This window comes from Paraburkholderia franconis, assembly GCF_009362735.1.
Lineage (GTDB): Bacteria > Pseudomonadota > Gammaproteobacteria > Burkholderiales > Burkholderiaceae > Paraburkholderia > Paraburkholderia franconis.
In genome coordinates, this window is the sequence record NZ_WHNP01000003.1 from 115,344 (window position 1) to 171,366 (window position 56,023).

Consider the following 56,023-nt stretch of genomic DNA (forward strand, 5'->3'; position numbering starts at 1 on the left):
GCTTTCGCCGAACGCGTGATCGATCAGCACTTCATGCTGCAGAACGAAGTGGTCGAGCGCATGGTCGCGGAGCCGGGCAGCAAGGCGTTCAGCCGGCTTTCGGTGATGCTGCAGTACCGCTATGTGATCGACAAGCTGCTCGACGTGCCGCCCGAATCGTTCCAGCCGCCGCCGAAAGTGGATTCGGCCATCGTCCGCATGATTCCGTACGCGCCGCACGAGCTGCCCGTCGTCGATGAAAAGACGCTCGGCAACCTCGTCACGGCGGCGTTCTCACAGCGTCGCAAGATGCTGCGCAACACGCTGACGAGCTATCGCAATGCCGTCGATTTCGACGCGCTCGGCTTCGATTTGCAACGCCGCGCGGAAGACGTGCCCGTCGAAGAGTACGTGGCCGTCGCGCAGGCCGTTTCGCGCGCAGCGGGCGGTTAGCCGGAGATCATGCAACGCCGCTCGTTGCATTTGCACGGATCAGTGTAGACAGCCCGCAACATGCGGGCTTTCTTTTATCTTTCTGACGCATCACACAGATTAATCTTACGCATTTGCCTGCGCTCGCCCGTTCGCGCTGGCCGCCGCACCGCTTGATGACTTTCCCTGGCAATTCAAATCGAATGCATGCTGGTTGAGGAGACGGTATGACGAAGGTGAGCAAGAGGCTTCTGTTTTGCGCCTGCACGGCGCTTGCGCCCATGTTGACGGCTACGACGGCGCACGCGCAATCGAGCGTCACGCTATACGGAATCGTCGACGAAAGCGTCCGCTATATGACGCATGTGAACACGAAGGGCGATTCGAGCGTGGGCCTCGGCAACGGCGGCATGTCGGAGAGCCGCTGGGGCTTGCGCGGCGTCGAGGATCTGGGCGGCGGCTGGTCCACCTTCTTCAAGCTCGAAAATCGCATCTTCATCAACAGCGGCCAGAGCGATCCGACTCTGCCGTTCTTCAACGAAGCGCAGATCGGCGTGCAGTCGTCGTCGTATGGCAAGCTGATCTTCGGGCGCATGCCGAACGTGCTGATCGAGGGCATCACGATCGGCGGCTACGGCAGCAATCCGTGGATTCCGTACGACTTCAGCTTCCAGCCCGAAGTGACGATGTCGGGCGGTATCTGGACGAGCAATCAGGTCCAGTATCAGGCGCGCACGCATGACCTGCTGTTCTCGGCGGCCTATGCGTTCGGCGGCGTCGCGGGGCATACGTCTTATGGCTCGCAGTTCGGCGCGGCTGCCGCTTATACGCCGCACGGCGGGCCCGTGAATTTCGGCGGCGCATACGAGGAGTCGCGCGATTCGGTGAACGGGAGCACCGCGAAAGCGTGGACATTCGGCGCATCGTACACATGGGACCAGACGCGTTTCGCGCTCGGCTATATCGTCAACCGCAACGACCCGGGCTTTTCGAACTTCGCGAACGGACCGTTCACGGCCCCCGTGCTGGCCGCGCTGAAGTACACGGACTTCTCACGCCGACGCATGATACTGGGCGGCATCACGCAGCAGGTGGGCGCCGCATGGCATTTCGCTGCGAACGTGTGGCGGACCTTGCAGGACGGCAAGACGCATGCGCAGGACGGCTCCGCGTGGCAGTATCAGCTGGTCGCCGACTACAACTTGTCCAAACGCACGGACGTCTATCTCGAAGCCGATTACGCGCTGTATCGCGGCGATCTGATCGGCGCACAATTGCAGGGCGTCAACAGCGTCGGCCTCGCACAGAAGGGCTCGCAGATCGGCATGATGGCGGGGCTGCGGCACCTGTTCTGAGCACGCGGCGCACGCGAACGAGGACGACGCCGCGACTTCGCCGTCTGCGGCCGCGCGGCTTTTTCTGTACATTTACGTCCTCGACATCACCAAGCAACAGGGGAGTACACGATGCGCCTTCTTCACACGATGCTTCGAGTCGGCAATCTCGACCGCTCGATCAAGTTCTACACGGAGCTGCTCGGCATGAAAGTGCTGCGCCGCAATGACTATCCGGAAGGCAAGTTCACGCTCGCCTTCGTCGGCTACGAAGACGAAAAAGACGGCACGGTGATCGAGCTCACGCACAACTGGGACACCGAGTCGTACGACATGGGCAACGCATTCGGCCACCTCGCTGTCGAAGTCGACGATGCGTATGCGGCATGCGAGAAGATCAAGCAGCAGGGCGGCACGGTGGTGCGCGAGGCGGGTCCGATGAAGCACGGCACGACTGTGATCGCGTTCGTCACCGACCCGGACGGCTACAAGATCGAATTCATTCAGAAGAAGTCGTGATGTAAAAACGAAAGCGCCGGATGATGAGTCCGGCGCTTTTGCTTTACAGCGTAGGCAGCAACTCAGGCGGATGATGCTTGAGCGTCTGCCGCGCTTCCTTGAACTCTGGGAAGATCGATTCGACCGTCTGCCAGAAACGCGGACTGTGGTTCATCTCGCGCAGATGCGCGAGTTCATGCGCGGCCACATAGTCGATGATCGACAGAGGGAAGTGAATCAGCCGCCAGTTCAGCCGGATCTTGCCGTCGCTCGAACAACTGCCCCAGCGCGTCGCCGCCGATGACAACGCATACGCGCGATACGTGACGCCCAGCTTCTGCGCATACACATCGAGGCGTTCACCGAAGATGCGCTTCGCCTCGCCTTGCAGCCAGCCTTGCACGCGGTCCTTGATCTGCTGCGGATCGGCGTGCGTGGGCAACGGCAGCGCGAGCATGTTCTGCTCCGCATCGAATGCGACGAGGCCGTTTGGTGCAGCAAGCGTCACGCGCACAGTCTGTCCGAGATACGGCAGCTCGGCGCCGTCTTTCCAGTCGACGCGCGGCATCACGCGCTGTTCGGTGCGCGTCTGCCATTCGGTGAGCTTCGTGAAAATCCAGCGCTGTTTTTCGGAGATCGCCGTTTCGATGTCGGTAAGCGTGACCCAGCGCGGCGCCGTGATCGTGAGCCCCGTGCTGTCGATCGCGAAGCCGATCGAGCGGCGCGACGAGCGCTTCAACGCGTAATACAGCGTGCGCGCGCCGAGCGTGACGCTGCGCAGTTTCGAACCGTCGGGAGCAAGGGGAACGGCGGGCTTGGACTGCGGCGGCGCGGCAGACTGGCCCGGCTCGTCGAAGAGCGGCAGATCGAGTTGCCGGCTATCGAGCGCCGCAGCAGGCTGCGGCTTTGGAGACTTCTGCATCGGACTCACTTCGCGCTGATACGTCGCGCGGGGCACGCGTGCTGCACGTGCCCGTTGCGGCGTGGCGCGTCAGATACGGGCGGCGGCGGGCGAATTCTGCTCGACGCCATAAGCGGATGGATCGATGCGGCGCATTTCGGCTTCGATCCACGTTTCGACGCGCGTGTTCACTTCGTCGGGCGTGAGCCCGGTGGTGTCGATCGGTTTGCCGATCGACACTGTGACTATACCCGGATATTTCGTAAACGAGTTACGGGGCCACACGCGCCCCGCGTTGTGCGCGATGGGAACGACGACTGTGCCCGTCGCGACTGCGAAGCGCGCGCCGCCCGTCTTGTACTTGCCCTGCTTGCCCGTCGGCGTGCGCGTGCCTTCGGGGAACATGATGATCCATGCGCCTTCCGCCAGGCGGTGCGCGCCCTGCCTCGTCACCGACGCAAACGCGTTCTTGCCTTCCTTGCGGTCGATGTGAACCATCTTCAGCAAGCCGAGCGCCCAGCCGAAGAACGGCACGTACAGCAGCTCGCGCTTGAACACATAGCACAGCGGGCGCGGCATCAGCGCAGGGAACGCGACCGTCTCCCATGCGGACTGATGCTTCGACAGCAGCACGGCCGGACCGCGTGGCAGATTCTCCATGCCTTGCACTTCGTAGCGGATACCGTTCAGCACGCGCACGACGGCGAGCGTCACGCGGCACCAGCCGACGGCCATCCAGTAGCGGTTGTCGGCGCGCATGAACGGAAACGCGAAGAAGCACGCGGTCGCGTACGGAATCGTGAAGACCGCGAAGAAGATCAGCAGCAACAGCGATCGGATGAAGCGCATCGGTGTGGTCGGTGAGATGAGAGCGCGCCCGTGCGCGTCATTCTTGTTCTTCGGCGAGGAAATCGAGCGCGAAGGCACGCAGGTCGTCATGCACGCGCGTGCCTTCGGGCAGACCGCCTGCCGCGAGCGTCTTCTTGCCCTTGCCCGTCAGCACCAGATGCGGGACGAAACCGAGCGCGGTGGCCGCCTGCAGATCGCGCAGCGAATCGCCGACTGCGGGCGTTTCGGACGGCTCGATCTCGAAGCGCTCGGCGATCAGCTTCAGCATGCCGGGCTTCGGCTTGCGGCACTCGCAGTGATCTTCCGCCGTGTGCGGGCAGAAGAACACCGCGTCGATGCGTCCGCCAACAGCCGCCGCCGCGCGATGCATCTTCAGATGCATCGCGTTGAGCGCGTTCATGTCGAACAGACCGCGGCCGATGCCCGACTGGTTCGTCGCGATGGCGACGCGATAGCCGGCCTGATTCAGCCGCGCGATCGCTTCGAGGCTGCCGGGCAGGGCAACCCACTCATCGGGCGACTTGATGTACGCGTCCGAGTCGACGTTGATCACGCCGTCCCGGTCGAGCACCACGAGTTTCTTTGCGCTAATTGGCATGATGTGGTGCTCAGGCGGCGAGGCGAGAAATATCGGCGACGCAGTTCATCTGCTGATGCAGCGCGCCGAGCAGCGCAAGGCGATTCGCGCGCAGCGCCGGATCTTCGGCATTGACCATCACGTCGTTGAAGAACGTATCGACGGGTTCGCGCAGCGCCGCGAGCGCCGATAGCGCGCCCGTGTACTGACGCTCGGCCAGTTGCGACTGCACGCGCGGCGTGACCTGTTCGAGTTGCGCATGCAGCGCCTTTTCGGCTGCTTCGATGAGCAACGCGATATCCACGCCGTCGACCTTCGCGCCCTCCGACTTCTTCAGGATGTTCGAGATGCGCTTGTTCGCGGCCGCAAGCGATGCCGCTTCGGACAGCGCCGCGAATTCGCGTACGGCGTCGAGACGCGCGACGACGTCGTCGAATCGCGTCGGGTTCAGCGCGAGCACGGCATCGATTTCGCCGACGGCATAGCCGCGCTCGCGCAGCAGGCCGCGCAGACGGTCGATGCAGAACTCGTAGATGGCCTGCGTCGAATCGGCGACGTTCGGTACGTTTGCGAATTGCGCGTAAGCGGCGCGCAGCAACTCGACGAGATCGACGGGCAACTGCTTCTCGACGAGAATGCGCAGCACGCCGAGCGCGTGACGGCGCAGCGCGAACGGATCTTTTTCGCCTGTCGGCTGAAGGCCGATGCCCCAGATGCCGGCGATCGTTTCGAGCTTGTCGGCGAGCGCGACGACTGTGCCCGTCGCCGTCGACGGCAATGCGTCGCCGGAGAAGCGCGGCTGATAGTGTTCCGTGCACGCGAGCGCAACCTCTTCCGGCTCGCCGTCGTGGCGCGCGTAGTACGTGCCCATCGTGCCCTGCAGCTCGGGGAATTCGCCGACCATGTCGGTCAGCAGGTCGGCCTTCGCGAGATGCGCGCCGCGCTTCGCGAGCGCGACGTCCGCGCCGATCATCTGCGCGATCACGGCCGACAGCGCTTCGACGCGCTCGACGCGTTGCAGCGCCGAGCCGAGCTTGTTGTGATAGACGACGTTCGCGAGTTGCGGCACACGCTCGGCGAGCGGCTTCTTCTTGTCGTGCTCGAAGAAGAACTTCGCGTCGGCGAGACGCGGACGCACGACACGCTCATTGCCTTCGACAATCTCGACAGGCGTCTTCGTCTCGATGTTCGACACGATCAGGAAGCGCGAGCGCAGCTTGCCGTTCGCATCGGTGAGCGCGAAGTATTTCTGGTTCGTCTGCATCGTGAGGATCAGGCATTCCTGCGGCACTTGCAGGAACTCGTCCTCGAACTTGCATGCGTAGACGATGGGCCATTCGACCAGCGACGTCACTTCGTCGAGCAGCGACTCGGGCATCACCACCTGATCGCCGTTCGCTTGCGCGAGCAGATGCGTGCGGATCGTTTCCTTGCGGTCCGCGAAATTCGGCACCACGTGACCCTTGTGCATCAGCGTGTCGGCGTAATGATCCGCGTGCTGTATCTGCACGTAGCCTTCGGACAGAAAGCGGTGGCCGAGCGTCGTGTCGTCGGCATCGATGCCGAACGCGGTGACGGGCACGACGTGGTTGTCATGCAGCACCGTCAGGCGATGCACGGGGCGCACGAACTGCACGTTCGAGCCGTCCGGACGCTGGTACGTCATGACCTTCGGAATGGGCAGCTTCGCGAGCGTTTCGTCGAGCGCGGCTTGCAGTCCTTCGGCGAGCGTCGCGCCGGGCGCCGCGTAGCGCAGGAAGAACGCATCGGCCTTGCCGTCGTTCGCGCGTTCGAGATCGTTCACCGAGAAATCGGGGAAGCCGAGCGCCGCGAGTTTCTTCGCGAGCGGCGGCGTGGGCTGGCCGTTCGCATCGAGCGCGACGGAGACGGGCAGCACTTTTTCTCGCACGTGCTTTTCCGGCGCGACAGTGCGCACGTTCTTCACGGTCACGGCGAGACGGCGCGGCGTCGCGTAACGCTGGAACGACAGTTCGCCTTCGATCAGATCGCGCGCGGCGAGGCGTTGCGCGATGCCTTCCGCGAACGCATCGCCAAGACGCGCGAGCGCTTTGGGCGGCAGTTCCTCGGTCAGCAGTTCAACGAGCAGGGTGGCTTGATGGGATTGCGTCATGTCTTCTTGGTCTCGTCATTCCTGATCGATCTTGCGTTCGACTTTGAGCGGCGGCGCCCATGCGGGCAGCGCGGCGTCCTGTTCGTCGGTGGTGAGGCCGGGCACGCCGTGCACGGGATTGCCGAGCATCGGGAAGCCGAGCTTTTCGCGCGAGTCGTAATACGCTTGCGCGACGAGGCGCGACAGCGCGCGAATGCGGCCGATATACGCCGCGCGCTCCGTCACCGAGATCGCGCCGCGCGCGTCGAGCAGGTTGAATGTGTGAGCGGCCTTCAGCACGAGCTCGTAAGCGGGTAACGCGAGCGGCACTTCGATCATGCGCTTCGCTTCGGCTTCGTAGCTGTTGAAGAACGTGAACAGCAGATCGGTGTTCGCCTGCTCGAAGTTGTACGTCGACTGTTCGACCTCGTTCTGGTGATACACGTCGCCGTACGTGAGGCGACGCAGCTCGGGGCCATTCGGGCCATCTTCTTCCCACTCGGTCCAGATGAGGTCATAGACGTTCTCGACCTTCTGCAGATACATCGCGAGGCGTTCGAGACCGTAGGTGATTTCGCCGAGCACCGGCTTGCAGTCGAGGCCGCCCACCTGCTGGAAGTACGTGAACTGCGTCACTTCCATGCCGTTGAGCCACACTTCCCAGCCGAGACCCCATGCGCCGAGCGTCGGATTTTCCCAGTCGTCCTCGACGAAGCGCACGTCGTTCTGCTTCAGGTCGAAGCCGAGTGCTTCGAGAGAGCCGAGGTACAGGTCGAGGATATTTTCCGGCGCGGGCTTCAGTACCACCTGATACTGGTAGTAGTGCTGCAGGCGGTTCGGATTCTCGCCGTAGCGGCCGTCTTTCGGGCGGCGCGACGGCTGGACGTACGCGGCGCGCCACGGCTCGGGGCCGATCGCGCGCAGGAACGTATGGACGTGGGACGTGCCCGCGCCGACTTCCATGTCGATCGGCTGGAGCAGCGCGCAACCCTGCTTGTCCCAATAGGATTGCAGCGTCAGGATGATTTGCTGAAACGTGAGCATGAAGAGCCTTGAAGGTGCCTTTCAGGCAGGACGCGGATGCCGTGCGGCTGGCGTGACGCGATGACCTTGCTGGCCGTCGATCAATCAGCCGGCCGGTTGCGCGGCCCAGTGCTGTAAAACCCTGAATTTTACCGGATTGCCGGTGGCTTGAGACTTTCCGGGGCCTGGTGATTGCCTGGTGACTCAACGGGGGCGCGCCGTTGTGCTTATTGTCGTTGCGCCGCCCGTTGTTTCGAGCCTGTCAGGCGTCGCGATTGAGCTTTGCGTTGTCGCTCGCGCCGTTTTTACCGTTCTTGCCGTTCGACCGGTCGCGGCCCGGACCGAACGCAAAACCGAACGCGAGGAACAGCAGCGACGCCGCGAGCACCGTGTTGTTGCCGCTCGTCACGTACGGCGTCTTGCCGGTGGTGCCCTGAACGACGGCCTCGATCGAGCCTTCCGTGAACGTCGGCAGCCGCGCGATCACGTTGCCGCGCGCGTCGATGGCGGCCGTCGCGCCCGTGTTCGTCGCGCGCAGCATCGGGCGGCCCGTTTCGAGCGAGCGCATGCGTGCGATCTGCAGGTGCTGATCGAGCGCGATCGTGTTGCCGAACCACGCGAGATTCGTCGAGTTGACGAGCACGCCCGCGGGCGTGTCGCTCTCGCGCACCGTGCGCGCGATTTCCTCGCCGAAGATGTCCTCGTAGCAGATATCGACGGCGATGGGCTGGTTGTGCACGACGAACGGCTTTTGCACGGGCGCGCCGCGCGCAAAATCGCCGAGGGGAATGCTCATCAGGCTCACGAACCAGCGAAAGCCCCACGGCACGAACTCGCCGAACGGCACGAGATGATGCTTGTCGTAGCGGTACACGCCCGCCTCGCCGGGCGTGATGCCGAACAGGCTGTTCGTGTAATCGACGACGTGGCCCTCCGCCGTGATCGTGCCGCCGATCGCGCCGAACAGGATCGACGTATTCGTCGAATCCGCGAAACGGCGCACGGCCACCGCGAACGACTCGGGAATGGCCTGCGCGAGCACGGGAATCGCGGTTTCCGGCGTGACGACGAGATCGGCGGGCTTCGCGGTGATCATCCGTTCGTATTCGTCGATGGCCGCCTTCACGCCCGACTCTTCGAACTTCATGTCCTGCTTCACGTTGCCTTGCAGCAGGCGCACGGTCAGCGGCGCGTTCGCGGGCGTCGTCCACGAGACGAGCGGCAGCAGCAGGCCCGCTGCGATCAGCGCGACGGCGATCGCGGCGGGCGTGACGACGCGGGCGGTACGTGGCGAAGCCTTCGCATCGCCGTTCGACGCCGCGCGCGAGCGCAGCACGGCCTGCGCGATCAGCGCGGCGGCGAGCGCCATCACCCAGCCGACGCCGTACACGCCCGCAACGGGCGCGAATCCGGCAAACGGCCCGTCGACCTGCGCATAGCCGCTCGCGAGCCACGGAAAGCCGGTGAACACCGTGCCGCGCAGCCATTCGCCGATGGCCCACGCGCTCGCGAAAGCGAACGCGCCGTGCCAGGTCGGCGAAAACGGCTGGAGGTCGGCGAGCTTGCCGTTGCGCGCGTGTCCCGCGCAGAACGACCAGATGCCCGCGGCGATCGCCGGATAGACGGCCAGATACATCGAGAACAGCACGAGCGCTGTGCCCGCGAGCGGCGCGGCCATTCCGCCGTAGAAGTGCATGCTCACGTACAGCCACCACACGCCCGTCACGTAGTTGCCGAAGCCGAACGCGAAGCCTGTGAGGGCGGCGCTCCTCCAGCCCGTCGTGCGTGTGACCCACGCGAAGAAGAAAGCGAAGATCGCCAGTTCGAGCCAGCCGCCATGCGGCGTCGGCGCGAACGACAGCGTGTTGAGCGCGCCGACGGCGGCGGCCGTGAGGTAGTGCCACCACGGCAGCACCCGTGCGCCTCTATCGGCTGCGTCGGGTGTCACGCCGCGGCGCAGACGGGAAGTGATCGGGTCGGCCATTGTTGCGTGGTCGGCTTGATTAAAACCAGGGGGAATCAGGTTTGCACGTGCTGGGCGTCGCGTTCGCGCTGCCCGGCGAGCGGATCGCGGCGCACGAGCAGCATGTGGATCTGCCGTGCATCGGCGCGCAGCACTTCGAAGATCAGGTCGTCGAGCTTCACCTTCTCGCCGCGATGCGGCACGCGTCCGAAATGGTGCGTGACGAGTCCGCCGATCGTGTCGACTTCCTCGTCGGAGAAGTGCGTGCCGAACTCTTCGTTGAACTGCTCGATCTCAGTCAGCGCGCGCACGCGGAAGCGGCCGTCCGGCGACGCGATGATGTTGCCGCTTTCCTCGTCGAAATCGTATTCGTCCTCAATGTCGCCGACGATCTGCTCCAGCACATCCTCGATCGTGATGACGCCCGCGACGCCGCCGTATTCGTCGACGACGATCGCGATGTGGTTGCGGTTCACGCGGAAGTCGTGCAGCAGCACGTTCAGTCGCTTCGACTCGGGGATGAACACGGCGGGGCGCAGCATGCCGCGCACGTCGGCTTCGTCTTCGGCGTAGTAGCGCAGCAGGTCTTTCGCGAGCAGCACGCCGATCACGTTGTCGCGGTTGCCCTCGTACACCGGGTAGCGCGAGTGCGCCTTTTCCAGCATGTACGGGATGAATTCGTCGGGGGAGTCCGCGATGTTGATCGCGTCCATTTGCGCGCGCGGAATCATGATGTCGCGTGCGCAGAGCTCGGAAACCTGGAACACGCCTTCGATCATCGACAGCGAATCGGCGTCGATCAGATTGCGCTCATGCGCGTCCTGCAGGATTTCGAGGAGTTCGCCGCGAGAATCGGGCTCGGGCGAGATGAAATCGGTCAATCGCTCAAGGAGCGAGCGTTTTTCTTGGGGTTTGTCGCTGGTATGGCGTCGACTGGGATACGTGCCGTTCATGGTGGTGCGCCCCGAAAAGCCGGGCGCGCTGTTGCAGAGCGTTAAGGATACACCACGCTCATGGCAGGACCGTGTCCCGGCGCACGAGGCGGTGCAAAGCGCAGTTCCCGGCGCGCGGTTGTTGCCGTTTGATGGCAAAGACGTCCGGCGGGATGACGCTCGCTTTTATCCTAACTGATATCGGAGCGCCGGGGGCGTATGGTCAAAATTGCCGCCGCTTCCTTTCGGCGAGCTTTGTATGCCCGCTAGTCCGACGCGCGTCGACGCATTTCCACGCGCGGCGGCGCAGCGCTCACTTGCGGCAGCGCGCAAGCAGCGCCTCGAGTGCGCGATCGGGCATGCCGCTTTCGCGCAGCGCTTCGACGGTGCGGCTCACGTAGTCGAGCGTCGTGCCGTAGCGGCCTGACGCGCAGCCGAGCACCGTTCTCACCACTTCGTCGGAAAGCTTGCCCGTGTACGACGGAACGTCGCGACGCATCACGAACGCGAGCGCTTCGATGCGCCGTCCGTCGCCGAGCATGCACGGCAGCCACGCGGGACGGTACGAGCCCATCGCCATTTCGCGGCGCCATAGCGCTTCGAGATGCGGCATTGCGCCTTCCGCCGTGAGCCGGAACGCGATGCCGCTGCACGAGCCGCCGCGATCTAGCGCGAGCACGAGGCCGGGCTGCTCCGGCGTGCCGCGATTGACCCGCGACCACAGATACAGCCCGCGATGATAGCCGTGCACGCGCGAGCGCATCGCCTCGACGGTCGGCAGGCCGGGGTTCCAGATCAGCGAGCCGTAGCCGAAGAGCCACAGGTCGCGCTTGCCGTCCCAGCCGCGCAGCGAGCAATCGAGCGACGCGCGCAGCTCGTCGTCCGTCAGCAGGCGCGACTCGCCGAGCGACGGCGGATAGCCGGGGCAGGGCTGGAGCGGCGTCGGTGAGGAAAGGGGCTGGCTCACGTTGGTTTCGATCGATGAGCGGCTGGACTAAAGTTCGGAGCCTGCGATCTGCGGGACGGGGCGGCGATGCCGGCTCTGTCGCCTGGTGCTGCGTCGAGCGTCATTCGTACGGATCGGGGAAGCCGAGCTTGCCGAGCACTTCGGTTTCGATCGCTTCCATTTCTTCGGCTTCGTCCTCTTGCTCGTGGTCGTAGCCCTGGGCGTGCAGCGTGCCGTGGACGAGCAGATGTGCGTAGTGCGCCTCGAGCGGCTTGCCCTGTTCGTTCGCTTCTTTCTCGACGACGGGGCAGCACAGGATCAGGTCGCCTGTCACGGGATCGTCCTCCGATTCCGCGTACGCGAAGGTCAGCACGTTGGTCGCGTAGTCCTTGCCGCGATATGTGCGGTTCAGTGTGCGGCCTTCGTCCGAATCGACGAAACGCACGGTCAGCTCGGCGTCGGCGAAAAGCGCGGCCTTGATCCACGCGGCGACGGTTGCCTTGGGCAACAGCGCCTTGTGCTCGGGCCACGCTTTTCCAGCGGGAAATTGCAGGTTCAGCGACAGTTTCGGGGCGCGGCTCATGCGGGGTTCTTGGTACCGGTCATGTCCGTGTCACCGGGCGGCGCCGGGCGCGTCGGCCGCACTCGCTTCTCTCTGCGAGTGCGCGTCGTACGCCTCGACGATCCGCGCGACGAGGGGATGCCGCACCACGTCTGCGCTCGTGAAGCGCGTGAGCGCGATGCCGCGCACGTTCGCGAGCACCTGTTGCGCTTCGATCAGCCCGCTCTTGTGGCCGCGCGGCAAGTCGACCTGCGTCGTATCGCCCGTGACGACCGCCTTCGAGCCGAAGCCGATACGCGTGAGGAACATCTTCATCTGCTCGGGCGTCGTGTTCTGCGCTTCGTCGAGAATGATGAACGCGTGATTGAGCGTGCGGCCGCGCATGTACGCGAGCGGCGCGATTTCGATCATCTGGCGCTCGAACATCTTCGCGGTCTTGTCGAAGCCGAGCAGATCGTAAAGCGCGTCATAAAGCGGACGCAGATACGGATCGACTTTCTGCGCCAGATCGCCGGGCAGGAAGCCGAGCCGCTCGCCCGCTTCGACGGCGGGGCGCGTCAGCACGATGCGCTTGACCTGATCGCGCTCCAGCGAATCGACGGCGCAAGCGACGGCGAGGTAAGTCTTGCCCGTGCCCGCCGGGCCGACGCCGAACGTCACGTCGTGCGAGACGATCTGCTTCAGATACTCGCGCTGCGCGGGCGTGCGGCCGCGCAGGTCGGCTCGCCGCGTGTACAGCTTCGGGCCGAGTTCTTCAACTTCGTCGTCGTCTTCATGCGCCGGTTCGTCGAACGGATGATCGGGGTCGCCGCGAAAACGCGTATCGAGTTCTTCCGTGTCACCGTTCCCGCCGTTCGGGCGCCCGTTGTTGCCCGGATGACGCGCTTCGACGAGCGCGAGCTGGATATCGTCGACGGAGAGCGGATCGCGCGCGCTGTTGTAGAAGTTTTCGAGCGCATTGAGCGCGACTTTCGCGCCGCGCCCGCGAATGCTGATGCGGTGTCCGCGGCGTTGCAGCGTGACGTCGAGTGCCTGTTCGATCTGCCTCAGGTTCTCGTCGAGGGGGCCGCAGAGGTTGGCGAGCCGCGCGTTATCGTCGCGCGGCGCAGTGAATTCCAGATGTTGCTGAGTGGTCTTCAAGGCTGATATTCGATCCTGTCGGTGCGCTACGGCTTAATGAGTGGCGGGCGCCGTGTCGTGAACCATCACGAGTTCGCCGCGCAGCGAGTGCGGATAGGCATGCACGATCTTCACGTCGATCATCTGGCCGATCAGGCGCGCATGCGATTCCAGCGGCGCGGGGAAGTTCACGACGCGGTTGTTCTCGGTGCGGCCCGCGAGCTCGTTCGGGTCCTTGCGCGCCGGGCGCTCGACCAGAATGCGCTCGACCTTGCCGACCATCGCCGCGCTGATACGCTGCACGTTTTCTTCGATGGTCGCCTGCAGGTGCTGCAAGCGACGCAGCTTCACTTCGCGCGGCGTGTCGTCGTGCAGGTTCGCGGCGGGCGTGCCGGGACGCGGGCTGTAGATGAACGAGAAGCTCGTGTCGTAGCTCATGTCGTGCACGAGCTGCATCATCTTGTCGAAGTCTTCTTCCGTCTCGCCGGGGAAGCCGACGATCATGTCCGTCGACAGCGACAGGTCCGGGCGGATCGCGCGCAGCCGGCGGATCACAGACTTGTATTCGAGCACGGTGTAGCCGCGCTTCATCGCCATCAGGATGCGGTCGGAGCCGTGCTGCACGGGCAGATGCAGATGGTTCACGAGCTTCGGCACCTTCGCGTAGGTGTCGATCAGGCGCTGCGTGAATTCCTTCGGATGCGACGTCGTATAGCGAATCCGTTCGATGCCCGGAATCTCCGCGACGTATTCGATCAGCGTCGCGAAGTCGGCGATTTCATTCGAGCCGGGCGTCGTCGCGCCACCGAATTTTCCACGGTAAGCGTTCACGTTCTGGCCGAGCAGCGTCACTTCGCGCACGCCCTGATCGGCGAGGCCGGCGATTTCCGTCAGCACGTCGTCGAGCGGACGCGACACTTCCTCGCCGCGCGTGTACGGCACGACGCAATAGCTGCAGTACTTGCTGCAGCCTTCCATGATTGATACGAACGCGCTCGGCCCTTCGACGCGCGCGGGCGGCAGGTGATCGAACTTCTCGATTTCCGGGAACGTGATGTCGACTTGCGGACGGCCGCTCGCGCGGCGCTGGTCGATCATCTGTGGCAGACGGTGCAAAGTTTGCGGACCGAACACGAGGTCGACGTACGGCGCGCGGGAGACGATCGACGCGCCTTCCTGGCTCGCCACGCAGCCGCCGACGCCGATCAGCAGATTCGGGTTTGCTTCTTTAAGTTCGCGCACGCGGCCGAGATCGGAGAAGACTTTCTCCTGCGCCTTTTCGCGCACCGAGCATGTGTTGAACAGAATGACGTCGGCGTCTTCGGGGTTGTCGGTCTTGACGAGGCCTTCAGCCGCGCCGAGTACGTCGACCATCTTGTCGGAGTCGTACTCGTTCATCTGGCAGCCAAAGGTCTTTACATAAACTTTCTTGGTCATCGAGTGTTCGCCGGTCGCAGTGGTTAACCTGGGGGCGTCAATAAAAGGTGAAGAGACAAAAACGCGCGGCGCCCGGGCGCGCGAGAATCGGGGCCTGGCCAGCCCAAAGCGCGTTTTTACAGCGTAGTCCAACATTATAGCCCTTTGCCGCGTGGGGCTTTGGCGGCGTGCCGCCGTGGTCGCTACGCGTCCGGGGGCGCGTCGGCCGATGGTTTTCGCATCCGTGCAGGCGTTTTTCGCGCGCCGCGTACCGCCGTGGTCGCTACGCGTCCGGGGGCGCGTCGGCCGATGGTTTTCGCATCCGTGCAGGCGTTTTTCGCGCGCCACGTGCGGATGTTCACTCGCTGTCCGACGGGCGCGGCAGGCCGAATTGCGCTTCCAGTTCGCCCGTCACCGTCGCGAAACGGCCGGCGAGAAAATCGAGCAGCACGCGCACGCGCGGCGCCATGAAACGGTTGCGGTGATACAGCGCGTGCAGCGGCGCATCGGGGTAGCGCCAGTCGGGCAACAGCACGCGCAGGCCGTCGCTTTTCAGGTCCGCTTCGACGTCCCACATCGACTTGATCACGATGCCGTAGCCGCGCAGCGCCCATTCGCGGGCGACGGCGCCGTCGTTGGTTTCGCGCGCCGATTCGAGCGGAACCGTGTAGGTGACGGTTTCGATGCCGCGCGTGAAGCGCCATTCGTTGACGGGCCCCGACGCCGTGCCGAGCACGATGCAGTCGAAGCGCGCCAGATCGAGCGGATCTTTCGGCTCGCCGCGCCGCGCGATGTATTCCGGCGACGCGCACAGCACGCGCGGATTCGGCGCCAGCCGGCGCGCGACGAGCGAGCTGTCCTGCGGCACGCCGAAGCGGATCGCGAGATCGATGTCTTCCTGGACCAGATTCGACAGCGAGTCGGACAGCGTCAGCGCGAACGTGACGTCCGGGTAAAGCACGTTGAATTCGTCGAGCCAGTGCATCAGCAGATTGCGGCCGAAATCGGACGTCGCGGAAATGCGCACCTTGCCGCGCACCGCATTCTGGCCCTCCTGCAACGCGGCTTCGGCGTCGTCGAGCGCGCGCAGCGCCTGCTGGCAGCAATTCAGATAGAGGCGGCCCTCGTCGGTGAGACGCAGTTGCCGCGTCGTGCGCTCGAAAAGCCGCGCCTTCAGTCCGCCTTCGAGCTTCGCGAGGCGCGCGCTGGCGGCTGCCGGCGTCAAGCCGAGCTTGCGGCCCGCCGCCGACAGGCTGCCCAGCTGCGCCGCTTCGACGAAGAGGCGAATATCGCCCAGATTGTCGGTCATTATTCAGAATCGTTTGAAAATCCTTCAAATGGTACGCCAATTATCAAAAATGCGCTGTGCGCGGACAATCCGACGCTGAAAAACGCGAAATCCGCGTTTACCCGGAGTCCGCATCATGCATCTCGACCACGCGACGATCGTCACTCCTGATCTCGACGCCACACGGCAGTTCTTTGTCGATGTCGTCGGGCTGACGGAAGGGGCTCGGCCGCCGTTCGGCGTCGGCGGGTACTGGCTGTATGCCGACGGCCGCCCCGCGGATGGCCGCCCCGTGATCCATCTCGTCGATTCGACGCTGCCGCACCACTCGGGCCGCGCGAGTCCGCGTATCGACCACATCGCGTTCCGTCTCGACGGCAGCGACGAGTGGCATGCGCTGCTCGCGCGGCTGGAGGCGGCGGGCGTCGCGTATCAGACCGCCGATGTGCCGCTCACGGGTGAAGTGCAACTGTTCGTCGCGCTGGCGTCCGCTGTCGTCATCGAATTCGTGACGGCGGCGCGCAATGTCCGGCGCGCGTCCTTCTGAATCGTCGTCTGGAGTCTCACATGCCTATCCCCTTGCTTGCGCTCGCGATCAGCGCATTCGCCATCGGCACGACGGAGTTCGTCATCATGGGCTTGCTGCCCGAAGTGGCGAAAGACCTGTCCGTGTCGCTTCCATCTGCCGGATTGCTCGTCAGCGGCTATGCGCTCGGCGTGGCCGTCGGCGCGCCGCTGCTCGCCGTCGTCACCAGCAAGTTGCCACGCAAGCTCGCGCTGCAGCTGCTGATGGGCGTGTTCATCGCCGGCAACGTGCTGTGCGCGATTGCATCCGACTATCCGATGCTGATGGTCGCGCGCGTCGTGACGTCGTTCGCGCACGGTTCGTTCTTCGGCATCGGCGCGGTGGTGGCCGCGTCGCTCGTGCTGCAGGAAAAGCGTGCGAGCGCGATCGCGCTGATGTTCACGGGACTCACGCTCGCGAACGTGCTCGGCGTGCCGTTCGGCACGTTCATCGGCCAGCAGTTCGGCTGGCGCGTCGCGTTCTGGATCGTCGCCGCGTTTGGCGTGCTGTCGTTTCTCGGCGTGACTGCGCTCGTGCCGAACCGTCACGATACGGGGCCGGCGGGGCTGGGTCACGAAGTGCGCGTGCTGAAAGAGCCGCAAGTGTGGCTCGCGCTGACGATGACGGTGCTCGGCTTCGGCGGCGTGTTCGTCGTGTTCACGTACATCGCGCCGATCCTCGAACAGGTGAGCGGCTTCACGCCGCACGGCGTCACGCTGATCCTCGTGCTGTTCGGCGTGGGTCTGACGGTCGGCAACACGATCGGCGGCAAGCTCGCGGACCGCTCGCTGATGCCGTCGCTGATGGGCATTCTGATCGCGCTCGCCGTCGTGATGGCCGTGTTTGCGCATACGAGCCACTCGCAGATCGCGGCCGCCGTCACCGTGTTCGTCTGGGGCATCGCGGCGTTTGCGACGGTGCCGCCGCTGCAGATGCGCGTCGTCGAGAAGGCGAAGGCTGCGCCGAATCTCGCGTCGACGCTCAACATCGGCGCGTTCAATGTCGGCAATGCGGGCGGCGCGTGGCTCGGCGGGCTCGCGATCGGTCATGGTTATGGGCTCGATGCGCTGCCGTATGTGGCGGCCATCGTCGCGCTCGCGGCGCTCGCCGTGACGTGGATCGCCGCGCGGATGGATGCGCCTGCGGCTGTCGTTGCGCGGGAAGTGCGCGAGCGGGCTTGAGCGGTACGTTGCAAGTCGATGCGCGGCCAAGATCGTGGCCGCGCTTTTGCATTGGCCGGTTGTTCGATTGCGCCGCGTTTGGGCGCATTCGATGAGCAACGCTTCTCGACGCGCAGGACGCGCCGCAAGCCATAAAGACGCGCCGGCTGCCGCCAGCGACACTTGCTGTTCGCATCGCACGCCAGCGCATAAGCGTCCTCTGCGATCGTGATAACAGTGTGAAGATAACTTCGTTGGGCGCGTGAAAGCCGGGTGCTAGGCTTGCCTCCATTCATGCTTGCTCCGCGTTGCCGCGGGGTGTCAGGAGGCAACCATGCAATCACCGCTTGCGCTCGTGCGCGACCGCGCATCCGACGGTTCCGGCAGTCATCACGGTCAAGACGATGTGCCGCACGCACATGATGAAGCACGCGCGTCGGAGTTCGATGCGCTCGAATATCGCGTCGGCGTGAATCTCGCGCGGCTGCGCGCCGAACGTCAGTTGTCGCTCGATGCATTGGCCCGCGCGTCAGGCGTTTCGCGCGCGATGCTCGCGCAGATCGAATCGGCGCGCAGCGTGCCGTCGATCAAGGTGCTGTGCAAGGTCGCGGCGGCGTTGAAGGTGTCGGTGGCGGCGTTCCTGCGCCAGCATGCCGTGAACGGCTTCGAGCACTTGCCCGCGGACAGCACCGCGCGCGTGGTGACATCGAATGGCCGATTCTGGACGCGCGCGCTGTATCCCGACGCCGAGCCGTCGACGGCCGAGTTCCACGAGTTGCGCATCGCGCCGCTGCACACCGAGCCGGGCACGCGCCGCGCGCCGGGGACGACGGTGAATCTCGTCGTCAGCGTGGGGACGATCGAGGTCAGCGTGCACGAGCGCCGCCAGTTGCTCGCGACGGGCGATTCGATCGTCTTCGATGCCGATCAGCCGCACAGCCTGCGCAATCCCGGCGACACGGAAGCGCGCGCGTTTCGCGTGACAGTGAACGCGGAGACGCCGCCGCGCTGGGAGGTCGCGAAAGAATCTGCGAAGGACGTCACGGAAGATGCGCCGCCCGCGCGCGCTCATTCCGAAGCGTGAACCATCCAGTACGGGCGGGCTGCACGCCGCGCACGGTTGTTGTATGCTCTGCGAGCCGGATCGTTCCGGCAATCAGTACGTCTTCAGGGCGGGGCGAAATTCCCCACCGGCGGTATGCAGGCGGCGCGCATCATCGCGCGCGAGTCTGCGAGCCCGCGAGCGCCTGCATCGTCGTTTCGTCGCAGGGTCAGCAGATCTGGTGAGAGGCCAGAGCCGACGGTCAAAGTCCGGATGGAAGAAGATGTGCAGATAGTCATCTGACTGTTCCTGCCTGCCGTGCTGCTCGTTGTCGCGAGCGGCGCGGGTGTGTCGTCCGTCGATGGATGGACGCGCGCTCGCGGCCCGCAGGGCGCGTTTGTCTGTTTGCAATGCCCTGAAACGTTTTTCGCCCACACTCTTGCGAGGAGCGTTTCACATGTCCGTTGTATCCCGGTCTGCTGCATCTGTCTGGCCCGCTTCGCCCATCGTCGCTGACGACGCCACGGCCGATCTCCCCCTGCTTGCCACCGAACCCGTTCCGCCGCGTATCGCCGCCGCGCTTGCCGCGCTGCGCGAAGGCCGCGCCGTCGTGCTTCAGGACGACCATGATCGCGAGAACGAAGCCGATCTGATCATTTCCGCCGAGCGGATGAGCGTCGAGATGATGGCGCTCTTCATCCGCGAATGCAGCGGCATCGTCTGCCTGTGCCTCACCGACGAGAGGGTGCGCGCGCTCGATCTGCCGCCGATGACGATTCACAACGAAAGCCGCAATACGACAGCGTTCACGGTATCGATCGAGGCGCGCGAGGGCGTGTCGACGGGCGTGTCGGCGGCCGACCGCATCACGACGATCCGCGCCGCGATCGCCGATCACGCGAAGCCTTCGGACATCGTGCGTCCGGGCCACGTGTATCCGCTGCGCGCGATGCCGGGCGGCGTGCTGGCGCGCCGCGGCCACACGGAAGGAACAGTCGATCTGGTGACGCTCGCCGGGCTGAAGCCCGCAGGCGTGCTGTGCGAACTGATGAACGCCGACGGCACGATGATGCGCGGCGCGGACGTCGAACGGTTCGCCGCAAAGCACGATATGCCGATGCTGACGATCGCGGAGCTGGTCGAGTTTCGCCGGGTGCTAGCGTCGGCGCGTGAACTGTGCGCCGACGAAGCGTGATACGGCGAAGCGTTCAGTCGAAGTGAAAAGGCCCGCGTGACGATACGCGGGCCTTTTTGTTCGAAGCGAGCGCGGCATTCGATCGCGTGCGACGGCGCCGTATCAGGCGCTACGACTGCACGTCGCCAAACTCTCCGCGCATGCCTGCATCGATCAGCGCGGGCAGTTCGTCCATGTGCTGCATGATCCGCGTGATGCCCATATTGCGCAGCACGTCGGCGTAACCATCGGGAATGTGGCTCGCGCCGACGAACGCAATCGTCTTCATGCCCGCCGCGCGCGCCGCGTTCAAGCCCGCGACGCTATCCTCGACGACGATGCAGCGCGACGGATCGACGCCGAGCTGTTGCGCGGCGAACAGGTACACGTCGGGGTAAGGCTTCGGGCGCGGGACCTGCTCGGCGCTGAACACGCGCGGCCCGAAAATCTCGGCGAGCCCGGCACGGCGCACCGATGCGCTGACGCGCGCCATATGGCTATTCGACACGACGGCGGCAGGCAGCGTCACGCGCTGCAACGCATCGCGCACGCCGCTGATCGCGGAAAGCGACGAAGCAAACTCCGCCTCGACGTTCGCCTCGACGGTTTGAAGAAAGTCGGCGGGCAGCACGATATCGAAGGCCGCTTCGACGCTCTTCAAAAAGCGCGAGGTCTGCTGGCCGAAAGCCGTCTTGCAGATCTCCTGGAAATCTAGCGCCGGAAACGCGGCGGCGAGCGTGTCGTGCATCACGCGGTCGGCGATGACTTCGCTGTCGACGAGCACGCCGTCGCAGTCGCAAATGAGATGATCGATCATGCGGAAAAACTGAAGGAAAGCGCAGCCCGCAAGCGTCGGCGTGCCGATGAAACGACACGCAGGGCGGGCTGAAAGCGACATGATACGTGGTTCGCAGCCTCACGCGTCAAGCGGTCATGCGGGCTAACGCAAGCACGCGTGCAAAAAGCGGCGGGGCCGCATCAGGTCGCATCGGCCCACGCTTTGGCGGCGCGGATCGCGCGCTGCCAACCGGCGAGGCAGGCTTTCGCTTCGTCGGCGGGCATCGATGGCGAGAAGCGGTGTTCGAGCTTCCACTGGCTTTGCAGTTCGGCGATGTCCTTCCAGTAGCCCGTAGCGAGACCGGCGAGATACGCGGCGCCGAGCGCCGTCGTTTCGCTGACCTGCGGACGCACGGTGTCGACGCCGAGAATATCGGCCTGGAACTGCATCAGCAGATTGTTCGCGCAAGCGCCGCCATCGACGCGCAGTTCGTCGATGTGAATGCCCGAATCCGCCTCCATCGCCTTCAGCACGTCGACGGATTGATACGCGATCGAATCGAGCGCCGCGCGCGCGATATGCGCGGACGTCGTGCCGCGTGTGACGCCGAACAGCGTGCCGCGAGCGCGCGCGTTCCAGTGCGGCGCGCCGAGACCCGCGAACGCGGGCACGAGATACACGCCGTCGGAATGCGGCACGCCGCGCGCAAGCGCTTCGACCTCCGACGCGCTGCGGATGACGCCAAGCCCGTCGCGCAGCCATTGCACGACAGCGCCCGCGATAAAGATGCTGCCTTCGAGCGCGTAGTTAACCTGATCGCCGATCTGCCAGGCGATCGTCGTCACGAGATTGTTCTTCGATTCGATCGGCTTCGTGCCCGTGTTCATCACGAGAAAGCAGCCGGTGCCGTAGGTGTTCTTCACCATCCCCGAGCGCGTGCACATCTGGCCGAAAAGGGCCGCGTGCTGATCGCCGGCGATGCCCGCGAGCGGAATCGTCGACGCGAACACGGTCGTTTTCGTCGGCCCGTACACCTCGGACGACGGACGCACTTCGGGCAGCATGCTGCGCGGAATGTCGAACGCGTCGAGCAGTTCGTCGTCCCATTGCAGCGTATGGATGTTGAAGAGCATCGTGCGCGAAGCGTTCGTCACGTCGGTGATATGCAGCCCGTGTTTCGTGAAATTCCACATGAGCCAGCTGTCGACCGTGCCGAACGCGAGCTTGCCTTGCTTCGCCTTTTCGCGCGCGCCTTCGACGTTGTCCAGAATCCAGCGGATCTTCGTCGCGGAGAAGTACGAATCGATGGGCAGGCCCGTCTTCGCGCGCACCATGTCTTCGAGGCCTTGCGCCTTCAACTGGTCGCAGAAGTCGGCGGTGCGCCGGTCCTGCCAGACGATCGCGTTGTAGACGGGATGTCCCGTTTCGCGATCCCAGACGATAGTCGTCTCGCGCTGGTTCGTGATGCCGATCGCGGCTATCGACGTGCCGTTCAGCCCGGTGCGTGTGACGGCCTCGGCGGCGACGCCTGCCTGCGTCGACCAGATTTCCTGCGGATCGTGCTCGACCCAGCCCGGACGCGGATAGATCTGCTGAAACTCCTTCTGCGCCACCGAGACGACGTTGCCGTTGCGGTCGAACAGCATCGCGCGCGAACTGGTGGTGCCCTGATCTAGCGCCAGGATGTACTGATCCTGCATTGTCTTCTCCATGCGTATCTTGTTGGACGGGCGCTGCATTGCGCCCGGGTCGCGCGAAAGCGACGTGCTTGCGCGGATTGTTGCATGCGACGTGGCGGCGCGCGCAAGCGCTTTCGATCGGCTGTGGACCGGCCTCGTTCAGGCGTGCTGCTTCGACGGCACGCGGGCGAACCATGCGTCGATTTCTCGCGTGACGCTGTCGAGCGCGCACGGCTCGACATGCAGCCCGAGCTTCGAGCGGCGCCACAGCACGTCGTGTGCCGTCGTCGCCCATTCCGTCTCGCGCAGATAGCGCAATTCCGCTTCATAAAGACCAGGCGCGAACCGCTGTCCAAGATCGGCGAGCGAACGCGCGGCACCCGTCACGCGTCCGGCACGCGTCCCGTATGCGCGCGCATAGCGGCGCGCGAGGTCGGCGGGAAGCCATGCGTGCTGCTGCTGGAACTGCGATGCGAAGCGCTCGAAATCGGCATCCGCGATATCGCCGCCAGGCAGCGGCGCGCGCGCGGTCCACGACGGTCTGACATCGCCCAGCGCGCGCGTGAGTTCGTCGACGGCTTCTTCCGCGAGTTTGCGAAACGTCGTGATCTTGCCGCCGAACACCGACAGCAGCGGCGCTTCGCCTGCAGGCGCGTCGAGTTCGAGCCGGTAGTCGCGCGTCACGGCCGACGGGTTGTCAGCGCTTTCGTCCTCGAGCAGCGGGCGCACGCCCGAGTACGTCCAGCACACGTCGCGCGGCGCGATGGGCTTCTTGAAGTAGCGATTGATCGAGTCGCACAGATACCGTGTTTCTTCTTCGGTGATAGCGACTTTCGATGGATCGCCACCGTACTCGAGATCGGTCGTGCCGATCAGCGTGAAGTCGCGCTCGTATGGGATTGCGAAGATGATGCGCTTGTCGGGGTTCTGAAAGATGTACGCGTGATCGTGGTCGAACAGGCGTCGCGTGACGATGTGGCTGCCTTTCACGAGCCGCACGCTGTAGTTCGCATTGCTGCCGCGCGACAGGGGACCGCGCAGCAGTTCGCCGACCCACGGCCCTGCCGCGTTCACAATCGAGCGCGCGCGCACCGTGATCGTCGATCCGTCGGCGCGCAAAAGTCGCGCATGCCATTCGCCGCTCGCGCCACTCGTTCTTTCGGCGCCGACGAGCTTCGTGCGCGTCAGGATCGTCGCGCCGCGTTCGCTCGCGTCGAGCGCGTTCAGCACGACGAGGCGCGCATCGTCGACCCAGCCGTCCGAATAGACGAAGCCGCGTCGGATCGAATCGACGAGCGGCCCGCCGGCCGGGTGCCGGCGCATGTCGATGCCGCGCGAGCCCGGCAACAGTTCGCGGCGCGCGAGGTGATCATAGAGAAAGAGTCCGGCGCGGATCAGCCATGCGGGACGCAGATCGGGCATATGCGGCATCACGAAGCGCAGCGGCCACATGATGTGCGGCGCCGCGCGCAGCAGCGTTTCGCGTTCCTGGAGCGCTTTGCGCACGAGGCCGAATTCGCGGTACTCGAGGTAGCGCAGGCCGCCGTGAATCAGCTTGGTGCTCGCCGATGACGTATGCGAGGCCAGATCGTCCTGCTCGCACAGGAGCACGGACAGGCCGCGCCCCGCCGCGTCGCGCGCGATGCCCGCGCCGTTGATCCCGCCGCCGATGACGAGCATGTCATAGATTAAATCGTGCGTCACCCGGAGCGCCCTTGACGAAGGAAAAAAGCTGGCGTGTTTTCGAAGCCAGAATGTTCGTTTTCGAAACTTTAATGAACGTATACGAAAAAGTAAAGTTCGACTCGACCCAGATCGGTGCGCGTTTTCGCACGCTGGTGGCGCGAATGCCGCGCCCGGACGATACTTTCGGCAACCAGCCAACTAGCGGTTTGATGAGGTGAATTTCATGCGTGGACTCTGGAAGACGGGTGCGGCGGCGCTGTCGATTGCAGTGACGCTCACGGCATGCGTCAGCACGCCGAGCCTGAGCGGGACGTTGGGCGCGCCTTCGTTCGCGGATCTTCAGGCGATGTGCGGCACGCAACGGGTCGATTACGGAAACGACGCGCAGTCTGTCTATGTGACCCTGTTCGATGCGTATGTGGCGAACAAGCGCGGCGGGCTGTCGAAGGCCGATTTCTGCGCGTTCCAGACGTCGATCGCGCAGCGCTATGCGTCACAGGGCGCGAGCAGCGATCCGCAGGCGCGCAATCAATGGGTGGAGTTTTTCAACGCGCAGCGCGTGAAGGCGCTGAGCTGGCGCGCGGCCGTCGATCCGACGCTGCGCAGCGGTTGAACGTGCAGTCAGCGCGCTGAGCGTGCATCAGAACGGACCTGCACAGCGCGAGGCGTAACGACGCGTAAAAACCGATGGCGCAAAAACGTAAAGACGGCCAGGCGGGCAAGGCCGCGTGACCGTCCAGGCGTCCGTATGCTTGCGTGTTCATTGCGAACACGCCGACGGCCGCGGAGGTTTGACAGGCAAGTCGTCGGTGAGCCCGATCGTTTGCCGTCACGAAAAGCGCTTGATAGCGCGCAGAGCAGTGTCGCCGGACTCCGTAACACGCCATTGCTGCAAGCCAGACGCGAGTTTTTCGAGCTGAACGAGCTGCCGTTCGAGCAGGGCGTCGAGCTCTTCGCGTTCCATGTCGACCTGATTGGGGGCGTCCTTGACGAGCAACAACGTGGCGAATTCATGCGGACTCAGCATCGTTTCTCTCCGTGTCAAGCGTACTCGGGTTGCCTTTGCGCCAGCCGACGGCCCTGTCGGCGGCGGAGGATCCAGCGGGCGGCGATTCCCGTGGATCAGGCCTGAAGTTGTGCTTTATCGCCCCACGTCCGTGCATTCGCTGCCGTCCAAGGACGTTTAAGGACGTTGGGGAACTGGAGTGTAGTCAATCGCAGCGGGAAGTCCAAATCGGCCCCCGAAAATTTTCCCGTTGACAGCGCGGCCACTGAGAGGCGGTCCGGGCTCGACGGCAACTCCTTGATTTCACTGGAGGTATTGCGTGCAGTGCAGCATGGCGGAAATCGGCTTGCGATTGCTCCGGGCGTATGCCCCGAAGAAGGTCATTCCGCGACGTAGACCTGCGTGCCCGCACTGGCGAGCGTGTCGGCCATTTCCGGGGGCGGCGGCGCGTCGGTGAACAGCGAGTCGATCTGCTTCAGGTGTCCCTGGCGGACGAGCGCCGGACGGCCGAATTTCGAATGGTCGGCGGCGAGAAAGACCGTGCGCGAATGCTCGATGATCGCTTCCGCGACGCGCACTTCGCGTGTGTCGAAGTCGCGCAGCGTGCCGTCCGTCTCGATGCTCGACGTGCCGATGATCGCGAAGTCGACCTTGAACTGCCGGATGAAGTCGATCGCAAGCTCGCCGACGATGCCCTTGTCCCACGGACGCACGATGCCGCCCGTTACCAGCACCTCGCAATCCGAATAGCCGCTCATCATGCTCGCGACGTTCAGGTTGTTCGTGATCACGCGCAGTCCGCGATGGCGGTTCAGCGCGCGCGCGACTTCTTCCGTCGTCGTGCCCAGATTGATGAAGAGGGAGGCCTGATCGGGGATGTGCGTCGCCGCGAGGGCCGCGATGCGCCGCTTCTCGTCGTGGAACATCCGCTGCCGCGCGCTGTACGACACGTTCTCCGAACTGGTCGGCAGACTGGCGCCGCCGTGATAGCGGCGCAGCAGGTTCATGTCGGCGAGCCAGTTGACGTCCCGGCGAATCGTCTGCGGTGTCACGTCGAAGTGCGAGGCGAGATCGTCGACCGTCACGAAGCCGTCGCGCTGCACCCACTCGAGCAGTTCCTGCTGGCGTGCATTGAGTGTGAGGCGTGGGTCTCGTGTCATGGTGATTGTGTTGAGCGCCGCACGATGAGCGGGCAAAGGTTGTCTTGGCGGTATTGTAAGACCTTCGTCGGCGCGGGCCTTGGAGTTCGGTTCTCTGGCATGTCGTATCGGTCTTGTGGATCGCGCGGCTTGCTCGAATAGTTCGCGATGACAACGATTCGAAAGCCGGCCTTGTGATCGCAAATGTAGGCCTTCGCGACACGCCCGAGTGGAGCTTCGAGCCCGCCTTCTTACGGTCGATTGCCGCGATGCGATTGCGTGTGCGAAGCCGTCGCGCCGAGTCTGCGACGCGTTGCGTTCACACGCTTCGCGCTCCTGTTGTGCGTCGCGTTGATCGCCGCCGGCATTTGCACGTTTCGACTAATGCTCTTGTGGAACTGCGCTCCTCCGGCACGGTCTGTGCTGTGTTATCTGCGAAATTGCAGAGCAACGGCTAAGATGAAAGAAGGAAGTCAAATGTTGCAAGGCACTGTAGTGGTCACGGGCGGCGGTCGAGCCGGATTCGTACGGATCAGCCCGCGCACGGGGCGCTACGGTTTTCGGAGCGTACGTCTATGCACAACGAGGCTGCCCACGTGATGCCCTGGCGCATCGAAGACATCGATCTCAATCGCATCGACCGTCAACGCGCGGTCGCCAATGAAGACCTGTTGTTGCTGCTTTGCGCGGCTTCGTTCATCGAGAGCGGCACCGACCTCTACACCAGCAATCTGAGCAAGTTCTTCAACGGCGATCCGGAAGTGTCCGCGTGGCTCAACAGCGAGTGGGAGCCGGAAGAGATGCAGCACGGCCGCGCACTGAAGGCTTATATCGCGCACGTATGGCCCGAGTTCGATTGGGATACGGCCTTCCGCAACTTCTTCGAAGAGTATTCGAAGACCTGTAATGTCGAAGACTTCGAGAAGACGCGCGCGCTGGAGATGGTCGCGCGCTGCGTCGTCGAGACGGGTACGGCCACGTTGTATCGCGCGATCGGCGAATGTTCGGATGAACCCGTGCTGAAGGAAATCACCGACAACATCCGCACCGACGAAGTCCGTCACTACAAGCACTTTTTCAAATACTTCAAGAAGTACAACAAGATCGAAGGCAATGGCCGCCTTGCGGTGCTGGGCGCGCTGATGCGCCGCGTGATGGAAATCAAGAACGAAGACTCGGAGATCGCGCTGCGTCATGTCTTCGCGATCCGCTATCCCGAGCGCGTCAACGATCCGGCGTATAACCGCGACAGGGCGGCGCGCGTGAACCGGCTCGTGCGGCACAACCTGTCGGCCGATATGTGTGTGAAGATGCTGCTCAAGCCACTCGATCTGCCGGCGAAGATTCAGCCTGGTGTTCACTACCCGCTGGCGAAGATCACGCAGCACGTGTTCTTTCGCTGAATGTCGCGGCCGCACCTTGCTGGCCGGTTTCGACTGCTGACGAACGACATACGACGAACAGATGGCCCGCCACGCGCGGGCCATTCGCATTGGGCACGACAACTGCCATGAAGCGGTTGCGTCGACATCCGACGGGCCCGAACCATCGACGGAGGAAAGATTCATGACTGCATCCGCGGATCAAAACCGCGCACTCGATCAACAGGTGTTCGACGAATGGCCCGTCGAATTGCGCGCGCTCTTCGATGGTGCGGCGCTCGAATCGAAGGTGGGATTCACCGCGTCGCTGCTGACCGTCGATGCGAGCGGCGGACACGTGCGCACGTCGCTGCTCGGCATCGGCGAGCTGTACGCGCCTGATTCGCGCACGCTATGCATCGCGCTGTGGCCGCAGTCGCGCGCGGCGCGAGCGATCGGACTCAACGGGCGCGCTGCGTTGACGTTCGTATTCGACGATGCGTTCTATCAGATTCAACTCCAGCTTGCGCCGATGCACGCAGAAGGCGCCGGGCTTGCGTGCTTCGCGGGATCGATCGAATCGGGCGAAGCGCAGCGAGTGCGTTATGCGCGGCTCACGTCCGGCATCACGTTCGAACTGGAAGAGGGAAGAGACGCGGTACTCGAACGCTGGACGCAGCAGATCGAGTACCTGAAGAGAGCCGCCGGCGGCGCGGCGGCTGGGAGATAGCGGTCAGAAGCGGGTTCGATGCCCGCGGGGCATCGACAGAATCGCTTCGATCGATTTGCGTTAGTTGCCGCGCTGACCATCGCGCCGCGTATGCGGCGCATCGCTGCGCGGCTTGCTGCCGCCGAGCAGCGCACCCGGGTTCGCGTTGCGCGGTTTGCGCGGCGCGTGCGGAGCATGCGCTGTGCCGTCATGCGCTGCCGCGCGCGGCTTGTCCTGATGACGCGCGCCATCGTGGCGCGCATGCGTGGGCTTTGCGTTTTGCGGCTTCGCATGCGGCTGGTGCTTCGGCTTATCGGCCGAGCCCGAGCCCGAAGCCGAACCGCGCTGACCGTCGCGCGATGCGCCGTTCGCGCCCGCCGAGCCCTCGCGCTTTGGCTGACGCTGGCCTTGCCGTTGGCCCTGGCTTTGGCTTGCGCCTTGACCTTGACGCGGTGCACGGCCGCCACCGCCTTGTCCGCGACGCAGGATCGGTTCGGGACGCGCATTCGGATCGGGCTCGAAGCCCGCGATCACTTCTTGCGGCACGGCGCGCTTGATCAGCTTCTCGATGTCCTTCAGCAGTTGCAGTTCATCGACGCACACCAGCGACACCGCTTCGCCCGTCGCGCCCGCGCGGCCCGTGCGGCCGATGCGATGCACGTAGTCTTCCGGCACGTTCGGCAGGTCGAAGTTGACGACATGCGGCAGTTGATCGATGTCGATGCCACGCGCTGCGATATCCGTTGCGACGAGCACCTGTAGCGTGCCGTCCTTGAACTCGGACAGCGCGCGCGTGCGGGCCGACTGGCTCTTGTTGCCGTGAATCGCCAGTGCGCTGATGCCGTCCTTCGTCAGCTGTTCGGCGAGACGGTTCGCGCCATGCTTCGTGCGCGTGAACACGAGCACCTGAAACCAGTTGTGCTGCTTGATCAGATGCGTGAGCAGTTCGCGCTTGCGGTCGCGATCGACAGGGTGAATTTTTTGCGCGACCGTTTCGGCCGTCGTATTGCGGCGCGCGACTTCGATCAGCGCGGGCGAATCGAGCAGGCTGTCGGCAAGCGCCTTGATCTCGTCGGAGAACGTCGCGGAGAACAGCAGGTTCTGTCGCTTCGGCGGCAGCTTCGCGAGCACGCGCTTGATGTCGTGGATGAAGCCCATGTCGAGCATGCGGTCCGCTTCGTCGAGCACGAGAATCTCGAGATGCGACAGGTCGATGGTCTTCTGCTGCATGTGATCGAGCAGACGACCCGGCGTCGCGACGACGATATCGACGCCGCGCTTCAATGCGTCGATTTGCGGATTGATGCCGACGCCGCCGAACATCACGGTCGACTTGAGCTTCAGATACTTGCCGTAAGCACGCACGCTTTCTTCGACCTGCGCGGCGAGTTCGCGCGTCGGCGTGAGAATGAGCGCGCGCACGACGCGCTTGCCGCCCGGCGCGGGCGGCATCGTCAGAAGACGTTGCAGGATGGGCAGCGTGAAGCCGGCCGTCTTGCCTGTGCCCGTCTGCGCGCCGGCCATCAGGTCGCCGCCGTTGAGCACGGCGGGGATGGCTTGGAGCTGGATCGGAGTCGGGGATGTGTAGCCGAGTTCGTTGACGGCGCGGACCAGCGGTTCGGACAAGCCGAGAGAATCAAAGGACATAAACGCTCTTTGCAATGCAATTGTGGGAACGGTGCGAACGCGGCCATCAGGCGCGCTCACGGGCGATCGAGGCGATCGCTCGCCCGACACTCACCGTTCACGGAGAAATCGGCGGCACGCGCGATGCGTGCCGAATGCTCGACGCGCTATGCAGACACGTCGACTGGCCTTAAGTTGCATCCGCCGCTGCGCGTCTTACGCGACATAACGCGCGACGCTGACGAATTGACACAGACTGCCGGCGAGTACGAACAGGTGCCAGATACCGTGTCCGTGCCGGATGCGCTCGTCGTTGACGAAGAAGTAGATGCCCACGCTATAGATGATCCCGCCGGCCACGAGCCAAGCGGTGCCCGCGGCCGGCAACGCTGTGACCAGCGGGCGGATGGCGACGAGCGCAAGCCATCCCATCAGCACATAAAGCACCATCGATACGCTGCGGGTGCGTCGCCCGAGCGTCAGTTCCTGCACGATCCCGAGCGCCGCCAGGCCCCAGCTCACGCCGAACAGCGACCAGCCCCACGGACCACGCAGCGTCACCAGCGTGAACGGCGTATAGCTGCCCGCGATCAGCAGGTAGATCGCAGAGTGATCGCACTTCTGCAGGATCGCCTTCAGACGCGGACCTCTCACGCTGTGATAGAGCGTCGAGATGCCGTACAGCGCGCAAAGCATCGCGCCGTAGACGCTGAAGCTCACGACCTTGTACGCATCACCGTCGAGCGCGCCCATCGTCACGAGCGTCGCGAGTCCCGCCACCGACAGCACGGCGCCGACGAGGTGAGTGATGCTGTTCAGACGCTCCCCGACGTGCACGGTACTTCCTCCCGCATGATGCCTGCGCCATCCGACAAACGACACCGGACATACGTTATACGCCCGATATGTCAGATTCCGTTACGTCAACGACAAACAGGCTTCGAAACCGCGATGCTACACGATGCTACAAAAAGCGAAGGGCGCGGCCGCGATAACCGCAGGCCGCGCCCCGACACATCAGCCGGCGCTTAGTCGAGCGGCGCCGAACGAAGATCGACCACTTGTTGCGGCGACACAGCCGTGCCGTGGTTGCCCCACGACTGGCGGATGTACGTCACAACGGCTGCCACTTCCTGATTCGACAGCGACTGGGCGAACGGCGGCATGCCATATGGCTTCGGATTGCCGTCCGTGCTCGGCGGATAGCCGCCGTTCAGCACCATGCGGATCGGGTTGACGGCCGACGGCATCTGGATCGACTGGTTGTTCGCGAGCGGCGGGAAGTTCGGCGGCTGGCCGAGACCATTCGCTTCGTGACACTTCGCGCAGTTGTCCGCGTAGACCTTCTGACCTTGCTTCAACAGTTCGCCGCCGAACTGCTCCGACGTCTCCAGCTGCAGATGCTCAGGCGCTTCGCTCTTCTGCGGGATCGTCTTCAGGTACGTCGACATCGCGTGGATGTCTTCGTCCGACATGTACTGCAGGCTGTTGTGAACCACTTCGGCCATCGGACCGAACACCGCGCCGCGCGGCGACACGCCTGTTTTCAGCAGATCGGAAATGTCCTTGATGTCCCAGTCGCCGAGGCCCGCTTCCTTGTTCGACGTCAGCGACGGCGCGTACCAGTTCTGCAGCGGGATCAGGCCGCCGGCAAACGCAGCCGAGTTGACGGGACCGCCCATTGCGTTGATCGACGTGTGGCACATGCCGCAGTGGCCGAGGCCTTCGATCAGATACGCACCGCGGTTCCATTCGACCGATTTGGTCGGGTCCGGCTTGTACTCACCTTCGCGGAAGAACAGCGTGCGCCAGCCGATCAGCAGGTTGCGGTTGTTGAACGGGAACTTGAGTTCGTGCGGACGGCTCGGCACCGATGCCGGCGGAACCGAACGCAGATAGGCGTAGATCGCATCCGAGTCGGCACGCGAGACCTTCGTGTAGCTCGTGAACGGGAACGCCGGATAGAGCAGGCTGCCGTCCTTCGAGCGGCCCGTGTGCATCGCGCGATAGAAGTCGTCCTGCGACCATTTGCCGATGCCGTACTGGTCATCAGGCGTGATGTTCGGCGTGAACAGCGTGCCGAACGGCGTGGCCATCGGCAGGCCGCCGGCGAATATCTTGCCGCCGCGCACCGTGTGGCACGCGATACAGTCGCCGGCGCGAGCGAGGTACTCGCCCTTCTTGATCAGTTCAGCCTGGTCTGCCGGCGTGGCCGCCATCGCGGTGCCGTTGTGCAGGTTGTCGCCACCCGACCACAGGACGGGAACGAGTGCGGCAGCCGCAACGACGACGACAGCCGAAAGGGCGAACAAAGACTTGCGTTTCATTTGTTTGTCTCTCCCGGTGCCTTATTGCGGTTCGCTGCCGCAGGCAAGCGGAGTCTTCAACGATTTGGCAGGTACCGGCACGGGGTTCTGCGGCGCCTGCTGCGTGGACAGCCACGCGGCGACTGCGTTCACGTCGGCGTCCGTCAGACGCGTTGCGATCGTGTGCATGCAGTCAGGCTCGATTGCGTGGCGCGAACCCGAACGCCATGCGCCCAGCTGCGCGCTGATGTAGTCGGAGTGCAGTCCGACCAGGCCCGGAATAGCCGGTTCCATGCCCGTGAGGCCCTTGCCGTGGCAAGCCGCGCAAGCGGGAATCTGCTTCGATGCGTCGCCGTTCAGCACGATTTCCTTGCCGCGCGCGAGCGTCGCATCTGAGACGGTCGGCCTGGCCGGCGTCGGATACGGCGGACGCTGCTGCGAGAAGTACGTCGCGATCTGATGAAGGTAGTCGTCCGAGAGATACGTGACGAGGTAGTTCATCGGCGGATACTTCCGGCGGCCTTCGCGGAAGTTCTTCAACTGGTTGTACAGATAGTCGGCCGGCTTGCCGGCGAGACGCGGGAAGTAGTCGTTATCCGTGCCTTGGCCCTTCGAGCCGTGACATGCCGTGCAGCCTTGCACGCGCGCTTCCATCGTGTCCGGGGCTTTGGGCTGAGTTTGCGCTTTCGCAGCGCCAGATACGCCTGCACACCCGATCAAAAGCAGGGCGAGCAAAGGGCGGAAAATGCGTCTTGAAGACACGCGTAACTCCATGATTATCGGGGACCTTGCCGAACTTCGAGCGGATCGGTGTGTGCAGCGCGATGGATACTTCAGACGCTGCGCGGCGACGCAGCATTCTATCATCGATGGGTAATGGTGACTATTTGACACATGCGACCAATTTCCCACTTGATGCGCCCTCACGACACCCGCCGATGCGACAAGTTGACGCAACTGATCGTCATCGCATAAGGACGCGCGCTTGCTCACAAAATGCGTTGCGGCCTGGCGGCAGCGCTTCCAGCTCATTTAAGATTGCGCATTTTGCATCGGTGGCGGTCGCTTGCTTGCGTTGTCCTGCGCTCTTCGCTTTTCACGGTATTCACGGCGCGCTGCTTCGTTCGCGAAATGATGCTGATGCCGCGCGGCGCGATCAACGGCTCAGCATCGTTGAACTGAGTCAGCCGCGAGATATCGAAGCGTACTATTCCGACCGTCCTTGCCGTCCTTGCATTTTCCAGCGTTCCACTCATAGCCACCTTATGACTCTTTCCCTGCCATTGCGCTCGCCACTTCGCTGGCTTGCCGCGTGCGGCGTGTCGCTCGTCGTCGCGTCGAACGCCTTCGCTCATGCGACGCCGACGTCGCGCGAACCCGCGCCCGATGCCGAGATCGCTGCGCCTTCCGCAGTGACGATCCACTTCAGCGAGCCGCTCGAACCGGCGTTCAGCAAGATCGCGCTCGTCGATGCGCACGGCAAGCCGGCGGCATCCGCAGCTTCCGAAATCGATGCAGCGGACACGAAGACCATGCATCTCGCGTTGCAGCCGCTCGCGCCGGGGCGCTACACCGTGCAATGGACGGCCGTTGCCGAAGACGGACACCGCACCAAAGGCAGTTACGCCTTCAGCGTCAAATGAGAGTCGACGGATTGTGGATCGGGCAGGTCGCGATGGCCGCGCTCATGAACATCGCGTTTGCGTTCGCCGTCGGTTCGGCGTTGCTCGGCGCGTGGCTCGCGAACGATGCGCAGGCGAAGATCGCGCCCGCGCGGCCCGCGTGGTTGCGCGCGCAGCGGTCGATGCAGGCTGCCGCGATCGTGCTCGTGCTGGCCGATCTCGGCTGGCTGCTCTATCAGGCAGCGGAGATGGCGGGCGTCAGCCTGCCAGAGGCATTCGGCGTCGTGCCGACGATGCTGTCACGGACGCATGTCGGTTTCGGCTGGAGCATCGCGTTCGTCGGCGCGCTCGTGCTGGTGCCCGTATCGTTCGCACGGCAGACCAACATGCTGCGCAATGCGCTGCTATGGCTTGCCGTGATCGCGATTGCAGGCGGCAAGGCATCGCTCGGTCATGCGGCGGATGCGGGTGTCGCATCTGCCGCGATCGGCATGCAAACGCTGCACGTGCTCACGACCTCCGTGTGGGGCGGCCTCGTGCTCGCGGCGGGGTTCTCGGTGCTGCCGGCGCTCGGCACGTCGATCGCGCGCGGCGTGATGATACGCACGGCGACGCAGTTGTCGAACGTATCGCTCGTTGCTGTCATGTTCGTGCTGCTCTCAGGCGTGTTCAATGCCGCGCGCGGTTCGGGCGGATCGTTCGACGCGGTTACTGGTAGCGCATGGGGACACGTGCTCACGCTCAAGCTCGTGCTCGTTGCGCTCGCACTGGTGATGGGCGGACTCAACCGTTTTGCCGCGCTGCCGAGATTGCGCCGGACCGCCGCAACGATGGATGCGCATACGTTCTCGAACGTGCTGTATCTCGAGGCGCTTGCGATGCTCGGCATCTTCGCCGCTGCGGCCGTGTTGTCGCACAGCGTGCCGGGGTATGTCGCATTGGGCTGAACGCTTGAAGTACTTGAAGCGCTTGAGGCGTTGAAGCACTTGAAGCGAACTGGATCATCACGCACGAATGCGCCGCACGACCCGACGTGCGGCGTCGATGCAAGCCAATGCGCGGATCACTCGTAGCCCAGCTTGTGCCCGACGATAGGCGCACAAAAAAGGGCGATCGCGCAGCCCGCCGCCTTGCCTTCGAGTTCAGCCGCTGCTGCATGTGAGCTCGTCATGTACATCAGCAGATCGAAGAGTTGCGGCACGCAATAAAGAAACGCTGCAGCGAGGAAACACTTTTCGACCGTCGCGATGCGCCAGCCGCGCTCGGACGCGATCGCCGCGCCGATCACGCGCGACACGCCGAACACCACCAGCGCGCCGACGGCCGCCTGTTCGCGGATCAGGTAGTCGGGAAGAAATTCGCCCATTGCGTCCTCTGCTTGAACGGATGTTTGCATCACGTTCAGCAAGGAGCGGGCCACAGGTTGTGAAGCGCGCTCTTGCGGCGCGAGGAGCCTTGTCCTTCAAGGGCCTTCGCGACGGTTGCGACGCGTGCGAAGGACGGCAGCGCGCTTGCATGGCCCGTTATGTAACGTTACTGAAACGCCCTATGTGGCGATCGTCGACGTAACGTCGGTGACGAAACGAACAGTTGTCAAATGACAAGCGCAATGACAAACGCCACCCGAAGGCGGTGTCTGCTTCTTCATTCGCGATACGGCGCGAGCCTGCTTACCACTCGGCGACGCTGCCGTCCGCGTGACGCCAGACCGGATTGCGCCAGCGATGGCCGATCTTCGCCATTTCGCGCACCTTGTCCTCGTTCACTTCGATGCCGAGCCCCGGACCTTGCGGGATCGACACGAAGCCTTCCTCGTACTTGAAGACTTCAGGGTTCTTGATGTAGTCGAGCAGATCGTTGCCCTGGTTGTAGTGGATGCCGAGGCTCTGTTCCTGGATGAACGCGTTATAGCTGACGGCGTCGATCTGCAGGCATGTCGCGAGCGCGATCGGTCCGAGCGGGCAGTGCAGCGCGAGCGCGACGTCGTAGGCTTCCGCCATCGACGCGATCTTGCGGCATTCCGTGATGCCGCCCGCGTGCGATGCGTCCGGCTGGATGATGTCGACGTAACCGCCCGCGAGAATGTGCTTGAAGTCCCAGCGCGAGTACAGACGCTCGCCGAGCGCGATGGGCGTGCTCGTCTGGTTGACGATGTCGCGCAGCGCCTCGACGTTCTCCGACAGCACAGGCTCTTCGATGAACATCAGCTTGAACGGATCGAGCTCCTTCGCGAGCACTTTCGCCATCGGCTTGTGAACGCGGCCATGGAAGTCCACGCCGATGCCGACGTTCGGCCCGACGGCTTCGCGCACGGCCGCGACGTTGTTGATCACGCCTTGCACCTTGTCGAATGTGTCGATGATCTGCAGCTCTTCGGAGCCGTTCATCTTCACGGCCTTGAAGCCGCGCTCGACGACGGCGCGCGCGTTGTTCGCGACATCGCTCGGACGGTCGCCGCCGATCCACGAATACACCTTGATACGGTCGCGCACCTGGCCGCCGAGCAGCGTATGCACCGGCACGCCGTGAAATTTGCCCTTGATGTCCCACAGCGCCTGATCGACGCCCGCGATCGCGCTCATCGAAATCGGGCCGCCGCGATAGAAGCCGGCGCGATACATGACCTGCCAGTGGTCCTCGATGTTGCGCGGGTCTTTGCCGATCAGATAGTCGGAAAGCTCGTCGACGGCAGCCGCGACGGTATGCGCGCGGCCTTCGACGACGGGCTCGCCCCAGCCGACGAGGCCTTCGTCGGTCTCGATCTTCACGAAGCACCAGCGCGGAGGAACGATGAATGTTTCGATTCGGGTGATCTTCATGGGTGTCTCCTTTGCTGGCAAAGCCGGTTGCAGTTGATGGGCGCCTCGCTTCACCGACGGCTTGAATGCGGCGCGGCAGTCGAGGAGCCACATGCTACAGCAAAATCGCCTTAAAGTAGTATTAATAGTATTATTTGTGGCGAGATTTTATACGGCGAGACCGAGATTCGCGTTGGGTTTCGCGGGCCCGATCGCCGATAATCGCGGGCGGTCTGCGTCGCTTCGCCGGGCGATGCCGCGCAACACACCCAACCGATAAATCCGCCTTAGGAGAACCGACATTCAGCGAGATCTGCACGGCCGCGTCGCGTATTTGCTGGCAACGGCCATTCTGCGCGGCGACTATGCGCCAGAATCCATTCTGCCGCGCGAAGCGGACCTGATGGAGACGTTCGGCGTGAGCCGCACGGTGCTTCGCGAAGCGCTGCGCACGTTGACGTCGAAAGGGTTGATCGAGTCGAGGCCGCGCGTCGGTACGCGCGTGCGTCGGAAGACCGCGTGGAATCTGCTGGATGCGGATCTGCTCGACTGGTATTCGCGCGTCGCGCCCGCGATGGACTTCGCGCTGAAGCTGCAGGAAATGCGCGAGATGATCGAGCCCCACGCGGCCGCGCTCGCGGCGGCGTCGCACAGCGACGAATCGTTCGGTGCGCTCGATGCCGCGCATTCGGCGATGGCCGCAGCGCGCAACGTCGACGAATGGGTGCGCGCCGACCTGCAGTTCCATCTGAGCGTGCTTGCCGCTTGCAGCAACGAATTGCTGATACCGCTCGGCACGCTGATCGAGCGCACGCTCGAAGCGCAGTTGCGTCTGAATGCGAAACGCGCCGACGTGTTCAATGCGTCGCTAGGTGAGCATACGGCCGTGTTCGAAGCGATCCGCGACCGCGATGCGTCACGCGCGCGTCACGCGATGGCGTCGCTGCTCGGCGTGACGCGAGGGCGGATCGAAGGCTGACATTTTTCGTGCGTTCGCTCAGTCCATGGCCGCGTGCACGGCGGATTCGCTGCTCGCTGTGCGCGACGGGCGAATCAGCAGCACGAGGGGAATGACTGCGAGCGTCGCGACGAACATCAGCTTGAAGTCGTTCAGATACGCGATCATCGCGGCCTGCTGCGTGATCGATGCATCGAGCACGGCGACGTCGACGCGTGAACCCATCGCGAGTATCGGCTGGACGATGGGATTGAACAGGTTCACGTTCGCCGCGAGGTCCGAATGCGCGACCTGCGTGTTGCGCGTGAGCAGCGTCTGCACGATCGAGATGCCGATACTGCTACCGATGTTGCGCATCAAGCTATAGGTCGCGGTGCCATCGGCGCGCAGCGTGGGCGTGAGCGTCGAGAAAGTTAGCGTGCTCAGCGGCACGAACACGAGCCCAAGGCCGAAGCCCTGGATCACGCCGGGCCACACGATATTCGATGCCGACAGCACGATCGTGTACTGCATCATCTGCCAGAGCGCGAATGCCGACACGACGAAGCCGGTGAGCAGCATCACGCGCGCGTCGATGTGCTTGAGCAGGCGCCCCGCGAGCAGCATCGCGAGCATCGTGCCGGCGCCGCTCGGCGCGGTGACGAGGCCCGTCGTCGCGACGGGATAGTTCATCAGGTTTTGCAGCATCGGTGGCAGCAGTGCGCGCGTCGCGTACATCACCGCGCCGATGATGAAGATGAAAAACGTACCCGTCGCGAAGTTGCGGTCCTTCAGCAACTCGTACTTGAAGAACGACGACTTGCCGACGGTCGCCGTATGCGCAATGAAGAACGCGAAGCTGATCGACGCGATCAGCGCTTCGGCGACGATTTCATGCGAGCCGAACCAGTCGAGCTGCTCGCCGCGATCGAGCATCGCCTGCAGCGCACCGATCGCGAGGCCGAGCGTCGCGAAACCGAAGGCGTCGAACTTCGTGTCGTGCTTCGGTTCGCGCGACGGAAGAAAAGTCAGCACGCCAAAGAGCGCGAACGCGCCGATCGGCAGATTGATGAAGAAGACCCAGCGCCAGTTGTAGCTATCGGTGAGCCAGCCGCCGAGCGTCGGGCCGAGAATCGGGCCGACCATCACGCCCATGCCCCAGACGGCCATCGCCTGGCCTTGTTTCTCGCGCGGATTGATGTCGAGCAGGATGGACTGCGACAGCGGCACGAGCGATGCGCCGAAGATGCCCTGCAAGAGGCGCGACGCGACGATCTGCGTCAGCGTCTCGGACAGCCCGCACAGCGCCGACGCGACCGTGAACCCGCCGATCGCGAACATCAGCAGACGCTTGACGCTCAGCCGGTCGGACAGCCAGCCGGTGAGCGGCGTCGCGATCGCGGCCGCGACGATGTACGACGTGAGCACCCACGTAATCTCATCTTGCGACGCCGACAGACTGCCCTGCATGTGCGGCAGCGCGACGTTGGCGATGGTGCTGTCGAGCGTCTGCATCAGCGTCGCGAGCATGATCGCGATCGTGATCATCGGACGGTTCAGTGCGACGGCGGGCTTTGCTGCCGGCAAATCGGAGGCCATGAAGCGATAATTTTGGGATAGTAAGCATGCTTATTGTATAGGCGGCGGCTTTTTATGGAAACGCTGAATTTTCCGGATAGCGCGGTTCGCCGCATGTTTCGGGCCGACGGAGCGGAGCCTCTTCGTATAATCGCGCGATGAAAACCCAATTCGACGAGCGCTTCGGCTTTCTCATTTCCGATGTCGGCAGACTGGTCGGCAAGCGGTTCGACGACCTTGCCCGGCTGTCGATAGACCTGACGCGCGCTCAATGCCGTGCGCTCGCGTATCTGTCGCATTACGGCGATATCAATCAGGCACGGCTCGCGGATCTGCTGGAAGTCGCGCCGATTTCGGCTGGCCGGCTGCTCGACCGAATGGAAGAGGGTGGATGGATCGAGCGCGTCGGCAATCCACGCGATCGGCGCGAGAAACAGATTCGTTTGACGGAGAAGGCCGAGCGGACGCTGGACGACGCGAAGAAAGTCGGCGATCAGATCGCAGCGGAGGGGTTGGGCGGATTGACCGATGACGAGGTGAAGCAACTCATCGCGCTGCTGCAGAAGGTGCGGGGGAATCTGACGAGAATCGTGGAGCGGTGAGCGCGCGCGCAGCCCGATTGGTTGCGCGTCCATCGATCCTTTAGATTGGCGCTGGAAATGAAAAAGCCGCTGTTTCGTGAGAAACAGCGGCTTTTTGCATTTGGTGGCGAATCAGGGACTCGAACCCCGGACCTGCGGATTATGATTCCGTCGCTCTAACCGACTGAGCTAATTCGCCGAAAGAAGCGAGATTATGAAGATGCCGGCGGAGGCTGTCAACCCCCACCGGCATCTTTTTTGCGGCTCCTCGTCAGTTACGCGGCGCTCAGTCCTGCGCGTAGATGTTGGAGTCCTTGGTCTCCCGCACGAAAAGCAGGCCGATCACGAAGGTGCCCAGCGCGATCACGATCGGATACCACAGCCCCGAGTAGATGTTGCCCTTGGCCGCAACGATCGCGAACGCGGTCGCGGGCAGGAAGCCGCCGAACCAGCCATTGCCGATGTGATACGGCAGCGACATCGACGTATAGCGGATGCGCGTCGGGAACATCTCGACCAGCATCGCCGCGATCGGCCCGTACACCATCGTCACGTAGATCACGAGGATCGTCAGGATCACGACCGTCATCGGCCAGTTGATCTGCGACGGGTCGGCCTTCGGTGGATAGCCGGCAGTCTTCAAAGCGGTGCTCAGGGTCTTGTCGAACGTCGCGCCTGCTTCCTTGGCGCCCGCGGCCTTGCCGTCATACGTGTCGATCGTCGTGTCGCCGACCTTGATCTGCGCAAGCGTGCCCGCTGGCGCTGCCACGTTGTCATAGTTCAAGCCGGCCTTCGACAGTGCGCTCTTCGCGATATCGCAGGACGTCGTGAACTTGGCCGTGCCGACCGGGTTGAACTGGAACGAGCACTCGTCCGGATTCGCGATGACGACGATGGGTGCCTTTTGCGTCGCGGCTTCGAGAGCCGGGTTCGCGTAGTGCGTCAGCGCCTTGAACAGCGGGAAGTACGTCAGCGCCGCGATCAGGCAGCCCGCCATGATGATCGGCTTGCGGCCGACGCGGTCGGACAGCGAACCGAAGAACAGGAAGAACGGCGTGCCGATCAGCAGTGCGATCGCGATCAGAATGTTCGCGCTCGCGCCATCGACCTTCAGCGTTTGCGTCAGGAAGAAGAGCGCGTAGAACTGACCCGTGTACCAGACGACCGCTTGGCCGGCCGTGACGCCGATCAGAGCGAGGATCACGATCTTCAGATTCTTCCATTGCCCGAACGCTTCCGAGAGCGGTGCCTTCGACGTCTTGCCTTCAGCCTTGATCCGCGCGAATGCTGGCGACTCGCGCAGTTGGAGGCGGATCCACACCGAAACGCCCAGCAGGAACAGCGATGCAATGAACGGAATGCGCCAGCCCCAGCTGCCGAACGCTTCTTCGCCCATCCACGTGCGCACGCCGAGAATCACGAGCAGCGACAGGAACAGGCCGAGCGTCGCCGTCGTCTGGATCCATGCGGTGTAGAAGCCGCGCCGGTTGGCGGGCGCGTGTTCCGCGACATACGTTGCGGCGCCGCCGTACTCGCCGCCGAGGGCGAGGCCTTGCAGCAGACGCATCCCGATGAAGATCACCGGTGATGCGAAGCCGATCGCCGCATAGCCTGGCAGAAAGCCGACCACGCAGGTCGACAGACCCATGATGACGATTGTGATCAGGAACGTGTACTTGCGGCCGACCATGTCGCCGAGCCGCCCGAACACCAGCGCGCCGAACGGGCGCACCGCGAAACCGGCCGCGAAGCCGAGCAGGGTAAAGATGAAGGCGGCCGTCGGATTGACGCCGGAAAAGAAGCTCTTGCTGATGTAGGCCGCGAGGGAGCCGGCCAGGTAAAAGTCGTACCATTCGAAAACCGTGCCCAACGACGACGCGAAGATCACCCGTTTCTCGTCTTTCGTCATCGGCGCGTGCGAGATTTGCCCGCTTACGGTAGCCATATGTCGTCTCCAATATTGATATCAGTTGCGGTTCGCCCAGACAGGCGTTGCCGTGTAGCGATTATTGGAGCGGAAACTTACGGCGTTCTGACTCGGAATGCCTGTTTTTGAGAGTGCTCGCATCTGGCTAACGTTGGTCAAGTTCAGTCTAACTTCGTCTATTCATGCGGGAACCGCTTGAAAACGGTCCGCATACGATTGCTGACGGAAACGAGCCAAACTGACAGGTTAGGGTAAGTCCTGTGCACGATCCAGCATCCGCAGGCTGACACGAACGAGCGTCCCGGCCAGGCGCGGCGACGTCTGATACACGTTGTCGTCGATGCTGAGCTTGCCGCCATGCATCGTCGCGATTTCGCGGACGATCGCGAGACCGAGGCCGCTGCCATCTCCTTCGCGTCCGAGAATCCGATAGAAGCGCTCCAGCACGCGCTCGCGCTCCGCGGCGGGAATGCCCATGCCGGTGTCTTCGACTTCCAGATGGGCCGTCCCCGCAACATCGTCGCGCCGCACCCGCACGGTGATGCGTCCGCCCGCGGGCGTATAGCGGATCGCGTTGTCGATCAGGTTGGACAGCATTTCGCGCAGCATGACCGGGTTGCCTTCCACCTCGATCGCTTCTTCGGGCGTTTCCGGCCCTTCGTAGCCGAGATCCATCTGCTTCGCGAGCGCCGCCTGGACCCAGTCGCGCACGGCGCTGCGGGCGACGTCGCCGATCTCGACGGGCGTGAAGATCTGCCCGGACATGCGGTTCTCCGCGCGCGCCAACGCGAGCAGCTGCGTGACGAGCCGCGCGGCGTGTTCGGAACTGGTTGCGATCTGTTCGAGCGAACGATGCACTTCCGCCGACGCATCCTGCCGCAGCGCCAGTTCGGCCTGAGTGCGCAAGCCGGCGAGCGGCGTCTTCATCTGATGTGCGGCGTCGGCGATGAAGCGCTTTTGCAGTTCCATGTTCTGTTCGAGGCGCGTCAGCAGGTCGTTGAACGACGTGACGAGCGGCTCGATTTCGGGCGGCGCGCGGCGCGCTTCGAGCGGCGACAGGTCATCGGGGCGGCGCGCGCGGATATGCGCCTGCAGCGCATGCAGCGGCGCGAGGCCGCGCGACAGCCCGAACCAGACGAGCAAAATCGCGAGCGGCAGGATCACGAACTGCGGCAGGATCACGCCTTTGATGATGTCGTTGGCGAGCGCGCTGCGTTTGTCGAGCGTCTCGGCCACCTGCACGAGCACGGGCTGCGCGCCGGGCGTCTGCGGAAACTCGACGGTCGTATAGGCCACGCGGATGTCGTTGCCGCGCAGCAGGTCGTCGCGAAATTCGACGATGCCCGGCTGCGGCCGGTCCTCTTCACGCGGAAGCGGCATATCGCGATCTCCGCCGACCAGTTCGCCGCGTGTGCCTAGTACCTGATAAAACACGCTGTCGATGTTGTCGGCGCGCAGGAAATCGCGCGTCGACTCGGGCAGGGTCAGTTCGGCGACGCCGTTGACGGGATGAATCTGTCGCGCGAGCACGTAAGCGTCGGTTTCCAGCGCGCGGTCGAACGGCCCGTTCGCGATCGACTTCGCGACCAGATACGTGACGGCAAGACTCATCGGCCACAGCAGCAGCAGGGGCGCGAGCATCCAGTCGAGAATTTCGCCGAACAGCGAGCGCGGGCGCGTCTCAGCCGCCGCTTCGGTTTCGTCGGGCGGCGCGAACGGATTCGCGTAACGGGCGTCGCGGACTTCGTCGATATCCGCCGCGTGCGCCGTGGCGCGTGGTGCGCGGACGGACATGGAGCGCCTTTACTTGAAGTGGTGGCTGGCGGGCATCGCTGCCGACGCGGTCGCCTCGGATTGCTGTGGCGCCGGTGTCTGCGGCGATGCCTGCTCGCCAGCCGTTTGCGGTTGCGCCTGTGGCGACGGCGCGGCCTTCTCGAGACAATAGCCAAGCCCACGCACGGTGATGATGCGTACGCCGCTCGGTTCGATCTTCTTGCGTAGCCGGTGCACGTACACCTCGATCGCGTTGTTGCTGACTTCCTCGCCCCATTCGCACAGGTGATCGACGAGTTGTTCCTTCGATACCAGCCGCCCGATCCGCTGCAACAGGACTTCGAGCAATCCTAGCTCACGCGCGGAGAGATCGATAACCTGATCATTAGCATAGGCAATTCGACCGACTTGATCGAACGACAGCGATCCGTGCCTGACGACGGTCGGTCCGCCGCCCGCGCCGCGCCGGGTCAGCGCGCGCACACGTGCTTCGAGCTCGTTGAGCGCAAAGGGCTTGGCCATATAGTCGTCGGCGCCGAGGTCCAGTCCCTTGACGCGCTCGTCGACGCTGTCGGCTGCCGTCAGGATCAGCACGGGCAGGTTCGAATTGCGCGCGCGCAGGCGCCGCAGCACTTCGAGCCCCGACATTTTCGGCAGTCCGAGATCGAGAATCAGGAGGTCGAAAGTCTGCATCGACAGCGCGGTATCCGCTTCCGCGCCCGTCTTCACGTGGTCAACGGCGTATGCCGATTGGCGGAGTGATCGGACGAGACCGTCCGCGAGTATGCTGTCGTCTTCGGCAATGAGAATTCGCATGATGCGCCCTGCCCGGCCGGCACCGGGGCGCTCCGGCGCACAGCGTCTCCGAAAAATTTTTTGTGGGTAGCGAGTGTGGCCCGCTTCGCACATGCGGACGTCCGCATGTGATTCGGGCTTGCCAAAACTACTGTTTTTTTATACAGTGTCTGCGTTTAGCGTGCTGACTGTTCATACCGTGTTCAAAGCGGTGTCGAATCAGCCGGTGCACCTGCCTCAGACGCCGTTCATCATAGCAAAGGACGATTCATGGAAGAAAGCAAGAAAGGCTCGGCTGGACTGACTGCGGAAAAGAGCAAGGCCCTTGCTGCCGCGCTTGCGCAGATCGAAAAGCAGTTCGGCAAGGGGTCGGTCATGCGGCTCGGCCAAGGTGAGGCAGTCGAAGATATCCAGGTGGTCTCGACGGGATCGCTGGGCCTCGACATCGCGCTGGGCGTCGGCGGTCTGCCGCGTGGCCGTGTGGTGGAAATCTACGGGCCTGAGTCGTCGGGCAAGACCACGCTGACGTTGCAGGTCGTCGCCGAAATGCAAAAGCTCGGCGGCACGGCGGCGTTCATCGACGCGGAACACGCGCTCGACATCCAGTACGCACAAAAGCTCGGCGTGAACGTCAGCGATCTGCTGGTTTCGCAGCCGGACACGGGCGAACAGGCGCTCGAAATCGCGGACGCACTCGTCCGTTCGGGCTCGATCGACATGATCGTGATCGACTCGGTTGCGGCGCTCGTGCCGAAGGCTGAAATCGAAGGTGAAATGGGCGATTCACTGCCTGGCCTGCAGGCGCGTCTGATGTCGCAGGCGCTGCGCAAGCTGACGGGCACGATCAAGCGCACGAACTGCCTCGTCATCTTCATCAACCAGATCCGCATGAAGATCGGCGTGATGTTCGGCAACCCGGAAACCACCACGGGCGGCAACGCGCTGAAGTTCTACGCGTCGGTGCGTCTGGACATTCGCCGTATCGGTTCGATCAAGAAGAACGACGAAGTGATCGGCAATGAAACGCGCGTGAAGGTCGTGAAGAACAAGGTGTCGCCGCCGTTCCGCGAAGCGATCTTCGACATCCTGTATGGCGAAGGCATCTCGCGTCAGGGCGAAATCATCGATCTCGGCGTGCAGGCGAAGATCGTCGACAAGGCCGGTGCCTGGTACAGCTACAACGGTGAGCGTATCGGCCAGGGCAAGGACAACGCGCGTGAATTCCTGCGTGAGAATCCCGAGATCGCACGCGAGATCGAAAACCGTATCCGCGAATCGCTCGGTGTGAACGCGATGCCGACGGACGCCGCAGTGAGTGCGGACGCGGAAGTCGCGGGCGAAGAAGAATAATCGTCGCGTGATACGCAAGGGCCGCCCCGTTTCTTCGCGTCCTGCTTCCACCAGGGACGCAGGACACGATGCGGGCGGCCCGTGTGACGACGAGGCATTCGAATCGTCGCCACGCTCATCTTCAGTTTCATCTGCGCCTGTCGTGTCGTCGCGTACACACGACTCGTCATCGGACAATTTCGATCCGTTCGAATCGTTCGATGCCCACGATCGTGCCTCGGGGCACGGTCCGGCTTCCCGTCCGTCTCCTCCCAACCGTTCGGGCGATGGCAGCGGCGAGACCACTTACACCCGATCACGTCGCCAGCCTGGCGAGGCCAAATCCGCCGATACGGCAAGCCGCACATCACAACGCCCCGCGCGTTCGCTCAAAGGCCGCGCGCTCGGCTACCTTTCGCGCCGCGAATACAGTCGCGCCGAGTTGTCGCGCAAGCTCGCGCCGTACGCGGAGGAGGGCGAATCCATCGACGAACTGCTGGATTCGCTAGAAAGTGAAGGCTGGCTATCCGATTCGCGTTTCGCGGAAAGCCTGATCAACCGACGCGCGTCGCGCATGGGCGCGGGCCGCATTGTCGGCGAACTCAAGCGCCATTCGGTCGGGCAGGGGCTAGTCGAAGAAGTCAGCGCGCAATTGCGCGAAACGGAACTGGCGCGCGCTGAAGCCGTGTGGCGCAAGAAGTTCGGCCAACTCCCCGAGACGCCCAACGAGCGAGCGAAGCAGGCGCGCTTCCTTGCCGCGCGTGGTTTTTCGCAGGCGATCATCGGGAAGATCCTCAAGGGTATCGACGAAGACTGTGCGTCGGAATAGGGCGAATAAATCGGGCGCCCCATGACAGCCGCGCCGGATGAAACGCACGTGATATCTGTGCCGCAACCCCGCGCAACTTCCAGCGGAACAAGCCCCTGCGGGCTTCGGCCAGTCTCAAATACCCAGTATGCTAAAATTCAACGGTTCTTCAATCCGGCCTTTTTTCTCGCATGCCGCTCTCCCCGCCAGTGTCCCGACAATTGCGCCATCGCCGCGCAATCCGAGTGGACGCATACGAGCGTGAAGATGACTTGTGGGATATCGAGGCGTGCCTCACCGACGAAAAGCCACGTGATGTGGCGCTTGCGTCGGGTGTCCGGCCGAACGGCCTGCCGATCCATGAACTCTGGCTCCGCATCACGATCGATCGCAAGCTCAATGTCGTCGACGCTGAAGCGTCGTCCGACTGGGTGCCGTATCCCGGTCTGTGTGAAGCCTCCAATCCCGCCTATCGGGCCCTCATCGGGCTCAATCTGTTCCGCAACTTTCGCCGTGATGCCGCCCGCTTGCTGGCGGGCACGGCTGGCTGCACGCATCTCACCGAGTTGTGCGCAGTCCTGCCGACTGCGGCCATCCAGGCGTTCGCCGGCGACGTGTGGAACACCGCGAGGGGAAAGCCGGGGGACGGGCAGCACGCAGGTTCGCAAAACGGATCGGGAGACGGTTCGAGCCAGCACGCACAGGGCAGCAACGGACAGGACGCGCAAAACAACGCTTCGAACGAGCACGCGAGCGGTCAAGCAAGCGAGCAATCAAACGACAAACCGCCATTCCAGTTGGGCCGCTGCCATGCGCTGCGATTCGACGGCGAGGCGGTGCGCCAGTTTTATCCGCGCTGGTATGGCCACGCGCCGCGTTCAGCGGATCGCGCGGACGCCGCGCCCGACGGACAGACCGTGAAGACGGCCCGTCCCGAGTAAGCGGTCCAGGCGGAAGCGAAGTTCAATCCAACTCTCAGACTGAAGGGAATCACGCATGAAGATTCACGAGTACCAGGGTAAGGAAATCCTGCGGAAATTCGGAGTCGCGGTACCGCGCGGCAAGCCGGTCTTCTCGGTGGACGATGCGGTCAAGGCCGCTGAAGAGCTGGGCGGCCCGGTGTGGGTCGTGAAGGCTCAGATCCACGCGGGTGGCCGTGGCAAAGGCGGCGGCGTGAAGGTCGCGAAGTCGCTCGACCAGGTCCGCGAATACGCGAACCAGATTCTCGGCATGCAGCTGATCACGCACCAGACGGGCCCGGAAGGCCAGAAGGTGAATCGTCTGCTGATCGAAGAAGGCGCTGACATCAAGAAGGAACTGTATGTCGGTCTCGTGATCGATCGCGTGTCGCAGAAGGTCGTCGTGATGGCCTCGAGCGAAGGCGGCATGGACATCGAAGAAGTCGCTGAGAAGACTCCGGACGCAATTCACAAGGTCGCAGTCGATCCGTCGAAGGGTCTGCAGGATTCCGAGGCCGACGATCTCGCGAAGAAGATCGGCGTGCCCGACGCATCGATTCCGCAAGCGCGCGCGATCCTGCAAGGTCTGTACAAGGCATTCTGGGAAACGGACGCATCGCTGGCCGAAATCAACCCGCTGATCCTGACGGGCGAAGGCAAGGTGATCGCGCTGGACGCCAAGTTCAACTTCGACTCGAACGCACTGTTCCGTCATCCGGAAATCGTCGCTTACCGCGATCTGGACGAAGAAGATCCCGCTGAAGTCGAAGCATCGAAGTTCGACCTCGCGTACATCTCGCTCGACGGCAACATCGGCTGTCTCGTGAACGGCGCGGGCCTCGCAATGGCGACGATGGACACGATCAAGCTGTTCGGCGGCGAGCCGGCGAACTTCCTCGACGTCGGCGGCGGCGCGACGACGGAGAAGGTCACGGAAGCCTTCAAGCTGATGCTGAAGAACCCGAACCTGACGGCGATTCTCGTCAACATCTTCGGCGGCATCATGCGTTGCGACGTGATCGCGGAAGGCGTGATCGCGGCATCGAAGGCGGTCGATCTGCAAGTGCCGCTCGTCGTGCGCATGAAGGGCACAAACGAAGACCTCGGCAAGAAGATGCTGGCTGACTCCGGCCTGCCGATCATCTCGGCGGACAGCATGGAAGAAGCTGCGCAGAAGGTCGTCGCGGCTGCTGCAGGCAAGGCCTGATCGCCCCGGCGCTTATCACGGGATTACGAATGGCGGCGTGCGAGCGGCGCGGCAGAGAGTTTTTGCCGCAAGACGCTAAAGCGCATGTCGCCAAACGAACAGAGGTCAATACATGTCGATTCTGATCAACAAAGACACCAAGGTCATCACGCAGGGCATCACCGGCAAGACCGGTCAGTTCCACACGCGCGCATGCCGTGAATACGCAAACGGCCGCGAAGCGTTCGTCGCGGGCGTGAACCCGAAGAAAGCTGGCGAAGACTTCGAAGGCATTCCGATCTACGCGAGCGTCAAGGAAGCGAAGGCAGAAACGGGCGCGACCGTCTCGGTCATCTACGTGCCGCCCGCGGGCGCTGCTGCAGCAATCTGGGAAGCCGTCGAAGCCGATCTCGATCTCGCGATCTGCATCACGGAAGGCATCCCCGTTCGCGACATGATCGAAGTGAAGGACCGTATGCGCCGCGAAGGCCGCAAGACGCTGCTGCTCGGACCGAACTGCCCGGGCACGATCACGCCGGACGAACTGAAAATCGGCATCATGCCGGGCCACATCCACAAGAAAGGCCGCATCGGCGTCGTGTCGCGTTCGGGCACGCTGACGTACGAAGCAGTCGGCCAGCTGACGGCGCTGGGCCTCGGCCAGTCGTCGGCAGTCGGTATTGGCGGCGACCCGATTAACGGTCTGAAGCACATCGACGTGATGAAGATGTTCAACGACGATCCCGATACGGACGCCGTGATCATGATCGGTGAAATCGGCGGCCCGGACGAAGCGAATGCGGCGTACTGGATCAAGGACAACATGAAGAAGCCGGTGGTCGGCTTTATCGCCGGCGTCACGGCGCCTCCGGGCAAGCGCATGGGCCACGCCGGCGCGCTGATCTCGGGCGGTGCGGATACGGCCGACGCGAAGCTGGAAATCATGGACGCCTGCGGTATCAAGGTCACGAAGAACCCGTCGGAAATGGCCCGCCTTCTGAAGTCGATCCTGTAAGACGTGTGGCGATAGCGCCGGAAACGCCGGCTGGTTGCGGCGTTTTTTGGTACTCTTACGAAATTCTTTCGTAAGGCGCAGTTCAAAGCGAGGGAGCGAGCGATTGCTCCCTCGCTTTTTTGTTGCCTGCAGCTTTCGCCACCTTTTATTCTGCTTTCCATGCTCGAGTTCCTCACCACGCTCCATTGGGGCGCTGTTTTTCAGATCATCGTCATCGACATCCTTCTGGGTGGCGATAACGCAGTTGTGATCGCGCTCGCCTGCCGCAATCTGCCGGCTGCGCAGCGCACGAAGGGCGTGCTGTGGGGCACGCTGGGCGCGATCCTGCTGCGCGTGGTGCTGATCGCGTTCGCCGTCGCGCTGCTCGACGTGCCGCTGCTCAAGTTCGCGGGCGGCCTGTTGCTGCTGTGGATCGGCGTGCGTCTGCTCGCGCCCGCACCCGACGCGCACGCGAACGTCAAACCCGCCGACAAGCTGATTACGGCGATCAAGACGATCATCATCGCCGATGCCGTGATGAGCCTCGACAACGTGATCGCGATTGCAGGTGCGGCCGAAGCCGCCGAGCCGCATCACCGCATTGCCCTCGTCGTGTTCGGGCTGTTCGTCAGCATTCCGCTGATCGTGTGGGGCAGCCAGCTCGTTCTGAAGCTGCTGGACCGCTACCCGGTCGTCATCACGATCGGCGGCGCGCTGCTCGGCTGGATCGCGGGCGGCCTCATCGTCAACGACCCGGCCGGCGACCGCTGGCCGATCCTCGACACACCCATTGCCGAGTACGGCATGCGCATCGCCTTCGCGCTGTTCGTCGTGATAGCCGGCTACGCGCTGAAGCGGCGAAACGCGGCGCGCATCACGGGCACGCCGCCCGGCATGCATTGACGCCATTCACTCTACCGATGCATTCGCACGCGCACCATTAGCCATTCGGCTGACTGCCGGCGCCATTCGTGGCTCGCTACGATCGAAGCGCCTGTCCTGATTCCCGGGGCAGGCGCCTTCGTTTTGAGGAGTCTGCCGATGATCGCTACTGTTGCCGTTGCTTCGTTGTCCACGCTTCATGCCCCCGGGCGGCGCGCCCGTTCGTTGCGTCCATGGTCCGCCGCGCTTGCGCGCATCGGCCGGTTCTGGGGTTTCACGCTGATCGAGCTGATGATCGTGCTGGCTATCGTCGGCGTGATCGCGGCGTATGCCATTCCTGCCTATCAGGACTATCTCGCGCGCAGCCGCGTCGGCGAGGGACTGTCGCTGGCGGCGGCTGCCCAGCTGACCGTCGGCGAGAACGCCGGCAGCGGCAACGCGTTCGGCAGCGGTTATGCTTCGCCGCCCGCCACGCGCAATGTCCAGTCGATCCACATCGACGACGACACGGGCCAGATCACAGTCGCGTTCACCGCGCGCGTCGCCGAAGACGGCGCGAATACGATCGTGTTCGTGCCGTCCGCGCCCGATAACGCGGACACGCCGACTGCGCGCGTCGCGCTTGCGAAGGGCGCGGTGCAGAAGGGCACGATCACATGGGAATGCTTCGCACGCGGCAAGGCCGCATCGTCGCTCCCCGCGCCGGGCGCCGGACCCATGCCCGTGGACGCTCCGACGCTGGCGTCGAACCTCGCGCCGCCGGAGTGCCGCGGCTGATGGGAACTCGATGACGGGTCGCGCGTCGTGAATCTGTTGAACATCGTAAAGGGTCACGGCAAAAGCTTTCGCGCCGTGGCTCGATTCGAGGTTATTTCGGCCGGCCGGCGCACAGCGCAAGGATTTTTTTGTATAGTGCGCCGGTTGCTGAGATCCCCGGTTACTCATGTCCAACCCCTTTGCGCGTTACCTGTCCTTATTCCTGTTGGCCTGTGCGTTGATCCTGCCGTATGCCGTGGTCAACCATACGTACCCGATCCCGACGTTCTATGCCGAATTCACGGCGCTGTCGCTCTATCTGCTGCTGGGCGCGGGCGTCGCCTTTCTGGTGTCGACGGCGCGGCCGCGTGTGGCGTTCGCGTCTCCCGTGGTGGCGCTGGTGCCTCTGGCATTCGGGCTCGTGCTGATCGCGCAGTCGATCGTGCTGCCCGTCGCGCAGCCGTCGATGAACTGGCTGGGCGCGGGCTTCCTGCTTGCTGCGTTCATGGCGGTGCACGCGGGCTATGGGTTCAGTCGGGCGAATCTGTCGGAAACCGTGGTGACGGTGGCTGCGTTCGCGCTGGTGGTCGGCGGGCTTTTTGCCGTTTTCTGCCAGGTGATCCAGCTGTTCCACCTCGAGGTGAAAGTGACGCCGCTCGTCGTCGCGTACAACGTGACGTCGGACCGCCGGCCGTTCGGCAACATGGCGCAGGCCAATCACCTCGCAACCTACATCGCGTTCGCGACGGCGGGCGCGATGTACCTCGTACAGACGCGGCGCATCAACGTCTTCATCTGGCTGCTGGTGTCCGCGATATACACGGGCGGGCTTGCATTGACCGTTTCACGCGGACCGTGGCTGCAGATGGGCGTGATTGTCGTCGCGGGCTTCTGGATGGCGTTCGCCGAGCAGCGCCGCAATGCGTCCCGGCGCCGCGGCAGTCGCGAGTGGCTGTTGCCCGTCGTGCTCGCCGTGTTGTTCGTTGCGGTGAATGCGGCGATTCGCTGGGCGAACCTGCATTACGATCTCGGTCTCGCACAGTCCGCGGCGGAGCGCATGAAGGACGCGAGCCAGATTGCACCGCGTATCGCGCTGTGGAAATACGGCTTGACGATGTTCCGCACGCATCCGTTGCTCGGCGTCGGCTGGGGCGAATTCCCTCGCTATCAGTTCGATCTGGCGAAGGCGTTAGGCGGCGTGGAGATCGCGAACAACGCGCATGACATTTTTATCGATCTGCTCGCAAAGACGGGGCTGATCGGTCTCGGCATCGTGCTGCTCGGGCTGGGCGCATGGTTCGTGCGCGTCGTGCGCGTGCCGCACACGGCTGCGCGGGTGTTCGGTCTCGCAATGATCGGCGTGCTCATGATGCACGCGCTCGTCGAATATCCGCAGCAATACATGTTCTTCCTGTTGCCCGCGATGTTCGTGTTCGGCCTGCTCGATACGAAGCCGCTGCGTCTGATTCCGGGCGGCGTATCGTTCGGCGCCTTCGTCGTGATCGTATTCGGCGGGCTGGCTGCGTTGTATCCCGTCTATCGAGATTACGCGCGCTCGGAGGTGCTGTACTACGGCTCGCGTCCGTTCGATCAGTATCGCGAGGACCCGTCGTTCCTGTTCGGCGCATGGGGCGAATACGGCATGGCGACGCTCCTGCCGATGAACGCGCAGGACCTGCCGCACAAGCTCGCAATGCATCGTCAGGCGATTGCATTGCTGCCGGGCGAAACGGTGCTGCGTCGCTATGCGGTGCTGCAGGCGCTCGCCGGAGACACGAACGGCGCATTCGATACCGTCGACCGGCTCAAGATTTTTGCGGAAGAGCTGCACGACTGGCCTTCGCAGCTCGCGTATCTGTACGATCTGTGCGATCAGCAGAAGACGCTGGCCGCGTTCAAGGCGGAACTGGTGAAGAAGTATGGAACGCCGCCGAAGGGCATCAACGAGAACGACGAAGAAGATGGCGACGACGAAAGTTGAGTCGCCCGTTCCGATGTCGTAGAAACGCGAGCGGCGCGCTCAGTGCGCCGTCACTGCGCCACCCAATCCCCCGACTTCCCGCCGTGCTTTTCTAGCACCTTCACGTCGGTGATCGTCATCCCGCGATCCACCGCCTTGCACATGTCGTAGACGGTCAGAAGGCCGACCTGCACGGCCGTCAGTGCCTCCATCTCGACACCCGTGCGCCCCAGCGTCTCGACCTGCACGCGGCAATGCACGGCGGGCACCGTCTCGTCGAGTTCGAAATCGACGGCCACGCGCGTGAGCGCGAGCGGATGGCAGAGCGGAATCAGATCGGAAGTGCGCTTGGCGCCCTGGATCGCGGCGATGCGCGCGATGCCGATCACATCGCCTTTCTTCGCTTCGCCTTTACGGATCAGCTCGAACGTCGCGGGCAGCATCCGGATCGATCCGCGCGCGACCGCGATGCGTTTCGTTTCCGTTTTGCCGCCGACGTCCACCATATGCGCCTGGCCGGCAGCGTCGAAATGAGTGAGTTCGGGCATGGTTGGCTCCTTCAGAGGGCGCCTATCATAGCAGCGCAGGATGCCGCCGGGCTCTCGGGCGCGGATTGCCGTCAGTTCACGATAACCCACATCGCGTGGCGGCGCTCGATCGCGCGTGAGCCGGCGCTCAGGCGTTTCAGGAAGCCTGCACATCCGTTGCCTCGGTACAATCGCAACAGGCCCGTTCCTTTCGGCTCCTTACGCCGCTTTCGATTTCGCCCATCGTCCGCAATGCGTCTGAAACGGTTTATCGCTGCGTTGTTGTCCGTCACGCTCGCCGTTCCGCCCGCGATCATCGCGCAGCCGTCGAACACCTCGGAACTGCCGCTCGTCACCGGGCCGCTCGACACGTATGGCGATGCTTCCGTGCCGCACGATATCGCGCAAGGCGTGTTCGGCATGTACGGCGGCGCGCAGGCGCGCTTCTCGGGCAACCCCGGCGGCAATGCGAGCCTGCGCGCGCCGATGTCGACGCAACAGCTGCCTGACCTCGGCGACGGCTCGGGCGGAACGCTCACGCCTCAAGCCGAGCGCAAGCTCGGCGAGCGCGTGATGCGTGAAATCCGCAGCGATCCCGACTATCTCGACGACTGGCTGGTGCGCGACTATCTGAACTCGATCGCCGCGAAGCTCGCCGCCGCCGCAGCCGCGCAGTACGTCGGCGGCTATCGTCCGGACTTCGATCTGTTTGCGATGCGCGATGCGCAGATCAACGCGTTCTCGCTGCCGGGCGGTTTTATCGGCGTGAACACGGGCCTGATCGTCGCGACGCAGACGGAATCGGAGCTCGCGTCGGTGCTCGGTCACGAAATGGGCCACGTGCTGCAGCGGCACATCGCGCGCATGATCACGGCGGGCGAGCACAGCGGCTATGCGGCGCTGGCGGGCATGCTGCTCGGCGTGCTGGCGGGCGTGCTCGCGCATAGCGGCGATCTGGGCAGCGCGATCGCCGTCGGCGGCCAGGCCTACGCCGTCGACAACCAGTTGCGCTTCTCGCGCGCGGCTGAGCATGAAGCGGACCGCGTCGGCTTTCAGCTGCTCGCGGGCGCGGGCTATGACCCGTACGGAATGGTCGCGTTCTTCGAGCGGCTCGATCGCGCGTCGATGAGCGATGCCGGCGCGCCCGCCTACGCGCGCACGCACCCGCTGACGGGCGAGCGCATCGCCGATATGTCCGACCGCGCACGCCGCTCGCCGTACCGGCAACCGCGCCAGTCGTCGGAATACGCGTTCGTGCGCGCGCGGGCACGCGTGCTGCGGGACCGCTCGCGCAGCGAGTACGCGGACGATATTTCGCGCATGCGCTCGGAGATCGAGGACCGCACCGCGATCAACGTGGCGGGCAACTGGTACGGCATCGCTTACGCGCAGACGCTGCTCGAACGTTACGACGACGCAGCCGCAGCGCTCGCCAATGCGCGCGCGGCGTTCGAGTCGGCCGAGCGCGCGGAGGGCGACGCGACGCGCAGTTCGCCGAGCCTCGACGTGCTCGCCGTCGACATCGCGAGGCGCGCCGGTCGCAACGACGAAGCCATGCGTCTCGCGGAACTCGCTCAAAAGCGCTGGCCGCAATCGCACGCGGCCATCGACATGCATCTGCAGACGCTCCTCACCGCGCGCCGTTTCAGCGAGGCGCAAGCGCAGGCGCTGCGCGAGACGCGCGCCGATCCGCAGCAGCCCGTCTGGTGGCGCTATCTCGCGCAGGCGAGCGTCGGCACGGGCGATGCGCTGACGCAGCATCGCGCGCTCGCGGAGAAGTTCGCGCTGGAAGGGGCGTGGCCGTCGGCGATCCGGCAACTAAAGGAAGCGCGCGACATCAAGTCGGTCGGCTACTACGACCTGTCGACCATCGACGCGCGTCTGCATGAACTGGAGGCGCGCTACAAGGAAGAGCGCGACGACGAAAAGGACAGCAGCTAGCGCGCGGATTTGTCCGAAGCGGAGGCTGGTTCTGCCGTGGCGCGCGCAGCGGGACTTGCGACGAATCCGAAGCGCTTCTCGACTTCAGCCTTGCGCACCGGCTCCAGCTGTAACGCGATGCCGTCGCGCCAGAGGAACTGGCCGCTGCGGCCGTCGCCGGCGAGTTCCGCGTGCTCGGAGAACAGGTCGAGATCGTGATCGTGCAGGACCGCGATGCGCGCGGGCGCTGATTCGTCCGTGAAGAGAATGCCGCCTTCGTCGTCGAGATATGTGGCGGCGGGTTCGAACGCTGCGCCCGCCTGATCGGTCAGCGTGAGCTTGCCGGTCGCGTCGTCGGTGGCGAGCCGCACGACGAACGGCGTGTAGACGAGTTCGACGTACACGCGCTGCGGCCCGTTCTGGAAGAACCATTGGCCCCGGTCATCGGCTTCGTAGTTGCGGTTGATGAAGCCGAGCAGCGCCGTGTGGCGGATCGGCTCGCCGGGCGCGCCCGCCGCTTGCGCCGCTTCG

The 56,023-nt window shown here is 63.9% G+C and carries 54 protein-coding genes, 1 tRNA gene and 1 riboswitch (2 of these 56 only partly in view); of the genes, 24 read left to right on the forward strand and 31 right to left on the reverse strand.

Features of this window, described 5'->3' with window-relative positions:
• The 3 genes from rsmA to gloA form a co-directional block, all read left to right on the forward strand.
• Nucleotides 1-432 carry the 3' portion of a 16S rRNA (adenine(1518)-N(6)/adenine(1519)-N(6))-dimethyltransferase RsmA gene (rsmA, locus tag GCT13_RS03945; RefSeq protein WP_152755454.1) on the forward strand. It extends 399 nt beyond the left edge of the window, so the window shows 432 of its 831 coding nt (coding positions 400-831); the start codon falls outside the window, past its left edge; the stop codon is at nt 430-432.
• A 206-nt stretch (nt 433-638) separates the two neighbouring features.
• Nucleotides 639-1,766 carry a porin gene (locus GCT13_RS03950; RefSeq protein ID WP_152755455.1) on the forward strand — a complete coding sequence of 376 codons (1,128 nt, stop codon included), beginning with the start codon at nt 639-641 and terminating at the stop codon, nt 1,764-1,766.
• 111 nt (nt 1,767-1,877) lie between these two features.
• Nucleotides 1,878-2,264, forward strand: a complete 387-nt coding sequence (gene gloA, locus GCT13_RS03955; protein ID WP_087734069.1) for a lactoylglutathione lyase — start codon at nt 1,878-1,880, stop codon at nt 2,262-2,264.
• 43 nt (nt 2,265-2,307) lie between these two features.
• Here gloA and GCT13_RS03960 read toward each other — a convergent pair whose 3' ends face one another.
• The 12 genes from GCT13_RS03960 to GCT13_RS04015 all read right to left on the reverse strand — a co-directional run bounded on the left by GCT13_RS03960 (nt 2,308) and on the right by GCT13_RS04015 (nt 15,950).
• Entirely contained in the window at nt 2,308-3,165 is an 858-nt protein-coding gene (locus GCT13_RS03960) for a M48 family metallopeptidase (RefSeq protein WP_152755456.1), read from the reverse strand.
• A gap of 69 nt (nt 3,166-3,234) precedes the next feature.
• Nucleotides 3,235-3,993: a lysophospholipid acyltransferase family protein gene (locus tag GCT13_RS03965; protein WP_152755457.1), complete on the reverse strand. Its 759-nt coding sequence runs from the start codon at nt 3,991-3,993 to the stop codon at nt 3,235-3,237.
• 37 nt (nt 3,994-4,030) lie between these two features.
• A complete protein-coding gene (gmhB, locus tag GCT13_RS03970; RefSeq protein WP_152755458.1) occupies nt 4,031-4,591 on the reverse strand; it encodes a D-glycero-beta-D-manno-heptose 1,7-bisphosphate 7-phosphatase in 561 nt (186 codons plus the stop codon).
• Nucleotides 4,592-4,601: 10 nt separating this feature from the next.
• Nucleotides 4,602-6,701: a glycine--tRNA ligase subunit beta gene (gene glyS / locus GCT13_RS03975; RefSeq protein WP_152755459.1), complete on the reverse strand. Its 2,100-nt coding sequence runs from the start codon at nt 6,699-6,701 to the stop codon at nt 4,602-4,604.
• A 15-nt stretch (nt 6,702-6,716) separates the two neighbouring features.
• A complete protein-coding gene (glyQ, locus tag GCT13_RS03980) occupies nt 6,717-7,724 on the reverse strand; it encodes a glycine--tRNA ligase subunit alpha (protein ID WP_152755460.1) in 1,008 nt (335 codons plus the stop codon).
• 241 nt (nt 7,725-7,965) lie between these two features.
• On the reverse strand, nt 7,966-9,687 hold the full coding sequence (lnt, locus tag GCT13_RS03985; protein ID WP_152755461.1) for an apolipoprotein N-acyltransferase: 1,722 nt from the start codon (nt 9,685-9,687) through the stop codon (nt 7,966-7,968).
• 35 nt (nt 9,688-9,722) lie between these two features.
• Nucleotides 9,723-10,619 (reverse strand): HlyC/CorC family transporter, encoded by an 897-nt coding sequence (locus GCT13_RS03990; protein WP_152755462.1) that lies wholly within the window; start codon nt 10,617-10,619, stop codon nt 9,723-9,725.
• Between the two features lie 292 nt (nt 10,620-10,911).
• Nucleotides 10,912-11,565, reverse strand: a complete 654-nt coding sequence (locus tag GCT13_RS03995; protein ID WP_321574176.1) for a gamma-glutamylcyclotransferase — start codon at nt 11,563-11,565, stop codon at nt 10,912-10,914.
• A gap of 100 nt (nt 11,566-11,665) precedes the next feature.
• Complete coding sequence (gene ybeY / locus GCT13_RS04000) at nt 11,666-12,127, reverse strand: rRNA maturation RNase YbeY (protein ID WP_152755463.1); 462 nt, start codon at nt 12,125-12,127, stop codon at nt 11,666-11,668.
• 30 nt (nt 12,128-12,157) lie between these two features.
• A complete protein-coding gene (locus GCT13_RS04005; RefSeq protein ID WP_152755464.1) occupies nt 12,158-13,246 on the reverse strand; it encodes a PhoH family protein in 1,089 nt (362 codons plus the stop codon).
• 33 nt (nt 13,247-13,279) lie between these two features.
• Nucleotides 13,280-14,662, reverse strand: a complete 1,383-nt coding sequence (gene miaB / locus GCT13_RS04010; RefSeq protein WP_152755465.1) for a tRNA (N6-isopentenyl adenosine(37)-C2)-methylthiotransferase MiaB — start codon at nt 14,660-14,662, stop codon at nt 13,280-13,282.
• A 337-nt stretch (nt 14,663-14,999) separates the two neighbouring features.
• On the reverse strand, nt 15,000-15,950 hold the full coding sequence (locus tag GCT13_RS04015; RefSeq protein WP_152755466.1) for a LysR family transcriptional regulator: 951 nt from the start codon (nt 15,948-15,950) through the stop codon (nt 15,000-15,002).
• Nucleotides 15,951-16,065: 115 nt separating this feature from the next.
• Between GCT13_RS04015 and GCT13_RS04020 the strand changes: the two genes are divergently transcribed.
• The 4 genes from GCT13_RS04020 (at nt 16,066) to ribB (ending at nt 19,891) form a co-directional block, all read left to right on the forward strand.
• On the forward strand, nt 16,066-16,476 hold the full coding sequence (locus GCT13_RS04020) for a VOC family protein (protein WP_152755467.1): 411 nt from the start codon (nt 16,066-16,068) through the stop codon (nt 16,474-16,476).
• Between the two features lie 20 nt (nt 16,477-16,496).
• Complete coding sequence (locus GCT13_RS04025) at nt 16,497-17,675, forward strand: MFS transporter (RefSeq protein WP_152755468.1); 1,179 nt, start codon at nt 16,497-16,499, stop codon at nt 17,673-17,675.
• A gap of 313 nt (nt 17,676-17,988) precedes the next feature.
• Entirely contained in the window at nt 17,989-18,738 is a 750-nt protein-coding gene (locus tag GCT13_RS04030; protein WP_152755469.1) for a helix-turn-helix domain-containing protein, read from the forward strand.
• A gap of 75 nt (nt 18,739-18,813) precedes the next feature.
• Nucleotides 18,814-18,985, forward strand: a riboswitch (FMN riboswitch).
• 168 nt (nt 18,986-19,153) lie between these two features.
• A complete protein-coding gene (gene ribB / locus GCT13_RS04035; protein WP_152755470.1) occupies nt 19,154-19,891 on the forward strand; it encodes a 3,4-dihydroxy-2-butanone-4-phosphate synthase in 738 nt (245 codons plus the stop codon).
• A 109-nt stretch (nt 19,892-20,000) separates the two neighbouring features.
• Here ribB and GCT13_RS04040 read toward each other — a convergent pair whose 3' ends face one another.
• The 3 genes from GCT13_RS04040 to glpD all read right to left on the reverse strand — a co-directional run bounded on the left by GCT13_RS04040 (nt 20,001) and on the right by glpD (nt 24,007).
• Nucleotides 20,001-20,687: an HAD family hydrolase gene (locus tag GCT13_RS04040; protein WP_152755471.1), complete on the reverse strand. Its 687-nt coding sequence runs from the start codon at nt 20,685-20,687 to the stop codon at nt 20,001-20,003.
• Between the two features lie 161 nt (nt 20,688-20,848).
• A complete protein-coding gene (gene glpK / locus GCT13_RS04045) occupies nt 20,849-22,348 on the reverse strand; it encodes a glycerol kinase GlpK (protein WP_152755643.1) in 1,500 nt (499 codons plus the stop codon).
• Nucleotides 22,349-22,486: 138 nt separating this feature from the next.
• On the reverse strand, nt 22,487-24,007 hold the full coding sequence (glpD, locus tag GCT13_RS04050) for a glycerol-3-phosphate dehydrogenase (RefSeq protein WP_152755644.1): 1,521 nt from the start codon (nt 24,005-24,007) through the stop codon (nt 22,487-22,489).
• 35 nt (nt 24,008-24,042) lie between these two features.
• On the opposite strand from glpD, the gene GCT13_RS04055 reads away from it, so the two are divergent.
• Nucleotides 24,043-24,231, forward strand: a complete 189-nt coding sequence (locus GCT13_RS04055) for a hypothetical protein (protein WP_152755472.1) — start codon at nt 24,043-24,045, stop codon at nt 24,229-24,231.
• Nucleotides 24,232-24,236: 5 nt separating this feature from the next.
• Nucleotides 24,237-24,626, forward strand: coding sequence for a hypothetical protein (locus GCT13_RS04060; RefSeq protein WP_152755473.1), 390 nt, complete (start codon nt 24,237-24,239; stop codon nt 24,624-24,626).
• Between the two features lie 216 nt (nt 24,627-24,842).
• Here the strand turns inward: GCT13_RS04060 and GCT13_RS04065 are convergent, their stop codons facing one another.
• Both GCT13_RS04065 and GCT13_RS04075 read right to left on the reverse strand, forming a co-directional pair.
• A complete protein-coding gene (locus tag GCT13_RS04065) occupies nt 24,843-25,040 on the reverse strand; it encodes a hypothetical protein (RefSeq protein ID WP_087734051.1) in 198 nt (65 codons plus the stop codon).
• Nucleotides 25,041-25,399: 359 nt separating this feature from the next.
• Nucleotides 25,400-26,179 (reverse strand): DeoR/GlpR family DNA-binding transcription regulator, encoded by a 780-nt coding sequence (locus GCT13_RS04075; protein ID WP_152755475.1) that lies wholly within the window; start codon nt 26,177-26,179, stop codon nt 25,400-25,402.
• A gap of 554 nt (nt 26,180-26,733) precedes the next feature.
• Here GCT13_RS04075 and GCT13_RS04080 point away from each other — a divergent pair.
• Together GCT13_RS04080 and GCT13_RS04085 are read left to right on the forward strand one after the other, a co-directional pair.
• On the forward strand, nt 26,734-27,561 hold the full coding sequence (locus tag GCT13_RS04080; RefSeq protein ID WP_152755476.1) for a ferritin-like domain-containing protein: 828 nt from the start codon (nt 26,734-26,736) through the stop codon (nt 27,559-27,561).
• Between the two features lie 163 nt (nt 27,562-27,724).
• The gene (locus GCT13_RS04085; RefSeq protein ID WP_152755477.1) at nt 27,725-28,249 is read left to right on the forward strand and encodes a hypothetical protein; all 525 of its coding nucleotides are present in this window, start codon (nt 27,725-27,727) and stop codon (nt 28,247-28,249) included.
• Between the two features lie 60 nt (nt 28,250-28,309).
• Here the strand turns inward: GCT13_RS04085 and GCT13_RS04090 are convergent, their stop codons facing one another.
• The 5 genes from GCT13_RS04090 to GCT13_RS04110 all read right to left on the reverse strand — a co-directional run bounded on the left by GCT13_RS04090 (nt 28,310) and on the right by GCT13_RS04110 (nt 33,416).
• A complete protein-coding gene (locus GCT13_RS04090; RefSeq protein ID WP_152755478.1) occupies nt 28,310-29,875 on the reverse strand; it encodes a DEAD/DEAH box helicase in 1,566 nt (521 codons plus the stop codon).
• A gap of 195 nt (nt 29,876-30,070) precedes the next feature.
• Nucleotides 30,071-30,691, reverse strand: coding sequence for a PAQR family membrane homeostasis protein TrhA (gene trhA, locus GCT13_RS04095; RefSeq protein WP_321574177.1), 621 nt, complete (start codon nt 30,689-30,691; stop codon nt 30,071-30,073).
• Nucleotides 30,692-30,882: 191 nt separating this feature from the next.
• A complete protein-coding gene (locus tag GCT13_RS04100) occupies nt 30,883-32,181 on the reverse strand; it encodes a c-type cytochrome (protein WP_152755479.1) in 1,299 nt (432 codons plus the stop codon).
• A gap of 21 nt (nt 32,182-32,202) precedes the next feature.
• Nucleotides 32,203-32,934, reverse strand: a complete 732-nt coding sequence (locus GCT13_RS04105) for a c-type cytochrome (protein ID WP_152755480.1) — start codon at nt 32,932-32,934, stop codon at nt 32,203-32,205.
• Nucleotides 32,935-33,188: 254 nt separating this feature from the next.
• Nucleotides 33,189-33,416 carry a hypothetical protein gene (locus tag GCT13_RS04110; RefSeq protein ID WP_152755481.1) on the reverse strand — a complete coding sequence of 76 codons (228 nt, stop codon included), beginning with the start codon at nt 33,414-33,416 and terminating at the stop codon, nt 33,189-33,191.
• Between the two features lie 9 nt (nt 33,417-33,425).
• On the opposite strand from GCT13_RS04110, the gene copC reads away from it, so the two are divergent.
• Entirely contained in the window at nt 33,426-33,803 is a 378-nt protein-coding gene (gene copC, locus GCT13_RS04115) for a copper homeostasis periplasmic binding protein CopC (RefSeq protein ID WP_152755482.1), read from the forward strand.
• Nucleotides 33,800-34,729 (forward strand): CopD family protein, encoded by a 930-nt coding sequence (locus GCT13_RS04120; protein WP_152755483.1) that lies wholly within the window; start codon nt 33,800-33,802, stop codon nt 34,727-34,729. Before copC ends, GCT13_RS04120 begins: the two co-directional genes overlap by 4 nt.
• Nucleotides 34,730-34,845: 116 nt before the next feature.
• On the opposite strand, the gene GCT13_RS04125 is transcribed toward GCT13_RS04120, so the two are convergent.
• Entirely contained in the window at nt 34,846-35,148 is a 303-nt protein-coding gene (locus GCT13_RS04125) for a hypothetical protein (RefSeq protein ID WP_152755484.1), read from the reverse strand.
• A gap of 304 nt (nt 35,149-35,452) precedes the next feature.
• Nucleotides 35,453-36,601: a galactonate dehydratase gene (dgoD, locus tag GCT13_RS04130; RefSeq protein WP_152755485.1), complete on the reverse strand. Its 1,149-nt coding sequence runs from the start codon at nt 36,599-36,601 to the stop codon at nt 35,453-35,455.
• A 280-nt stretch (nt 36,602-36,881) separates the two neighbouring features.
• Between dgoD and GCT13_RS04135 the strand changes: the two genes are divergently transcribed.
• Entirely contained in the window at nt 36,882-37,559 is a 678-nt protein-coding gene (locus tag GCT13_RS04135; RefSeq protein ID WP_321574193.1) for a FadR/GntR family transcriptional regulator, read from the forward strand.
• 18 nt (nt 37,560-37,577) lie between these two features.
• On the opposite strand, the gene GCT13_RS04140 is transcribed toward GCT13_RS04135, so the two are convergent.
• Entirely contained in the window at nt 37,578-39,116 is a 1,539-nt protein-coding gene (locus GCT13_RS04140) for a DHA2 family efflux MFS transporter permease subunit (RefSeq protein ID WP_152755487.1), read from the reverse strand.
• 137 nt (nt 39,117-39,253) lie between these two features.
• On the opposite strand from GCT13_RS04140, the gene GCT13_RS04145 reads away from it, so the two are divergent.
• Entirely contained in the window at nt 39,254-39,697 is a 444-nt protein-coding gene (locus GCT13_RS04145; protein WP_152755488.1) for a MarR family winged helix-turn-helix transcriptional regulator, read from the forward strand.
• A gap of 101 nt (nt 39,698-39,798) precedes the next feature.
• On the opposite strand, the gene GCT13_RS04150 is transcribed toward GCT13_RS04145, so the two are convergent.
• The 4 genes from GCT13_RS04150 to GCT13_RS04165 all read right to left on the reverse strand — a co-directional run bounded on the left by GCT13_RS04150 (nt 39,799) and on the right by GCT13_RS04165 (nt 44,192).
• Nucleotides 39,799-39,875, reverse strand: a tRNA-Met gene (locus tag GCT13_RS04150).
• An 87-nt stretch (nt 39,876-39,962) separates the two neighbouring features.
• Nucleotides 39,963-41,621: an MFS transporter gene (locus GCT13_RS04155; RefSeq protein ID WP_152755489.1), complete on the reverse strand. Its 1,659-nt coding sequence runs from the start codon at nt 41,619-41,621 to the stop codon at nt 39,963-39,965.
• Nucleotides 41,622-41,849: 228 nt separating this feature from the next.
• A complete protein-coding gene (locus GCT13_RS04160; RefSeq protein ID WP_152755490.1) occupies nt 41,850-43,397 on the reverse strand; it encodes a sensor histidine kinase in 1,548 nt (515 codons plus the stop codon).
• A gap of 9 nt (nt 43,398-43,406) precedes the next feature.
• Nucleotides 43,407-44,192 (reverse strand): response regulator transcription factor, encoded by a 786-nt coding sequence (locus tag GCT13_RS04165; protein ID WP_152755491.1) that lies wholly within the window; start codon nt 44,190-44,192, stop codon nt 43,407-43,409.
• A 249-nt stretch (nt 44,193-44,441) separates the two neighbouring features.
• Here GCT13_RS04165 and recA point away from each other — a divergent pair, with 249 nt between their 5' ends.
• From recA to GCT13_RS04205, 8 genes are all read left to right on the forward strand, one after another.
• Nucleotides 44,442-45,521, forward strand: a complete 1,080-nt coding sequence (gene recA, locus GCT13_RS04170) for a recombinase RecA (protein ID WP_090865522.1) — start codon at nt 44,442-44,444, stop codon at nt 45,519-45,521.
• Nucleotides 45,522-45,528: 7 nt separating this feature from the next.
• Nucleotides 45,529-46,329 carry a recombination regulator RecX gene (gene recX / locus GCT13_RS04175; RefSeq protein WP_407670742.1) on the forward strand — a complete coding sequence of 267 codons (801 nt, stop codon included), beginning with the start codon at nt 45,529-45,531 and terminating at the stop codon, nt 46,327-46,329.
• 170 nt (nt 46,330-46,499) lie between these two features.
• Nucleotides 46,500-47,249 (forward strand): DUF2889 domain-containing protein, encoded by a 750-nt coding sequence (locus GCT13_RS04180; protein ID WP_152755492.1) that lies wholly within the window; start codon nt 46,500-46,502, stop codon nt 47,247-47,249.
• A 55-nt stretch (nt 47,250-47,304) separates the two neighbouring features.
• A complete protein-coding gene (gene sucC, locus GCT13_RS04185) occupies nt 47,305-48,474 on the forward strand; it encodes an ADP-forming succinate--CoA ligase subunit beta (protein ID WP_152755493.1) in 1,170 nt (389 codons plus the stop codon).
• A gap of 112 nt (nt 48,475-48,586) precedes the next feature.
• Nucleotides 48,587-49,468, forward strand: a complete 882-nt coding sequence (gene sucD / locus GCT13_RS04190) for a succinate--CoA ligase subunit alpha (protein WP_152755494.1) — start codon at nt 48,587-48,589, stop codon at nt 49,466-49,468.
• 159 nt (nt 49,469-49,627) lie between these two features.
• Nucleotides 49,628-50,350 (forward strand): TerC family protein, encoded by a 723-nt coding sequence (locus GCT13_RS04195; protein ID WP_152755495.1) that lies wholly within the window; start codon nt 49,628-49,630, stop codon nt 50,348-50,350.
• Nucleotides 50,351-50,488: 138 nt separating this feature from the next.
• The gene (locus GCT13_RS04200; protein ID WP_152755496.1) at nt 50,489-51,106 is read left to right on the forward strand and encodes a pilin; all 618 of its coding nucleotides are present in this window, start codon (nt 50,489-50,491) and stop codon (nt 51,104-51,106) included.
• Between the two features lie 166 nt (nt 51,107-51,272).
• The gene (locus tag GCT13_RS04205; RefSeq protein ID WP_152755497.1) at nt 51,273-53,066 is read left to right on the forward strand and encodes a PglL family O-oligosaccharyltransferase; all 1,794 of its coding nucleotides are present in this window, start codon (nt 51,273-51,275) and stop codon (nt 53,064-53,066) included.
• 50 nt (nt 53,067-53,116) lie between these two features.
• Here the strand turns inward: GCT13_RS04205 and moaC are convergent, their stop codons facing one another.
• A complete protein-coding gene (gene moaC / locus GCT13_RS04210) occupies nt 53,117-53,593 on the reverse strand; it encodes a cyclic pyranopterin monophosphate synthase MoaC (RefSeq protein ID WP_152755498.1) in 477 nt (158 codons plus the stop codon).
• A 231-nt stretch (nt 53,594-53,824) separates the two neighbouring features.
• Between moaC and GCT13_RS04215 the strand changes: the two genes are divergently transcribed.
• The gene (locus GCT13_RS04215; protein ID WP_152755499.1) at nt 53,825-55,513 is read left to right on the forward strand and encodes a M48 family metalloprotease; all 1,689 of its coding nucleotides are present in this window, start codon (nt 53,825-53,827) and stop codon (nt 55,511-55,513) included.
• On the opposite strand, the gene GCT13_RS04220 is transcribed toward GCT13_RS04215, so the two are convergent.
• Nucleotides 55,510-56,023, reverse strand: partial view of a DUF2946 family protein gene (locus GCT13_RS04220; RefSeq protein ID WP_152755500.1) — the 3' portion only. The gene runs 101 nt beyond the window's last position; only the last 514 of its 615 coding nucleotides appear in the window; its start codon lies beyond the right edge, outside the window; the stop codon is at nt 55,510-55,512. The genes GCT13_RS04215 and GCT13_RS04220 overlap by 4 nt on opposite strands.

What these genes read in the sequence shown, in the direction of transcription:
- GCT13_RS03950 (WP_152755455.1), top strand. Translation starts at nt 639, where the DNA reads ATGACGAAGGTGAGCAAGAGGCTTCTGTTTTGCGCCTGCACGGCGCTT.
- gloA (WP_087734069.1), top strand. Translation starts at nt 1,878, where the DNA reads ATGCGCCTTCTTCACACGATGCTTCGAGTCGGCAATCTCGACCGCTCG.
- GCT13_RS03960 (WP_152755456.1), bottom strand. Translation starts at nt 3,165, where the DNA reads ATGCAGAAGTCTCCAAAGCCGCAGCCTGCTGCGGCGCTCGATAGCCGG.
- GCT13_RS03965 (WP_152755457.1), bottom strand. Translation starts at nt 3,993, where the DNA reads ATGCGCTTCATCCGATCGCTGTTGCTGCTGATCTTCTTCGCGGTCTTC.
- gmhB (WP_152755458.1), bottom strand. Translation starts at nt 4,591, where the DNA reads ATGCCAATTAGCGCAAAGAAACTCGTGGTGCTCGACCGGGACGGCGTG.
- glyS (WP_152755459.1), bottom strand. Translation starts at nt 6,701, where the DNA reads ATGACGCAATCCCATCAAGCCACCCTGCTCGTTGAACTGCTGACCGAG.
- glyQ (WP_152755460.1), bottom strand. Translation starts at nt 7,724, where the DNA reads ATGCTCACGTTTCAGCAAATCATCCTGACGCTGCAATCCTATTGGGAC.
- lnt (WP_152755461.1), bottom strand. Translation starts at nt 9,687, where the DNA reads ATGGCCGACCCGATCACTTCCCGTCTGCGCCGCGGCGTGACACCCGAC.
- GCT13_RS03990 (WP_152755462.1), bottom strand. Translation starts at nt 10,619, where the DNA reads ATGAACGGCACGTATCCCAGTCGACGCCATACCAGCGACAAACCCCAA.
- ybeY (WP_152755463.1), bottom strand. Translation starts at nt 12,127, where the DNA reads ATGAGCCGCGCCCCGAAACTGTCGCTGAACCTGCAATTTCCCGCTGGA.
- miaB (WP_152755465.1), bottom strand. Translation starts at nt 14,662, where the DNA reads ATGACCAAGAAAGTTTATGTAAAGACCTTTGGCTGCCAGATGAACGAG.
- GCT13_RS04015 (WP_152755466.1), bottom strand. Translation starts at nt 15,950, where the DNA reads ATGACCGACAATCTGGGCGATATTCGCCTCTTCGTCGAAGCGGCGCAG.
- GCT13_RS04020 (WP_152755467.1), top strand. Translation starts at nt 16,066, where the DNA reads ATGCATCTCGACCACGCGACGATCGTCACTCCTGATCTCGACGCCACA.
- GCT13_RS04025 (WP_152755468.1), top strand. Translation starts at nt 16,497, where the DNA reads ATGCCTATCCCCTTGCTTGCGCTCGCGATCAGCGCATTCGCCATCGGC.
- GCT13_RS04030 (WP_152755469.1), top strand. Translation starts at nt 17,989, where the DNA reads ATGCAATCACCGCTTGCGCTCGTGCGCGACCGCGCATCCGACGGTTCC.
- ribB (WP_152755470.1), top strand. Translation starts at nt 19,154, where the DNA reads ATGTCCGTTGTATCCCGGTCTGCTGCATCTGTCTGGCCCGCTTCGCCC.
- GCT13_RS04040 (WP_152755471.1), bottom strand. Translation starts at nt 20,687, where the DNA reads ATGATCGATCATCTCATTTGCGACTGCGACGGCGTGCTCGTCGACAGC.
- glpK (WP_152755643.1), bottom strand. Translation starts at nt 22,348, where the DNA reads ATGCAGGATCAGTACATCCTGGCGCTAGATCAGGGCACCACCAGTTCG.
- glpD (WP_152755644.1), bottom strand. Translation starts at nt 24,007, where the DNA reads ATGCTCGTCATCGGCGGCGGGATCAACGGCGCGGGCATCGCGCGCGAC.
- GCT13_RS04060 (WP_152755473.1), top strand. Translation starts at nt 24,237, where the DNA reads ATGCGTGGACTCTGGAAGACGGGTGCGGCGGCGCTGTCGATTGCAGTG.
- GCT13_RS04065 (WP_087734051.1), bottom strand. Translation starts at nt 25,040, where the DNA reads ATGCTGAGTCCGCATGAATTCGCCACGTTGTTGCTCGTCAAGGACGCC.
- GCT13_RS04075 (WP_152755475.1), bottom strand. Translation starts at nt 26,179, where the DNA reads ATGACACGAGACCCACGCCTCACACTCAATGCACGCCAGCAGGAACTG.
- GCT13_RS04080 (WP_152755476.1), top strand. Translation starts at nt 26,734, where the DNA reads ATGCACAACGAGGCTGCCCACGTGATGCCCTGGCGCATCGAAGACATC.
- GCT13_RS04085 (WP_152755477.1), top strand. Translation starts at nt 27,725, where the DNA reads ATGACTGCATCCGCGGATCAAAACCGCGCACTCGATCAACAGGTGTTC.
- GCT13_RS04090 (WP_152755478.1), bottom strand. Translation starts at nt 29,875, where the DNA reads ATGTCCTTTGATTCTCTCGGCTTGTCCGAACCGCTGGTCCGCGCCGTC.
- GCT13_RS04100 (WP_152755479.1), bottom strand. Translation starts at nt 32,181, where the DNA reads ATGAAACGCAAGTCTTTGTTCGCCCTTTCGGCTGTCGTCGTCGTTGCG.
- GCT13_RS04105 (WP_152755480.1), bottom strand. Translation starts at nt 32,934, where the DNA reads ATGGAGTTACGCGTGTCTTCAAGACGCATTTTCCGCCCTTTGCTCGCC.
- GCT13_RS04110 (WP_152755481.1), bottom strand. Translation starts at nt 33,416, where the DNA reads ATGAGTGGAACGCTGGAAAATGCAAGGACGGCAAGGACGGTCGGAATA.
- copC (WP_152755482.1), top strand. Translation starts at nt 33,426, where the DNA reads ATGACTCTTTCCCTGCCATTGCGCTCGCCACTTCGCTGGCTTGCCGCG.
- GCT13_RS04120 (WP_152755483.1), top strand. Translation starts at nt 33,800, where the DNA reads ATGAGAGTCGACGGATTGTGGATCGGGCAGGTCGCGATGGCCGCGCTC.
- GCT13_RS04125 (WP_152755484.1), bottom strand. Translation starts at nt 35,148, where the DNA reads ATGGGCGAATTTCTTCCCGACTACCTGATCCGCGAACAGGCGGCCGTC.
- dgoD (WP_152755485.1), bottom strand. Translation starts at nt 36,601, where the DNA reads ATGAAGATCACCCGAATCGAAACATTCATCGTTCCTCCGCGCTGGTGC.
- GCT13_RS04140 (WP_152755487.1), bottom strand. Translation starts at nt 39,116, where the DNA reads ATGGCCTCCGATTTGCCGGCAGCAAAGCCCGCCGTCGCACTGAACCGT.
- GCT13_RS04145 (WP_152755488.1), top strand. Translation starts at nt 39,254, where the DNA reads ATGAAAACCCAATTCGACGAGCGCTTCGGCTTTCTCATTTCCGATGTC.
- GCT13_RS04155 (WP_152755489.1), bottom strand. Translation starts at nt 41,621, where the DNA reads ATGGCTACCGTAAGCGGGCAAATCTCGCACGCGCCGATGACGAAAGAC.
- GCT13_RS04160 (WP_152755490.1), bottom strand. Translation starts at nt 43,397, where the DNA reads ATGTCCGTCCGCGCACCACGCGCCACGGCGCACGCGGCGGATATCGAC.
- GCT13_RS04165 (WP_152755491.1), bottom strand. Translation starts at nt 44,192, where the DNA reads ATGCGAATTCTCATTGCCGAAGACGACAGCATACTCGCGGACGGTCTC.
- recA (WP_090865522.1), top strand. Translation starts at nt 44,442, where the DNA reads ATGGAAGAAAGCAAGAAAGGCTCGGCTGGACTGACTGCGGAAAAGAGC.
- GCT13_RS04180 (WP_152755492.1), top strand. Translation starts at nt 46,500, where the DNA reads ATGCCGCTCTCCCCGCCAGTGTCCCGACAATTGCGCCATCGCCGCGCA.
- sucC (WP_152755493.1), top strand. Translation starts at nt 47,305, where the DNA reads ATGAAGATTCACGAGTACCAGGGTAAGGAAATCCTGCGGAAATTCGGA.
- sucD (WP_152755494.1), top strand. Translation starts at nt 48,587, where the DNA reads ATGTCGATTCTGATCAACAAAGACACCAAGGTCATCACGCAGGGCATC.
- GCT13_RS04195 (WP_152755495.1), top strand. Translation starts at nt 49,628, where the DNA reads ATGCTCGAGTTCCTCACCACGCTCCATTGGGGCGCTGTTTTTCAGATC.
- GCT13_RS04200 (WP_152755496.1), top strand. Translation starts at nt 50,489, where the DNA reads ATGATCGCTACTGTTGCCGTTGCTTCGTTGTCCACGCTTCATGCCCCC.
- GCT13_RS04205 (WP_152755497.1), top strand. Translation starts at nt 51,273, where the DNA reads ATGTCCAACCCCTTTGCGCGTTACCTGTCCTTATTCCTGTTGGCCTGT.
- moaC (WP_152755498.1), bottom strand. Translation starts at nt 53,593, where the DNA reads ATGCCCGAACTCACTCATTTCGACGCTGCCGGCCAGGCGCATATGGTG.
- GCT13_RS04215 (WP_152755499.1), top strand. Translation starts at nt 53,825, where the DNA reads ATGCGTCTGAAACGGTTTATCGCTGCGTTGTTGTCCGTCACGCTCGCC.